The following is a 57,671-nucleotide window of genomic DNA, read 5'->3' as shown; positions in this document are numbered from 1 at the left end:
TGCTTCTTTCTATCAAAAGACCTTTTTTGGCAATTTCGGCTAACGCTTTGTAAATATCGGCTTCAAAAGCAAAATCCATTGTTTTATAAGGGTTTTCCCAGTCTCCTATGACACCGAGGGCCTTAAACTCTTCTTTTTGAATTTCTATAAATTTAGCGGCATGTTCGCGGCAAAGTTCCCTGATTTTTGTTTTAGGAAGAGATTCTTTTTTAACCCGACCTATTTTTTTCTCAACCTGCTGTTCAATTGGAAGTCCGTGACAATCCCAGCCTGGTACATATCTGATATCGTATCCCTGAAAATAGTAAAATTTATTAATTATATCTTTTAAAATCTTATTTAATGCATGACCTATATGGATGTGTCCGTTTGCATATGGAGGTCCGTCATGAAGATTAAATCTGTCATTACCCTGTCTATTTTGTTTCATTCTTTCATAAACATTTTCACTAAACCATTTTTGATATCTTTTAGGTTCATTCTGAGGTAAATTTCCACGCATAGGAAATGTAGTTTTTGGCAAAAGAAGAGTGTCTTTGTAATCCATAGAAGTTTTCCTTTTTTTGCAAAGTATTATACCATAATATTTAATTGAAAATTGAAAATGTAAAATGGAAAATGAATTTTTAAATTATCCATTTTCCATTATCAATTTTACATTTTATTCAATATGTGATACAAATTTCACAATGTTTGGGTCCGGTTTATAAAAATAATCTTTTTCATCATAATCAAACTGTGATATCAAATCTCTTATAATATTAATTCTTGCTCTTTTTTTATCATTTGCATCAACTATAACCCAAGGAGCATAAGGTGTGGAACTTGCGGCAAACATATCTTCTTTTGCTTTTTGATAATCCTCATAATGTTCATAACTTTTCCAATCAAGGGTTGAGAGTTTCCATTTTTTAAGAGGGTCGGTTTCCCTGGCTTTAAGTCTTTTATACATCTCTTCTTTTGAAATATTTAAATAATATTTAAAAAACTTAATCCCGTCATCAACAATCAATTCTTCAAATCTTGGACACTGACGCACAAATTTCAAATATTCTTCATGAGTGCAAAATCCCATTACCCTTTCAACCCCTGCCCTGTTATACCAGCTCCTGTTAAAAAACACCATTTCACCGCCAGCCGGAAAATGAGGTACATATCTTTGAAAATACCATTCAGTCTTTTCCTTGTCACTCGGTTTATCAAGAGCTATACTTCTTGCAAATCTCGGATTCAAATGTTCAAGTATTCTTTTAATGGTTCCGTCTTTCCCCGCAGTATCCATTCCTTCAAATATTACAAGCATCCTTTTATTGTTTTTCTTTATCCAAGTTTGAAGTTTTACAAGTTCAATTTGGAGTTTAAGAAGTTCTTTTTCATAAAATTTATCTTTTAATTTTCCGTTTTTTTTAAATACCTTATCTTTTGACAATGTATATTCTGGCAAATCTAATTTTCCCATTTCCTCTCCTTTTTGATACAATAACTTATTATAACAAAAGGATTAAAAATGGAAGTAATTTTTGTTGGGAAATCATGGAAATTCAAAAAAGCTCTGCAGGAAGAAATATTAAAAAAAGTAACTTTTAATAAAACCGTATATTTAGACAAATTTGATATAAATTTTAAACCAGACGATGAGACATTAATTGTAACAGACGAAAACACCTATCCGCTGGTTACAAAAATCTTGGCAAATCTGACCAATCAGAATGTAATAATAAAAGATGATTTTTTAATCCCTGAAACGGCAAAATTTTCTAAAAATTCTTTTTTGATTGAATATTATTATCCTATCAACGTTATTTTATTAAAAGATGAAGTGCCTGAAATTTTAATTATTACACCTGAATATGAAGAAATAAACATTTTTAATTTTGACAAAGATTCAGCAAAATTATTGCTTGAACCGATTTTTAATGCATATAAATTGAATCCGGTTATTTTCGAAGAAGCGGGAATTGTAAAAATTTATACTGAAATTCTTGAAGAAAAAATAAAAAAAGAAATTTTGAAAACAATTCCTTACACTGTTTTCGGAAATCTGTTTGCGCATATAGTAAATAATCTGCCTCCCAAAAAAATTACATTTGCAGAAAGCTGTACAGGGGGATTGATTGCCAGCAATCTTACTAAAATTCCAGGAAGCAGTAACTGTTTTGATGGAAGTGTGGTAACTTATGCAAATAGAATAAAACACGAATGGCTTGGAGTTGAAGAACTTACCCTTGAAAAATATGGAGCTGTAAGCGAACAGACGGTAAAAGAAATGCTGCTTGGGGCGATAGAAATTTCTAAAGCAGATTATGCTTTGGCTGTCAGCGGAATAGCTGGTCCCACTGGAGGCACACCCACTAAACCGGTTGGCACTGTTTATATAGGGGTGGCAAACAATAAAGAACTTAAAGTGGAACTTTTGCATTTAAAAGGGGATAGAAATTACATTCAATACCAGGCAATGATGAATGCCATAAGATTATTTATAACTTTTAGCAGGCTTTACACATCACTGTAAAGCCGCTGTTAAATAAAATATCATTTTCCATCCTGAATCAATTAAAAAATTTTTATTGTTATAAATATCATAGAGTGTAAAATCCATCAATTTTGAATTAAAAGAAATATCTTTTTCTTTATTATTCTTGTCTTTTATCGTAATTCCCATATATGAAATCTCAAAAGTATTGTCTGCCTTATTTATTTTAAACTGAGTCAGCAAATAGGGTTTATTAGAGATTTTGGTTTTATTAGCGTCTTCATTTAAATACCCCTTAACTTCAACAATTTTTGTCCCGTTATCTGTTTCAAAACTATCCCATTTAACGTCTGTAAAATATTTATATTTATCAAAAGCCTCACCTACACTAATTGTTTTAAAATCATTTAAATATCCATTTTTAACTGTTGAAATATCAGAATTTAAACATCCGTTTACAAGAACTAAACTTATTATAAAAGTAAATAGATAAAATATTTTTTTCATAAAAAATCCTTTTTTGTTAAAATTATAACAAAAAGGTTATTAATGCCAGATTCTATAAACAGAGTAAAAAAAGCAATAAAAGAAATACAAAAAGGAAATATCATTATAATGATTGATGATGAAGATAGGGAAAATGAAGGCGATTTAGTATACGCCGGAGTTTTTTCAACACCCAAGAAGGTAAATTTTTTAGCAAGTGAGGGAAGAGGACTTATATGCGTATCTTTAACAAATGAGATTGCGGAAAAATTAAACTTAACCCCAATGGTTCCGCAAAACAGTGAAAGTTTTTCTACCGCTTTTACAATAAGTGTTGATGCAAAAGAAACTAAAACCGGAATCAGTGCATATGAGAGGGATTTAACCATTAAAAAACTGGCATCCCCCATCTCTAAACCTGATGATTTTGTACGACCGGGTCACATTTTCCCGCTTATTGCAAAAGACGGAGGGGTACTTGTTAGAACCGGCCATACGGAGGGAAGCGTTGATATATGCAAACTTGCAGGAGTTTATCCAGTAGCTGTAATTTGTGAGATAATGAAAGAAGACGGCACAATGGCAAGACGTGATGATTTAAAAGAGTTTGCCAAAAAACATAATCTCTCAACTGTTTACATCTCAGACATTGTTGAATACAGGCTTCAGTTTGAAAGCCTTGTTAAAATTGAAAAAAAAGAAAAAATAACTATTCAAGGTGTTAATTTTGAAAAAATAACCTTTATTGACCATTTGGGCAACCGTCATTATGTACTTGCCAATAATCCAAAAGAAACAACCAATGTAAAATTTTATCCCGTTATGAGCAATGTGGATTTTATTTTAAATGAAAAACTTATAAATGAATACAATAAAATTTTAGAATATATAAAATATAATTCCGGTGTTATTGTTTTTATCAGTTCAAATTCAAATGATAAAAATAAAGAATTTGGTATAGGTGCCCAGATATTAAAATCGCTTGGAATAAAAAATCTTAACCTTTTTTCACTTCATAAAAACGAGCTAAACGCTCTAAAAGGCTTTGGACTTCATATCAATAAATATCTTAATATCAAAGATGTTGGATAAAAAATGAAAGCTGTCGTATTAATGAATATGGGAGGGGCCAGAAACGAAAAAGAACTTAAAGAATTTTTATTCAACATGTTTATGGATAAAAGAATTATAAACTCGCCTGTAAGATATATTTTAGCTCCGTTAATATCAAATTTCAGATACAAAAAAGTATGGAAAAACTATGAAAAGATTGGCGGCAGCAGAATTTATAAAATTACGCAAAATTTAACAAATAAGCTAAAAAATGATAATTATGATGTTTTATATTCTATGCGTTATTCAAAACCGAATTTAAAAGATTTGAATTTAGACAAATATTCTGAAATTCTGTTTTTACCTCTTTATCCACATTACTCTTTTACCACATTTCAAAGCTCGGTTGATGAAATTGAAGAATTAAATTTAAACAAGCCTTATAAAATAATAAAGCCCTTTTATAAAAACGTAAAATTTAACGAAATAATAAAAGAAAATATATTAAATTCAATAAATGACACAAAAGAATGGAATTTAATATTCTCAGCCCACGGTCTTCCTAAAAGCATTATAAAAAAAGGTGACACATACGAAAAAGAAATAAACGAGCATGTAAATATTTTAAAAAAACTTTTGCCAGAATTTAAATCTATTTCTCTTGCATTCCAGTCAAGATTCGGACCAACAGAATGGTTAAAACCATATCTGCATGAAGAACTTAAAAAATACAAAAATGAAAATGTGTTAATATACCCTATTTCATTTATGATAGACAATTCCGAAACTGATTTGGAACTGAAAGTCGAATATGCGCATCTTGCAAAGGAAATTGGAATAAAAAATTATAAAGTTGTAGAATGTCCTAATGACAGTGAAAAAACAGCAGAATTTTTAAAGGAGTTAATTAATGAAAGCAATAATTCAAAGAGTTAGTTATTCGGCTGTATATGTAAACAATGAATTAATTAATGAAATAAATAGAGGTATAAATGTATTAATAGGATTTGAAGAAGGAGACACGGAAGAGAAAATTTATAAAATAGCTAAAAAAATTGCATCTTTAAGAATATTTGATAATTTTTCAAAAAATATAATGGATATAGATGGTGAAATCTTGTTTATTCCCAATTTTACATTGGCCGGAATTACCAAAAAAGGAACAAAACCAAATTTTCAATATGCAATGAAAAGAGAAACAGCTAAAAAATATTATGATACAATGTTAAAAGAACTTAACAATTATGCAATCACAAAAGGCGGAATATTCGGGGCCAATATGGAAGTAATTATTAAAAATGATGGACCCATAAGTTTAATTTTGGAGGTTTAGAATGAAAAAACTTCTCATTTTCTTGATAATAACATTTCTTTTTTCTTATGATTTAAAAGAGTTTGTTACTTGCAAAGATGTTAAAAACTTAACTCCTGCTTATATAACTTCTACTTTTACAACCAAAGATAAAAAAGTTTATGCATTTGCATATTTTACAAATATAGAAGAAAACAGACTTATTGATTTTGTATGGGAAAAAAATGTAAACGATGTATGGAAATTATATGCAGATATTCAGCTTCCTATTTACAAAGGGCTTAGATGGAGAACATATTCAAACATTACAATCAGACCTTATTTAATAGGTAAATGGAGAGTTAGTATATATGACGGAAATAATTTAATAGCAGTAAGGGAGTTTGAAATTACGGATACTAATAGTTCTAAATAAAATTTAAAAATCAAAAATAAAATAAAAAAACTAATTTTAATTTAATAGTGACTGACACTATTTTTATAAAATAAAAAAGAAACAAGCAGAGGCTTATTCAACCTCTGCATCTATAACGTCGTCGTCTCCACCTTTATTTTGTTGTTGACCTTGTTGTCCCTGTGCACCGCCTTGAGCTTGTCCACTTGCTGCCATATTTTGAGCAGCTTTTTGTAATTCTGCTTGTAATTCAGCTTTTAAGCCCTCAATTTTAGCTTTATCTTCGCTTTGAGATTCAATAAGCTCTTTAGCCTCTTTAATTTTAGCTTCAAGTGCGCTTACATCTCCAAGTTTATCTTTATTGTCTTTTATGAATTTTTCTGCCTGATATGCAACTGCATCAAGTTCATTTCTTGCTTTAATAGCTTCAATTCTCGCTTTTTCTTTTCTGTTCGCTTCCTCAGCTTCTTTAATCATTCTTTGAATTTCTTCTTCACTTAGAGTTGAACTTCCTGTAATTGTAATTTTTTGTTCTTTTCCAGTTGTTTTATCTTTTGCACTTACATGTAATACTCCGTTCGCATCAATATCGAATGTAACTTCAATTTGCGGCACTCCTCTAGGAGCTGGCGGAATACCTTCAAGATTAAATTGTCCAAGTGATTTATTGTCTTTAGCAAGTTCTGCTTCACCTTGCAATACGTGAATTGTAACCGCTGTTTGGTTATCTTCAGCTGTGCTGAATATTTGTGATTTTCTAACAGGTATTGTTGTACCTTTTTCAATAATTTTAGTCATTACTCCACCAAGTGTTTCAATTCCAAGACTAAGTGGTGTAACATCAAGTAACAATACGTCTTTTACTTCACCTTTTAATACACCTGCTTGAATTGCAGCACCAAGTGCAACCACTTCATCAGGGTTTACAGATTTATTTAATTTTTTACCGTTAAAATATTCACTTACCAATTGTTGAACTTTTGGAATTCTTGTTGAACCACCAACCATTACTATTTCATCAATTTCATTTTTATTTAAACCTGCATCATTCAATGCTGTGTCAATGTGTTTTAATGTCTCTTGCAATAAATCATCAATCATAGCTTCAAATTTAGCTCTTGTCAATTTTTTAACCAAGTGTTTTGGTCCTGTTGCATCAGCAGTAATAAATGGCAAGTTAATTTCAGTCTCTTCTTTAGTTGAAAGTTCTTTTTTAGCATTTTCAGCCGCATCTTTTAATCTTTGAAGAGCCATTTTATCATTGCTTAAATCAATTCCTGTTTCAGCTTTAAATTCGTTAATTAGCCATTCCATAATTCTTTGGTCAAAGTCATCCCCACCAAGGAATGCGTTACCGTCAGTTGCAAGTACTTGGAAAGTACCATCACCAATTTCTAGTACTGTTACGTCAAATGTACCACCACCCAAGTCATATACTAAGATTTTTTCTTCACCTTTTTTATCAAGTCCGTATGCCAAAGCCGCTGCTGTTGGTTCGTTAATAATTCTTAATACGTTAAGTCCAGCAATTTTTCCGGCTTCTTGAGTCGCTTTTCTTTGTGAATCGTTAAAGTATGCCGGTACTGTAATTACAGCTTCAGTTACTTCTTCACCAAAAAATTCCTCTGCATCTTTTTTAAGTTTCATTAAGATTTTTGCTGAAATTTCTTGCGGTGTATAAATTTTCCCGTCAACTTCAACAGCACAAGCTCCGTTTTTATCAACAATTTTATATTGTACATGTTTTTTAGCTTCCTGAGCTTTTGGCTCATTACACATCATACCCATAATTCTTTTTACAGAATAAATTGTTCTCTCTGGATTTGTGATTGCCTGTCTTTTAGCAGGTTCTCCCACTAATACTTCACCTTTGTCTGTAAATGCCACTACTGACGGAGTTGTGTTTCTACCTTCTTTATTTGGTATAATTTTTGCATCTTTCCCATCATAGTAAGCCATTGCTGAGTTTGTTGTTCCTAAGTCAATTCCTATTACTTTTCCCATTTTTTTCCCTCCTTAAGATTTTTTATTTATTGTAACCATTGATGGTCTTATTAGTCTGTCTTTTAGTTTATAACCTTTTTGATAGATATCAACTATAGCACCTTCTTCGTGCTCATCACTTTGAACCTGCTGGATAGCCTGATGAATTTCTGGATTAAACTCATCATGTTCAACAGGCTCAATTCCGTGATTTTTAAAGGTATCAAGCATTTTTTTGAGTGTTAGCTCAACACCTTCGATAAGTTTATCAAAAGCCTCGGCTTTATCTTCTATCTCATTTGCATGAGTAATTGCCAGTTCTAGTGAATCCACAACCGGCAATAAATCTTTTGCAAATTTTTCATACGCATAATCAATCAATGCGTCTGTTTCTTTTTTAAGAATTTTTTTATCGTTTTCACACTTAGCATAAGCCCTAAGTGCTTCATCCAGTTTTTGTTTTAACTCTTCATTTTCTTTTTTTAAAGCCTCTGTATCAATTTCTTGATTTTGATTTTGCTGGCTATGTTGTCTCTCTTCATGCTTGTTTTTATCATGCTTAGCCACTTGCCCCTCCTTTGATTAGGTTTAGAAAGTTTGAATATATGTCACCAATCAAAACATATTCAAACCATTTATCATCAACTTTTTTTAAATTTTTGTATATAAGAATATCATTTATAAAATTTAAACCTTTTTTAATAGAATTAAATTCAAATTCTATGAATGGTTTAATGTCAATAACTTGACTGAGCTCAAATAATCTTTTTTGATTATAACATAAATATTCATATATTAAATCAATTTTTTTAAAAATTTCATTTAAATTTAAATATTCCAAGTAGTTTCTGATTTGATCAAAATATATACCTTCAAGTGATTTTAAAAAGGTATATAAATTTGCATCATATTTAAAAACAAATTCATTTTTTTCAAATTCTACAATTATAAATTTGTCATATTTATAAACTTTTTTTAACAATTCGTTTTCAAAGATCTTAGCTGCAAAATATAGATTATTTTCTATAATCTTTTCTTCCAAATTTTTCAAATCTAATTCTATATTTTCAAAATTTTCTTTCCAAAAAGTTTTTAAAGCCTTTTTTGAGGGTTTAGAACCGCTCGACAAATGTTCTTTTTCAATAAGCCCGTGTTTTTTTAATTTTTGTAAATAGCTTCTAATAGATGAAGCTGAAAAAGGTAAATTTGCTTTTTCTTTTAATTTAGTTGAGCTTATTGGAGCCGATTCTTTTAAATATTCTTTAATTAACTCCTCTAATACTAACTCAACCTTTTCTTTCATTTTGTCACTCTTTTTTTTTAATTGACAATGTAATTATAATAAATAAAATACTGTTTGTCAAGTTTTTTACATAAAATTTTTAAGAAAATTTAGTCATTGTTACTCAATCTTTTCATAAAACCTGATTACAGATAAAAACATTGCGGTAACTGCGGGCCCGATTATAATTCCCCAAAGCCCAAAAGATGAAAGCCCTGCTACTATGGAGAAGAAAATTAAAAGAGAATTTACTTCAAATTCTCCTTTAAACAGTTTTTTTACCCTGTCAATAATAACAGGTTTTATAAATGTATCGGCTATGATTGAAATCATAATTATTGAATATAAAGCAACCACAATGGCACCCTGGGTATTTCCGTTGGCATACAGATACAAACTGACAGGCCCCCACATTAAAATACCACCTATAATAGGAATTAAAGAAGCAAACGCATACATTACTGTAAAAAATATAAAATTAAGCCCATACATACTAACTATAAAACCGAATAAAACACCTTCAAGCAGGGCAGTTAACACAGTGGAATAAAAAACCACACTCATTACTTCACTTGTACCGAAAAATATTTTTTCCAATTTTTCATTTTCAAGAGGAATTACTTTTTGTAAAAAAAGAAGTATCTCTTTTCCATATAAAACAGCAAAAAAGAAAAATACTACAATTAAAAAAGCATCTTTAAAAAATACCGCACTTTTCGCAGTTAAAGTCCCTACAATTGGCATTATTGCATTATAGATTTCTGTAATATGTTCCGGATTTATATAATTTTTAACTTCACTTTGAATAAAAGATGGAAGATAGGATATTAAATCCTGTGATTTAGATAAAATTATTTTAATTTCATTTACATCTACCTTGGAAATTATAGCACCGGCTTTAAAAACAAAATATAAAATAGGACCAAAAATCAAAAAGGCAAATATTATTGTTACTATAGAACTTAAAAGATATTTATTTTTAATTTTTAATGATAAAAAATATATAACTTTTCCAAATGCAATAGCCATAAGAGAAGCTATTGCAATATCAAGAAGATACGGCTTATAAGTTAAATATACAAAATATCCTATGATTAAAGTTAATATTCCAAGTACTTTCATAATTCCCCCTAAAACAAACCTGCTGGAGCAAAATTTAATATTTCATAAGTTTTTCTTGTCGCCATTCTCCCTTTCGGAGTTTTTTCAATATATCCGTTTGCTATTAAAAACGGTTCAATGACTTCCTCAATTGTATCCACATCTTCGCTTAAAGCCGCACTTATGGTTGAGAGTCCTAAAGGCTTTTTAGCTTCGGCAAGAAGGGTTAAAAATCTGATATCAAGCTCATCGAAACCGTATTCATTAATACCGAGCTGATCAAGTGCAAAATCTGCTATCTGTTTATCTATAACCTTTTTATTCTCAACCTCAGCAAAATCCCTAACTCTTTTTAATAGTCTTAGGGCAATTCTAGGTGTTCCACGAGAACGTTTTGCAATTTCAACTGCTGCATCATTATCTATATTTGTATTTAATTTTTTACTTGCAAGTTTAATAATAAGACTTAATTCTTCCTCATTGTAAAAATTAAGCCTGAAACTCATTCCAAACCTGTCCCTCAGAGGGTTTGAAAGCATTCCGGCCCTAGTTGTTGCACCTATTAAGGTAAATTTTGCAATATCAATTTTTATACTCTGTGCCGCAGGCCCGCTTCCTATTACTATATCAAGCCTGAAATCTTCCATTGCCGAATATAAAACCTCTTCAATTGTGGATTTAAGCCTGTGGATTTCATCAATAAATAAAATATCACCATCTTCTAAATTCGTAAGGATTGCTGCCAAATCTCCGCTTTTTTCAAGCATAGGGGCTGCTATTGTTTTAATATTTGCATTCATTTCATTTGCAATAATGTTAGCAAGAGTTGTTTTCCCCAGTCCCGGAGGTCCAAAAAATAAAATATGGTCAATGGTTTCACTTCTTTTTTTGGCAGCTTCGATAAAAACTTTAAGATTTTTCTTAATCTGCTCCTGACCTATATATTCGTCAAAATTTTTAGGTCTAAGGGATTTTTCATAACTTTCCTCTATACTTACTTTTTCTATTTCAACTATTCTCAATATATCTCCTCTATTCCTGGAAAATTACCGCTTTTTACGTCTTCCACATATTTTTTAACCGCCTCTCTTACCTTTTCAGCTCCATTTAAATAACGTCTTACAAATTTAGGTTTAAATTCTTCAAAAAATCCAAGCATATCAGACCATACCAATACCTGCCCGGTAGTATATCTGCCGGCACCTATTCCTATTGTTGGAATATCTATCATTTCTGTTATTTCTTTTGCAACCTCTTCTTTAACACCTTCAATCACAAGCATCACAGCCCCTGCTTCTTCAATGGCTTTTGCATCCTCAATTAGTTTTTGTTTTGAAAATTCATCTTTTCCTTTTACCCTGTAACCACCCTCGCTTCTTGAAAACTGCGGCATAAGCCCGATATGCCCGACTACGGCAATCGCATTATTTGTCAATAATTTAACAGTCTTGGCTTTTTCAGCCCCCCCTTCAAGTTTAACGGCATCCGCTTTTGTTTCCTTATAAACTCTTATTGCATTTTCCAATGCCTTCTCAGGCGTGGAATAACTACCAAAAGGCATATCACAGACTATATAAGCTTTTTTCGCACCATTACAAACGGCTTTTGTATGATATATCATCTGATCCATTGTGGCAGTAAGGGTATCGCTCTCTCCCATAAAAGACATATTCAGACTGTCCCCTACCAAAATTATATCCGCTATATCATCAAAAATTTTTGCAAACAAAGCATCATAAGCAGTAATCATTGTAAGTTTTTCTTTTTTATATAATTTATTCAATGTGTTCTTCATTACCTGCCTTTTGATATAATTTCATATAATTATATCACAAAGGAAATCAATGAAAAAACTAATAGCCTATATCACATGTGCATATCCTGATAAAAATTTTACAATAGATTTAATCAATTCATTAAAAGAAAACGGGGTCGACGCAATAGAACTTGGTATTCCTTTTTCAGATCCGGTGGCCGACGGTCCGGTAATTCAGGAAGCTAATAAAAGAGCGCTTGAAAACGGCTTTAAACTAAATGATTTATTTGAAGTAAGCGAACAGATTGGAAAAAATATCAATACTTACTGGATGGGATACTTTAACAATTTTTATCATAAGGGATATGATTTTATGGTAAAAAAAGCAAACGAGGCCGGAATTAGAGGATTTATTATCCCTGATTTACCTTATGAAGAAGCAGTTAATTATGAAGATAAATTCCCGCTTATTTCATTTGTAGCTCCAACTGATAGTAAAGAGAGAATTAAAAAAATACTTAAAAATCCAAAAGAATTTATCTATCTTGTGGCATATGCTGGAATTACAGGTGCAGAAAAACAGGAAGATTTGAAAGAAATCATCCAATACATTAAAGAAATTACCCCAACTCCACTTTTTATAGGTTTTGGAGTAAATGAAAAAACGGCAAAAGAAAAATCTAAAGATGTAGACGGTGTAATAGTAGGTAGTGCATTTATAAAAATTTTACTTGATGATTCTTTAAACAATAATGAAAAAATATCCAAAATTTCAAATACGGCAAAAAATATTAAAGAAATAATTAATTCCTGACATTTTTTGTCATCTTTTTCTTATACAATTGCACAAGTAAAATTAAAAGCTTAAAGTTTCCTTAAATTTTTCTTGATTTTTTAAGATTTTTTTGATATAATTCACTTGTCGGTCGCAATAAGGCTATAAAGTAGCTTTAATGGGGCTGACATGGATTTCGACGTGGGTAGAAAGCCCTAAGCTGCACGCGTGCCTGAGCAAGCACTAAAACGGCTCGCTAAAAATAAACGCAGCAAATAACACAAATTATAGCCCAGCAGTAGCTAGAGCTGCTGCTTAATCCGTAGTTTCGGGCGCCTCCGTCCAACAAGGTCTGCCACAGCCTTGGACGGAGAGTAAAGTGTGGCTAGGAGAGTCTCTTAGGGTGTGAGAGACTTTCCGAAAATCTATACACCCCTTACTCCGGTTAGGCTTTGTTTGTTGGGCCTAGGAGTCAAGTATAACCAACAAACTAAGCGTGTAGACGCTTAGGGTACTCTACTTGCGGACTGGGGTTCGATTCCCCACAGCTCCACCAAAAGTCCAAGAGCTTGGATTTTTGGTGGAGCTGGCATACCGGGAGGTTGCTGATTTCAGAGGAAAGTCCGGGCTGCAGCAAGGCAGGAGTCAGCCTAACAGGCTGCCGCCGAAAGGCGAGGGAAAGTGCCACAGAAACCAAACCGCCGATGGGCCTTTTCGGCCACAGGCAAGGGTGAAAAGGTGAGGTAAGAGCTCACCGGGAGTGTAGCAATACACTCTGTCCGGGTAAACCCACTCCGCAGCAAGAAGGGATGGTAAAGCCTTGCAACAATACCCTTCGCATGAGCGGCACTGTAAAGTGTGCGCCAAGATAAATAGCCTCCAAAACAGAACCCGGCTTACAGGTATGCCTAAAGCTCTATATTTTCAACTATTTTATTTTCACTTAATTTGAGTATCAGTTCTTCAGTGAATAATTCATTACAATGCGGACATCTTGTAGAATATATAGGGAAAATTTTTTTACAATTACTGCAAATATATTCAAACTCCAGTGTTGCAAGATTTGAAGGTAAATAATTTAATGCTTTAATTTCAAACGGTGTATTTTTATAAATTTTCCATTTGTTGTCTTTAATGTTTTTTGGAATATCATTTCTGTTAAAAAATAAATCTATATATTTATGATATTCATCAGCTATCAGTTCATAAGCATTCTTTGGATTTGTTTTAAACAGAAATTCAATATATTCTCTTTTGATAAAAGGATACTTTTTATAAATATCCTCAACTGTTTTAACATCTTCACAAAATTCAACATTACAGTTTTTACCGTTTTGAATATATTTTAAAAGAGCATTTGCTTTTTCTTTTTGTAAATCAATTCCCAATTCTTCAAAAATTTCTATAATATCTATTATTTCTTTATAATTGCCGAATTTTTCATCAATAATCAATAAAATTTTAAGCATTTCCTTATCTCGGGGTTTGATTTTTAAAACCTGATAAGCAATGTTTTTGGCTTTTTCCAAAAAACCGGCCTTAAAATAAAGATTTGCTATTTCTTTTAAAATTTCAGTACTTTTTATATTTTTATTTATCCAAAGATAAATTTTAAGTGCTTTTTCATATTCCCCCTCTTTATAATAGGCCTTTGCAAGTAAAAAAAGGGCTTCTATTGAAGAATCATCTAGTTTAATATTTTCAATTTCCAGATACTCAAAATCTTTTAAAAAGTTTTTAAGTTCTTTTTCTTTTAAATATTCCCTTAACTTTCCTATACCGACTGTTATCAAAACAGTCAAAAGAATAATAATCACAAATAAAATCAGCTGAAATAACGGGTCCCGCATAATTACCTTTCAAATTAAAAAATATTCTAATTATAGATTTTCATTTTCAATTATACATTATTTTATTATAATTTCATTATGATAAAACCAGAATCAATAGAAAATTTAAAAAGTATTATCGATATTGTTGATATAATTGGAAATTACCTTCAATTAAAAAAAGAAGGCAGCAACTATAAAGCCCTGTGTCCTTTTCACAGCGAAAAAACACCCTCATTTGTAGTAAGCCCAAGTAAACAGATATACCACTGCTTCGGATGCGGAGCCAGCGGAGATGCAATAAAATTTATAATGGAAATAGAAAAACTCTCTTACCCGGAAGCTATAGAAAAACTTGCAAGTATGTATAATTTTAAACTGGATTATACTTCATCAAAATCTTTTGTAAAACTCGATATCTTAGAATCGGTAAACAATTATTATATTTCAAATCTGTATAAAAACAAAACCGCCCTTGAATATTTAAAACAAAGAGGTCTTAAGGATTCAACCATTGAAAAATTTTCTCTAGGCTTCGCCCCACAGGCACAAATACAGATAAATTATTTTAAAAATGCAAAGCTTGATTTTAAAGCTTTAAACGAACTTGGTGTTTTGGTAAACGGAGAATACCCAAGACTTATTGAAAGAATTACATTTCCTATTTTTTCCAGTACAAATAAAATAATTGCCTTCGGCGGAAGGACTATTACAAACCATCCCGCTAAATATATAAATTTCACTAACACAAAAATATTTAATAAATCAAAAACCCTGTATGGTCTAAATTTTGCAAGGGAACATATTCTGCGCAAAAAAGAAGTAATCATAGTCGAAGGATATATGGATGTCATAATGCTGCATCAGGCTGGTTATAACACAACAGTTGCAACACTCGGTACAGCCCTTACTATTGAACATCTCCCAATACTTAAAAAACTTAATGCAAAAATAAATATTTTATATGACAGTGACACTGCTGGAATTAATGCAGCCCTTAAAGCGTCAAAACTTCTTTACAAAGAATTTTTTGAAGGAAGGGTTATTTTACTTGAAAGTGGAAAAGATCCTGCAGATATTGTAAAAGAAGGTGGAAATTTAGATGAATTTATAAAAAACGGAATTGAATTTAAAGATTTTATAATCAGCCAGACAATCAATAAATACAATATAAAAAATGCTATTGCCAAACAGCACTGTCTAAATGAACTGAAAGATTATATAAAAACCTTGCCTGATCTTTTAAAAGAAGACTTTATTAATACTTCCGCTCAAATGCTACAAATTAATCCGAGACTTTTTTATATAAGAAAAACAAAAGAAGAAATTAATTCAGTTAAAAAAATTGATATTGCGGAAGCTGGTATTATAAAAACCCTTTATGAAAACCAAAATTTAATGGATGAAATAGTTGAATATTTAAGCACCGATGTATTCAAAACACACCGAGAAGAATTACAGCTTGTTTATGCAGAAGAGTTTAACAATCCAAAATTATTGGATATTGTATTAAGGGATGATGTAAAAACACTGAATTATGAAAGTTTAAAAAATCAGATAAGAAAACTTTTAATTCCATATTATCAGGAAAAAGTTTTAAAAATAAAATCAGATAAAAATTTAACTCCTAATGAAAAAATGCATAAACTAAAAATATTAAATTTAAAACTGCTAAAACTTAAAAAAGGAGAACTTGTTGAAAGCGATAGCACTATTTAGCGGAGGACTTGATTCAGCCCTCGCCGTAAAACTTATCCAAGAGCAAAATATTGAAGTGGAAGCATTATATATAGATATCGGTTTTGAAGCCAACAGGGAAAAAAAAGAATTTTTAAAAAGCGCTGCTGATAAACTCGGAGTAAAGTTACATATAGCTGATATCAGGGATGAATATATAAAAACCATACTTTTTTCCCCGAAATACGGATATGGAAAAAATTTAAACCCTTGTATCGACTGTCATGCGAATATGATAAGGATTGCAAAAGAATATATGGATAAAACTGGGGCAAAATTTATAATTAACGGGGAAGTTGTGGGACAAAGACCAATGAGCCAGAGACTTCCCGCTATGAATGCGGTTACAAACCTCTCCGGTGCAAAAGGTCTTATTTTAAGACCGCTTAGCGCTAAACTTTTACCGCCTACAGTTCCGGAAATAAAAGGATGGGTTGATAGGGAAAAACTTTTAGGGATTAGTGGCAGAGAAAGAAAAATTCAGCTTGAACTTGCCAAAAAATACGGAATTGAAGATTTTATTGAAAGTCCTGGCGGAGGATGTCTGCTAACTGATGCAAATTTTTCAAAAAGGGTAAAGGATTTAAAAAACAATATAGGATTTACCTATAAAGAAATAGAAATAAGCAAAGTTGGAAGGCATTTTAGTATTAATGGATATAAAATAATTATTTCAAGAAACAAAGATGAAAACCCTGTTTTAAAAAATTACAGCGGAGAAATTTTTGAAATAATGAAATGTGATAATTTCCCTGGTCCTGTCGGACTTATCCAAAAAAATGCCCCTGAAAATATAAAACAGCTTGCAGCGGATATGATGGTAAGCTATACCAAACAAAACAAAGGTGAAATAATTGTAGGAAATAAAAAACTCACAGGTGAAAAAAAAGATAAAAAAGAATTTGCCAAATATCTTATTTAAATTTCATTAAATTTTTTTACATTATACATTATTCATTTTTTAATGTATCCATTCTTATAAAGCCATATATAAATCTGACTGACAATATCCCCCGCAGCCTCCCCTCCGTGACCTCCGTGTTCGATTAAAACGGTTACCACAAATTGGGGTTTTCTGTATGGCCCGTAAGTTGTAAGCCAAGCATGTGAACGGTGAAAATAAGCAAGTTCATCTTCTTTTTTTCTTTTTTTAACTTCCTGGGGAATTGAATAAACCTGGGCAGTTCCAGTTTTTCCCGCTATATTAAAATAAGGGATGTTTATATGTCTTGTGGCGGTACCTCCCTGTGAATTACAAACTTCCCACATTCCTTTTCTGATAATCCACAATTTTCTTTTTTCTTTTTTTGTCAATACATCTTTTAAAACAGGTTTGGTTATATTATTATCTATTTTTTTAACTAAAAAAGGCTTAGGAAGTTTTCCGCTTGCTATTAATGCGGTATTTACCGCAACCTGAAGTGGGGTTACCAAAAAATACCCCTGACCGATTACCGCATTTAATGTTTCCCCTATAAACCAAGGCTGATGGTATTTCTTTATTTTCCATTCTTTATTCGGAACAATTCCGTTTTTTTCATTTGGCAAATCAATTCCGGTTTTTTCTCCAAACCCCATTTTTTTTAGGTTCTTAGCTAAAAAATCAATTCCAATTTTAAGCCCCAGCTGATAATAATAAGTATCAACACTTCTTTTTATAGCTTTAATCAGATCTGTTTCACCGTGTCCCTGTGGCCTCCAGTCCCTGAATTTTCTACCACCTATTTCAATATATCCGGGACATTCTATTTTTCTCCATGGATTCCACTTACCGCTGGCAGCTGCTATTAACCCCTCGGCCGGTTTAACAGTAGAACCCGGGGGATAAAGACCGCTGACAGGTTTATTCAAAAGAGGATGGTAAATATCAAAAAGCAATTTAGTCCATTTATCGGTTGATATACCTTTTACGAATAAATTATTATCGTATGAAGGATAAGAAACTAAAGCCAAAATTTCCCCGTTTAATTTCATAACAATTACAGCACCTTTTTTATTTTCTTTTTTTAATAAATTATAAATAAAACTTTGCAGCTGTGTATCGATGCTGAGTGTAATATTGTGGGTTACGGGCTTTTTTATATATAATGTTTTTAATATAATGTTTCTCGCATTTACTATAACTTTTTTTTCACCAGCCTCACCTTGCAACACATTGTCATAATATTTTTCAATTCCCCTTTTACCGCTTATCTGGGTAAGAGTTATAACATTGTTTTTTTTCAAATCTTCAACATTTGCTCTTGACACATAACCTAACACGTTAGACAATACATTTTTATACGGATATTTTCTCAAATAACTAGGCATAATAAAAAAATCTTCATCCATCGAAAGAAACGGCTCTATTTTATAAATGGTTTTTTCATCTAAATATTCTATAAGCGTAATAGGATTATGGTTGTAGGGGGAATTATATATTTTATATGTTTTTATTAATTTTGTTTCATTAATATCCGGTAATATTGTTTTTAAAAAATCAATTTTTTCTTTTAATTCATTTATTTTTAAATGTGGAGAAATTGCCAAATTAAATCTCAGCTGATTAAAAGCAATAGGATTGTTTTTTCTATCAAAAATAATCCCTCTGATTGGGGCAATGGGAATTATTTTTTCTTTATTTTGAGTAGCTAATTTATTATATTTGTCGTATGATACAATACTTAAATCATACACCCTGTAAATTAACACCAAAAAAAATAAAAAAATAATTCCTATAACAATTTTGCTTCGCACCTAAGAACCTTAATTAACAATATATCAAAAGAAAAATTAAACAGTAAAAATATTAATAAATTTTGAACATTACTAAAATATAAAAAATAAACAAATAAAACAATATATATAATCAATACATAAATTATGCTTTGATATTCATAATTAATATAATCAACAATCTTTTTATATAAAAAAAATCTTAAAATTAAATAAACTGTTATTAAATAAAAAATATTTACACTGTGCAAAACTGAAAAAAAACAAATATAAATTACAGAAAAAAATATTTCATCGCAAAATAAAAAGAATCCAATTAATATCGGCAATAAAGGAGAAAAAGCACTTAAACTGTTAATTAAAAAAATTAAAATAATTTTTATAAATGTTTTATAAGTGCTATTTCGTTGCAATTTGGAAAAAATTTGCATTTTATACAATCTGCCCATATTTTTTTATCAGGAATTGATTCTTTCGGAATTTCAACAAATCCCAACTTTTCAAAAAACTCTTTTTGATAAGTTAAAGTCAAAACTTCTTTTAATCCCAGATTTTTTGCTTCGTCAATTAATTTATTTACAATTTCCCTTCCTATTCCTTTCCCTTGATATTCTCTTTTTACCGCAAGTGAGCGAATTTCACCCAAAAAAGGTGAAAATATATGAAGCGCACCAACTCCCACAGGTTTATTATTATCATAAGCTATAATATAAGATCGGATATTTGCCGCAACTTCATCATCATCTCTTTTCAAAATTATACCCTCATCTACATATTCATCAACAATTTCTTGAATATCTTGAATATTTTTTAAATTAGGTTTTATTAATTTAATATCTTTTCCGTTATTCATTTTTCATTTTCCATTTTATTATTTCCCCACAAAATTTCATTAATTTTTTCTTTTACCCTTTCAAAACCTCTTTTTTTGACATTGGATACAAACAACGCATTAGGAAATTCTTTTTTTAATTTAGAAATTTCACTCTGTTTCAGTTTATCTATTTTTGTAAAAACCGTAAGTATCTGCTGATCCGGCCTTATGAATGATTTTAAATAATTATCTACATTTTCGTCAATTTCAAGATTCGGATGTCTTGCATCTCTTAAATGAATAAAAAGTTTTATATTAAACCTGTTTTTTAAAAATTCATCCAGATTTTTACCCCATTCTTTTTTCAATGACTTTGAAACTTTTGCATATCCGAACCCAGGCAAATCAACAAGTATATATTTTTTACCTTCATCTTCAACTTCAAAAAAATTTATAAGCTGAGTTTTTCCCGGGGTTGAAGATGTTTTTGCAATTTTTTGATTTAAAAAAGCATTTAAAAAACTGCTTTTCCCCACATTACTTCTTCCAAGAAGTGCAATTTCCACCAAATTAGGCTCAATAGCTTCTCTTATGCTTGGTGCCGATTTTATAAATCTTACTTTCATTCTTTTACCTTTATTATAATTACAGCCGGTTTTTTACCGCCTTTAACTTCTGCTTTTTTGCTGAATTTATTAATTTTTATATATTTTCCTTTTACACTTTCATTGGTTTCCAGTTTTTTAACAAAGGCATTTCCTTTTAATATAATATCCCCGCTTTTTATATTATAATCTAAAAAATCACTGTAACCTTTATAAGTAGTGTTATTATCTAAATTTAAATTAAATTTCACATGTCCTATTGCTATTAATTCTTTTAATGACTTGTTTTTATTTAAATATACTTTTATTTCATCAGCTAAAATATTGTCTTTTCCTTTGGTTGCATTTACATCACCCTTAAAATACGAATATAATTTGTCGGGATAATAGTTAAAAATTTTACTGATAATTTTTAATTCCTGTGCATTTAATAAAACAGCCAATATAAAAATAACAATTTTTTTCACTTTTCAACCTTTATATAATAAATTATATTTTTTGCAAACAAATGTTTATGTTTATCTATTTCAAAGTATTTACCCTTTCCCTTTGCTTTATTTGAATTAAAAGTAAAATCCCAGCCTTTTAAAAGTTTCTTTTTTTCATTATAAAGTACATTTTTTGCATGTACATTATAATCATTATTTATATATTTAACAATTTTTGCCTTAATTATATTATTTTTTCTAAAAGCCCATTTAGCAAAATATTTTTCTTTTTTTACCAAATTATCAGCAAATAAATTGTCAAATTGATAATAATTTAGATATATATTGGCTTTTGAAAAACTTCCGTTTATCTCCAAAATATTATTATATTTTTTATATTTACCGTCGATGATTTCAATCAACGGTTTATTTTCTTTTTTTTCAGGAATTTTTTTATAATGTTTATTTGAAATAAAAATAGGAAAAATCATTATAAAAACTATTGTTAAAAAAATTATTATTTTTGCCATAACTCTAAAAATTTATTATATAAATTTTCTTCTTTTAACAAAATTTCAATCATTTCGGCAACCGCCCCCTCCCCGCCTTTTTTATTTAAAGGATAATTTACAAAATCATAAATAAAAGCAGAGGCATCATAAGGGGCAAATGTTTTTTTAACGAGCTTCAACATTGAAAAATCATTCATATCATCACCTATAATCGCTACATTATCAAAACTGATATTTAATTCATCAACTATTTTTCTAAGTTCCCCCGCTTTATCTCTTATCCCCTGTCTTATAAAAGTGATATCAAGTTCTTTTGCCCTTCTTTCCACAATTTTAGAAACCCTGCCTGTAATAATCGCACTCTTTTTTCCAAGAGTATTCCAGGATTTAATCATTAAACCGTCTTTTATATTAAAAGCCTTTATCTCATCACCGCTGTTTGAATAATATATTTTCCCGTCTGTTAAAGTCCCGTCAACATCAAGTACAATAAGTTCTATCATTTCATCTCCATATTATCACTTTTGATTTCTCATTATCCGTTTCCAAGTTATATAACACCTTTTGTAGAAGGAATTCCGTTTTTCCTGTAAGAAAGAGCCCTCCTAAGAGCCACGGCAAATGCTTTAAAAGCAGCTTCAACAATATGATGCTTATTTGTACCTCTTTTATAGATAATATGCGCTGAAATTTTAAAATTGAAAACAAGTGATTTAAAAAACTCTTCAACTAGTTCTAAATCAAAATCTTTTATAACTCCGTCTCTTGGCATTTCATATACAAGATACGGCCTTCCTGAAATATCCAAATCCACCTCAACCGCAGCCTCATCTAAAATTGCGACGACATTTGAAAATCTTTCAATATTGCTAACTGGAAAAACTTCTTTATTCAGCGCTTCTCCCAAAACAATCCCAACATCTTCCACACTGTGATGATAATCCACAAAAATATCACCCTCACAAAAAATTTCCATATCAATTCCGCTGTGTTTTGAAAGGGCTTCCAACATATGGTCAAAAAACCCTATACCTGTAGAAATTTGCGATTTTCCGCTTCCATTTATCTCTACTTTTACTTCAACATTTGTTTCTTTTGTTTTTCTTTTTATTTCGGTCATTTATTCTCCTACAATAAATCCGTTTATATTGTTTTCCATTTTGAATCTTTTAGCATCATTATATGTTGAGAATCCTGTAATAAATACCTTATTCAACCCGTTTATATTTTTAATTGCAATATTATATCCTAAATTTTGATATTTTTTTGCAGTAATTTTTGCTCCTTTATATCTTGAGAATGCACCGACCTGTATCATATATCCGTCGACATAATCTTTACCCCCAAATCCTATCACTTCTAGTTTTACAGGAGCCGTTCCTGTTTTATCAATACCTATTTGTTTAGCAGCCGCATAACTTAAATCTATTATTCTTCCTTTTACAAAAGGGCCTCTGTCATTAATTCTTACAATAACACTTCTGCCGTTGTTTAAATTTGTAACTTTTATTTTTGTATTCATTGGAAGCGTTTTATGAGCGGCCGTATAATCATACATATTGTATATTTCACCGTTACTTGTATATTTTCCATGAAAATTGGGTCCGTACCAACTTGCAATTCCACGTTGAGTCCAACCGATAGGTACATGTTTTTTAGGAATATAAACATTCCCATTTACCGCATAAGCATTTTGAGTCGGTTTATTACCCGGGGTTGAATAAACAACAGTTTCATATTCCCTGCTCCCGCATCCTGCAAATATGAAAATAAAAATTAATAAACCAATATATATCAGTTTTTTCATTTAAACTCCTGAGGAATTTTAAGTATCTGTCCTACTCTTATAATATTTGTTTTTAAATTATTAACTTTTTTTATTTTAGCATAATCTATTCCGTATTTTTTTGCAATTTTATTTAAACTGTCACCCTTTTTTACCTTATAAGTTATAAATACAGAATTTAAAGGAATTACCAGTCTTTCACCAATATGCAAAAATCTTCCTATTTTATTGAAATCTTTTATCAATTTTACTTTCGTATCAAATCTTTTTGCTATTTTCAGTAGTGTATCTCCTTTTTTAACCCTGTATACAAAAAAGTATTTTTTCGGATGAAAATTCAATTTAAAATAAGCTAATTTACTGTAAGGGATATAAATATAATATTTATAGGGAGGTGTAAAAATATAATTTAAATGATAATTGTGTCTTCTTAACTCTTTTAATGAAACTCCCAATAATTTACTTACATATATTAAACTGGTTCCTGCCGGTACTTCAACTTTTACCCAGGAAGGTGTAACTCCCGAATTTAAAAGATATGAATTAGAATATTTTATAAATTCGTCATTGTTAAACAAAAAAGACAAAGCAAGAATTTTTAAAATATATTTTCTTGTCTCTTTTGGAAGATACTGTCTTTTCAAACCTTTTTGAAATGTAAACAGTTCACTAAGAGTTAAAGGAACAGGCTTTAATTTCAGATATAACCGGTGCAGCGGTCCGTATGCATATCTTCCATGTCTTTGATAATTTCTTATAATTTTTCTGTACTCTTTTATTTCTTTATTTTTCTTACAGTTTTTTCCAAGTTTCTTACACAGTTTATCAACTTTGGCCCTGACAACCGCCTCAACTATCCTGGCTTCCCCTGCATTATATGCCATAACGGCAAGATACCATTTTCCAAAGAAATCATATAAATTTTTTAAATATTCTATTGCCGCTTTTGTGGCTTTGACAGGGTCTTTCCTTTCATCAACATATTCGTTTATTTTAAGACCAAATCTTTTTGCGGTAAGGGGCATAATCTGCCAAAGTCCTATTGCCTTTTTATCTGATTTTGCGTTTAATTTAAGGTAACTCTCGGCTAATGCTACTGAAATTAATTCTTTTGGAATTTTTGATTTAATAATTTCTTCCCTTATAAGAGGCAAAAAATCATATCCGTTTTCTAAAACATTCAAAAAGTATCTTTTTTTATTTTTTAAATAAATTTTATATAAATAATTTAATTTTTTATTATTTATAAAATTTTCCTCAATTCCCAAACTCTGTAAAATCTGAACATTTTTATTGGTAAAAATATCAGCATACAAAATAACAGAAATCAAAATAAAAATTAATTTTTTCATATGTTAAAAAGCCTTTTTGCATTATTGGTTGTTACTTTTTCCACTTCTTCTTTATCAACTCCCCAAAGCTCGGCAATTTTATCCCTTACATAAACAGTATACATAGGTTCGTTTCTTTTACCTCTGAGGGGATGAGGTGTAAGATATGGGGCATCTGTTTCAATAACAATCCTTTCTTTTGGGATTTTAGGAAATACATTTACAAGTTTTTTTGCATTTTTAAATGTAATAACACCGCCTATTCCATAATAAAACCTGTCACTGAATTTTAAAAGCTGCTCTGCCCCGTTAAAGCAGTGAAACACACCTTTTATATCAGGATTGTTTTCAATAATCTTTTCTGTATCAGCAGTTGCTTCCCTTACATGTACGATTATCGGTTTATTATATTTTTTTGCTATATTAATCTGTCTTTGAAAAAATTCTTGCTGCTTTTTTCTTTGCTTTTCATCTTTAACCCAGTGATAATCAAGTCCTATCTCCCCTACTGCCACACATTTAGGATGATTTATATTCTCAAGCAGTAATTTTTCTTCAAATTTATCTATATCTACAGGATGCACTCCAACAGCAAAATAAATCTCATCATACTTTTCCGCCAAATCAATTGCCCTTGGTAAATCTTTAGGGTCAGCCGCCGGAATTATAAATTTTTTGACACCAGCTTCTTTGGCCCTTTTTATAACCTCATCAACGTCATCTTTAAATTTTTCATTATCCAGATGGGTATGAGTATCTATTATCATTTGCTTCCTTTTGTAACACTCACTCTTAAAAAGAGTAATATAATTGTAAAGTATGGTAACTTTTAACTATAATTGTACAAAAAAAGGAGATTAAATGGCAAACAGACCGGTATTTACAAGAGAGGAAGCCTTAGAATATCATTCAAAACCAGTCCCTGGTAAAATTGCTATAGAAGTAACAAAACCTGTTAAAGATTCAAAAGATCTTTCACTTGCTTATACACCTGGGGTTGCTATCCCATGTCTTGAAATAGATAAAGATGAAAACTTGGCATACGAATATACAAACAAAGCAAATCTTGTAGCGGTAATATCAGATTCAACTGCTGTTTTGGGACTAGGAACTTTAAAACCTGTTGCAGGTAAACCCGTAATGGAGGGTAAATCAGTATTATTTAAAAAATTTGCATATGTTGATGCTTTTGATATTGAGCTTCAGGTACATGATATTGATGAAATTGTAAATGTCAGCTGGGCAATGGCTCCGACATTTGGAGGAATTAATCTTGAAGATATTAAAGCACCAAAATGTTTTGATATAGAAAAAAAACTTCAGGAAAAATGCGATATTCCTATTTTCCACGATGACCAACACGGAACAGCTATCATCTCAGGTGCAGCTATCATTAACGGTGCAAGACTAACTGGTAAAAAACTTGAAGATTTAAGAGTTGTGGTTATAGGAGCAGGTGCCGCAGGACTTGCTGCGTGTGAAATGTATAAAGCGCTTGGAATTAAAAACATCGTAGTAACTGACAGTAAGGGTGCAATTACAACAAAAAGGACCGATTTAAATAAATATAAACAGCCTTGGGCAGTAGATGAAGACATTGAAACTTTAGCTGATGCCCTAAAAGGTGCTGACGTGGTAGTTGGAAACTCTGTAGCAAACTGTATTACTCAGGATATGGTAAAAACCCTTGCTCCAAATGCTATGCTTTTTGTTATGGCAAACCCTGATCCGGAAATCAAACCGGAACTTGCTTTGGAAGTCAGAGATGATTTAATCATAGGAACAGGAAGAAGTGACTATCCAAACCAAATTAACAATGTTTTGGGATTCCCTTATATTTTCAGAGGTGCGCTTGATACTAGAGCAAAAGCCGTAAACATGGAAATGAAAATTGCAGCTTGTTATGCATTAGCAGACCTTGCTCAAAAACCGGTTCCTCAATACGTAAAAGATGCGTACAATGGAGCTGATTTGAAATTTGGAAAAGACTATATTTTACCTAAACCGTTTGACAGAAGAGTATTTGTTGATGAATCAGTAGCAGTTGCAAGAGCCGCAATTGAAAGCGGAGTTGCAAGAATTAAAGTTGACGATGTTGATAAATGGGTAGAAGGGTATAAAAATCACCTAATTAATATGTTAAAAGAAAAAGAAGGAATCGATTATTACGCTGAATAATTCTTTTTCTTTTTCTTCCATATACTCATTACCAAATATCCACTTCAAAGAAAAAAATATTACAACTGATACTTCACTTTCCTAGCATTCCATTCAAATTTTATTAAAAATTACAAACAAAAGGGCTGTTAATAAAATGGCAACTGCTTGTCATTTTTAACTTCAAGCGGTGAATTTGTGCGAATTTTCATTTTCTACGCTTACAGCCGTTATAGGTTAAATGCAATTTTTTAACGCAAACTTTTCATTAAATTCCGCAATACTGTAATATTTTTACTTTTTTGTTATTTAGTTAAACCTTTTTTCCATACTTCTTCTAAAAATTGATATAATTTTCCAAAAAGGATTTAAATGTTAAAAATTGGTATTGTTACAATTTCAGATAGAGCTAGTGCAGGAATTTATGAAGATAAAAGCGGAAAAGAAATAGAAAAATTCTTAAATGAAAATATTGAAAATAAATTTGAAACTGTTTATAAATTAATACCTGATGAATTTGATGAAATTGTAAAAACTTTAAAAGAACTAGCAGAAAAGAAATGTTCTTTAATTTTAACTACCGGCGGCACAGGACCTGCCCCAAGAGACGTAACTCCAGAAGCCACTCGTATGGTGATCGAAAAAGAATTACCAGGATTTGGGGAACTTATGAGAATGCATTCATTAAAATACGTACCGACTTCAATACTTGCCAGAGGCACTGCAGGTGTGGTAAAAAACACTTTTATATTAAATCTGCCAGGCTCTCCAAAGGCAATAAAAGAAAATCTGGAAGCAGTATGGGCGGCCATTCCTTATACAGTTGATTTAATAGGAGGAGATTATATTGAAAGCAAAAGCGCTTTTAGACCTAAAAAAAAATAAACAGAATTTAATCATTTTCTTTTCTGCTGTAATTATTCTTTTTTCTTTTCCTTTATATGACAAATTTACAAAAAATTATATTAACGAATCTCTTAAATCCTCTTTAATTACTTACGCTCTAGCCCGATCCCTTAATGCAGGAATATCTGTTATCAAAAATTCGTCAATAGAAGCCGGCGCATTTGTCAGCGGAAATGTGGCACTTGGAGAAGTGGTGGATCCGATTAATGACGCCGTTGAAAGGTTTTCTACATTACTTACAAATGCGTTATGGGTTCTTGGAAGTGAAAAAGTTTTATATGAACTTTCTAAATTATGGGGATTTGTAATTTTAATTCTTATATTGGCATTTTTAAACATTTTTATTAACAGTTCTATTCTTAAAAGACTTATTTTAATTCTTTTGTTTTTAAGAATTTACATGCCGGTTTCGGCTTTAATATTTCATTATTTAGAAAAAAGCTATTTCATACCCCAGATCAATCAAAATCTAAACATAATTAAATATACCGCACAAAACAACACATTAAACAGCAGCTCTATAAATAAAATAAAAAAAGAAGTCAAATATTATTTACAGAATTCGGATAAAATTATATTTTCTCTTTTAAATATTGCAGCAATTTTTATCACAAAATTAATAATTAGTATTTTAATCATACCTTTATTGTTTTTATATATATTACACAAAATTAAATTAGAGTAATGCTTCAATTTTATTTTCAAGCTCTTTTATTTTCTTTTTAAGCTGTTCATTTTCTATTCTATATTGAGCATTTCTGTTTTTTACAGCTTTTAAGTCATTTTTTAATTTATTTATTTCATCTTCAAGCAAAGACAAATTTCCAAGAGCCCTTTGAAGCTGAATTTGATATTTTTTAATTAGCAATTCAGCTTCATTAAGATTTTCTTTTAACAGTTTTTCATTTTCATAAGATTTTTCCCAAAAATGTTTATAATAAAACATTTTGAAAGTCAAAAAAAGTGTTAATAATATAATTAATGATAAAAAAATCCAATTAAATATCAATTTTTTTCACCCTTCTTTCGTGTCTTCCACCTTCAAATTCATGCGTTAACCATGCTTCAAGAATTGATTCAATCTCACCCAGCCCCACAATTCTTGCACCAAAACACAAAATATTTGCATCATTATGACGTCTGGCCATCGATGCAGTATAGTAATCATGGCAAAGCGCGGCTCTTATACCTTTATGTTTATTAGCAGCAAGACTCATTCCAATTCCGCTGCCGCAAATTAAAATCCCCTTAGTCCCAGGATTTGCTAAAACCGCTTCGGCAACTTTATGAGCAAAGTCCGGATAATCTACACTTTCAGATGAATAACACCCCAAATCCTCTACTTCAAGCCCCTTTTTTTGTAAATAATCAATTACAAAAGGTTTAACTTCAAATCCGGCATGATCCGTTCCGATAAAATACTTCATAAACGTCCTTTTTGATAAAATTATAACAAAAAAGGAATAAAATGAAACTTGGAGTAAATATAGACCATATTGCAACCATAAGGGAAGCCAGAAAAATAAACGAACCAGACCCTTTAATGGCACTTGAGATTTTAAAAGAAGCGGGAGCAGACCAAGTTACAACACATTTAAGAGAAGACAGAAGACATATAAATGATTTTGATGCGAAAAGAATAATTGAAAGCAGTTTCCTGCCCGTAAATATGGAATGCAGTATAAATGAAGAAATTATTGACATTATCTGTAATTTAAAACCTTTCCGTGCAACATTGGTCCCTGAAAAAAGAGAAGAGGTGACAACTGAGGGCGGACTTGATTTATTTAAAAACGAAAAAAGAATCTTAAATGCAATAGACAAACTTCACAAAAATGATATTGAAGTTTCACTGTTTATAGATCCAGATTTTGCTCAAATTAAAAAAGCAAAAGAGATGAAAGCGGAAATGATAGAACTGCATACAGGAAAATATGCAAATTTACATTTAGCCCTTTTTAGCAATCTTAATCACACACCTAACAAAATTTTTAAACAAATGGATAGAAAAACACTTAAAAAAGAACTGGAACTTGAAATTAACTTAATAAAAGACGCCTCAAAATTAGCAAAAGATTTAGATTTGGAAGTTGCAGCAGGGCATGGGCTCAATTATCAAAATGTTACTGAAATTGCTAAAATTCCTGAAATTACGGAATTAAATATAGGACACAGTATAATTGCCAATGCTGTTTTTATAGGTCTTAAAGAGGCTGTTATAAAAATGAGGGAGTTAATAAATTAACTCTTCATCATTTTCCAGATAATATAAACAACCGGAATTTCTAAAACAACTCCTATTATCACAGCTTTTAACGTTCCGTTTGGATCGTTGGCAAGCGGAAGACCCCCTGTATTCATTCCAAAAAATCCTGTTATTAATGTAAGCGGTAAAAAAATACCTGAAATTAAAGTCAAAACAAACATTATATTATTCATTTTCTCATCCTGGCGGGTTTTATAAAAATCATACAAATAATCGACTTTCTCAATAGCCTGATGTGAAAAACGAAAAGCCCTTTCAAAATGTTCTTTTAAATCTAAAAAACCGTAATTATTTTCCAATTTTTCTTTAAAATGTCTCAAAAATCTTTCATATGCAACCATCGCATGGCCTATTAATCTTTCTATTAAAACCAAATCTTTTTTACATTCAAGCCATATCTTTGAAAAATCCTCTTTTTTGTTTTCATATAAATCGTCTTCCATTTTTGCAATTTTTATATGGAGTCTGTTAAGTTTGGCTAAAATTTTATCAAGCCTTATATCCAAAAATTTATGCAAATCATCAAAATCGCCTAATATTTCAAATTCTTTCTTTTCCCTGTTATAAATATAAACTTTTTCTTTTATTAAAAAAGCATAAGACACAATTTCAATTTTTTCTTTTTTAACATCAATAAAAGGAAGTCTTAAAATTAAGACAGCCATATTGTTTTGAATCTCAAAATCACTCGGATGGTCTTTATTTTCAATATCATCAATTAAATATTTGTTTATATTAAATTTCATAAAAATTCCTTCTCACACCATCTGCTAAAAAGATATAAACTCCATAAATGCTGTTTATATCTTTTATGCCCTGTTTTAATTATTTCTTTTAAATACTCTTCATTAAAAATTCTGCTTTTTCTATTTATATCAACAATTCTTTTTAATTCATTCTCTTCTTTTAACCATTCATAAAATGGAAAGGCAAATCCTTTTTTTCTTCTGTTTATTATACTAATTGGCAGATATTTTTTAGCCGTCTCTTTAACAATCCATTTATTTTTACCTCTGACAACTTCCGGCAGAGAAAAAACGAATTGTACCAAACTTCTATCCAAAAAAGGGCTTCTAGCTTCAATGCTATTTGACATAAACATTTTATCAAGTTTCATTAAAAGCACTTCCCCAACCCAGACTTTTAAATCAAAATAGGTAAAATCAAAACTTCTCCAACCTTTTAAAAATCTTTTATAATCAACTTCCTTAGCTTTTACTTTTAAAACTTTATTTATCTGTCTTTGAAAAAAAATTTCATTTATTCCCCTGAAAACCTCTTCATTTGCAAAAAACCTCCTAAAAACCTCCCACTCTTTTATATCTTCATAATGTCTCTCAAGATATTTTTTAAGCCACATTTTATTTGGCAAATATGCATCCAAAAACCCTAAATATTCATTATAACGCCTGTATCCCAAAAACAGTTCATCACTTCCTTCACCGCTTAAAACAACTTTTAAAGGAATATGTTTTGCAAGAAATTTTGCGGCAAAAAAACTGCTGTCACCAATCGGTTCATCCATATAAAAAAGCACATTTTCAAATTCGTCAAAAAAATCTTTTTTAGTAAAATTTACTTCAAAATGTTCTGAATCTATATGATTAGCAACAACCCTCGCATATTTTCTCTCATCATAATTATCATATCCCTCGTAACCGATTGAAAAAGTTTTTAACTTTCTAAATTTTGAAGTAACGGAGGCAATTAAACTGCTGTCAACCCCGCCGCTAAGAAGCGAACCTATTTCAACTTCACCCTGAAGCCTCTTTTTTATACTCTCTGTCAGTAATTTTTCAAATTCATTACAAACATTATCCTTTGTCCATTTTTCATTTTCAATTCTTTCAAAATCACACCACCTTTTTATCTCTCCGTCATAAAAACATCCCGCAGGAAGTTTATAGATACTGTTATAAATCGTATTTGGTGCAATAGAAGAATTGTAGGCAAGATACTCGGCCAATGCATCAAAATTTAATTTTTTTTCAATAAAAGGCAAAATTGCTTTAATTTCACTTGCAAAAATTCCTGATTTTGTAAAATAAAGTGGTTTTTTGCCAAATTCATCCCGAAATAAATATAACTTTTTATCAAAAATTGCAATAGCAAACATTCCATCAAGTTTTTTAACAAAATCCACTCCAAGTCTCTCCCACAACCCAGCAATTACCTCTATTTCTGTTTTTACATTCAGATTATATTGCTTTATCAAATCTTTATAATTATAAATCTCCCCGTTAAATACAAAAACTCTATTTCCGATTTTTAAAGGCTGTAAATTTTTATCTATATTTTCAATTGCCAAACGGTTAAATCCAAAAACGCCATCTTTAAATTCCACAATATTTTGATAATCACTGCCTCTGTGTATCATTAAATCAAGGACATATCTTACTTTTTTTAAATCATATTTTCCAATAATTCCAAATATTGCACACAAAAGTAGCCTTTTTTGATAGAATTCTAACAAAAAGGGCTTAAATGAAAGAAATTTTTCAATACACATTTACAACTTTTGCGGAATGGAAAAAATTATTGATTGTAATTTTACTTGTATCCATTTTCACACTCATTGAAGCATATCCGGTAATCAGTATAGTTGCGTTTATTTTGGAAAAAATGATTTATTTAAGTATAGGGGGATTTTTAATATATTTGGTTAAAAATACAGCAAATATTGATGAATATTTCCATAATTTAAAAATTCAGCCTCTCAGCAGTTTTTTATTTCATTTTATTCCAACAGCAACCGGAATACTTCTTGGCAATTTTATAATAATTTCTTTCTGGATGTTTTTATTTGTAATAATTTTAAATTTCAGCGGTAGCGTATATCTGCTTGCAGATCCCCATTCATTTTTATTAAATATACAAAACGCATCATTTATAGCCCAGATTATGCTTGGAATATATTTAATTTATTTTTTATTTTTCAGTTACATATATTTGGGAAAACTGGGAGAAGCATTAGACAAAGAAGATTTCAAAGGGGCTTTTCTGTCAATTTTAAGTTCTTTAATTGATTTTAAATTCTGGATAAAAACATTCAATTTAAAATATTTTTTAATTTATTTGATATGGTCAATTATTTTATCAGTTATATATTCAATTCTTTCATTTGCATATCTATTTTATATTTTTCCTACAATATTTAATAATCCGAATATAACTTTAGTAGTAATACCCGTTTTCGTAGGTATTACTACATTTTTAACTTATTTTACATTTTTCAGTAGTTTCTTTGCTTATAAAAGCACTATGCAATATCCATAGCGCTTTTTGGTTTTTCCTCTGTTATTCTGATATTTTCTGCATCTTTCGGAACAGGTACAATTTTTTCTCTTTTAATCCATCTTGTTGGAAGATGAATTTTTTTACCTCTAATTACAATATCAGCCTCTCTTACTTCATTTTCATACTCTATTTTAATACCCCAAACCTTGTTTCCAAATCTGTTTACAAAATAATCAGGGCCTACAATTTTAACATTTCTTATTTTCTCAGGTAAATATATTCTTTTTGCATAATCTCTTTTCCTTTTTGGCAAATAATATACAAGCCAGTAAACTTTTGCACCTTTTTCATATTTAGCCTCGGTTGGAATATAGGTTTCAGATTTTTTTTCTTCTACCAATAGTTTTTTCATATATGTATTAATTTCTTCATTATTTTTAAATTCAAAATCATTAACACTTACACTTTGGTAATAAACATCAAATCCGTTAACCTCAGCAATAATATTAGCAAGTTTTACACTTCTTTCTTTTTCGGCTAGTATCAATTTATCAATTGCAGCCAAAATACCTTCATCAAAATGAGAATTAAAACTTTCCAAATAAGGAAGTATTGATAAAATATCAACTGCATTTTTCAATTTATTCAAACATTCAACATTTTCACATAAAACCATTGCTTTTCTGATATCACAAAATTCTTCCCTTAAATCCTCTAAAATATCAAGACTTAATTTTAATGAAAAAATATTTTTTGTTAATTCGTCAATTACAGTTTGAGGAATCTGTTTTAATTGATGTTCAATATCTATTTCTTTTTTCCAAGGAAAATATTCTTTATCGAATCCCTTATATTTGGCAATTATATTTGCTGTTTTTACAGTAATCCTGTTTTCTTCAATAGCAGCTTCTCTTAATTTATCTATTTCATTTTCAAATTTTTTTTGCCAGAAAGGAGAATATGTAAGAGTACATAAATAGTCGCTTCTTTTTTTAAGCTCGCTTAATTCCGCTTCATCTTCCACTTTTAACATTTCATCTCTAATAATACAGTTAATCCTGCTTATATCTTTAATATCTTCAACTTTTCCATAAATTCTAGCCATCATCCCCTCCTTCAAGTATTATTATTGTTATTATATAATAATCCTTGAAGGATTGTCAATCAAGTTTACTAAGTTTTTTCTTATAAAATAAAAGATAAATAAAGGTCACAGCAGGAACAATAGTTACTCCAAAAAGAAAACTTAAAGTATCAAATCTGTTTGTTTTAGCTAGATATAAAAACCCGGCAACCAAAAAAACATAACCTAAAATCCTTATTATATTCATTCCACCTTTAAAATTAAGTAAAACTGCCTCATACCATTTTAATTTTTCTTTTTTTATTTTTTTAATTTCAACTTCTTCTTCATCATCCAAATTATAAGGGTCTTCATATTTTTTTAAAACATCTTCTCCTACGTTTCCATTTTCTAAATTTCTCCTAACCATTCCAGCATATCCGATAAAACTACCCAAAATAATAAGTGAAGTTGAAAAGAACGCTATCTGGCTATTATAAAGCCACAAAAGATTATGTTCTAAAAAACAAAAAACAATAATGCCGACATCTACGGCAATTAATATCTTAAAAATATTAAAAAATTCCCTCATACCAAAGCCTTATAAAATTTAACTCCCCCCACCCAAATTTCTTCTAGTAATTTTTCTTTTTCCAAATCATTAAAAAGTTTTAAAGTATGCTCATCTAAAATATTTTTCACATCACTTTCGCTAAAAGGTCTTCTTTTAAGAGTTTCAAGAAGTTCTTCTTTTGTCAGATTTTCAATTTTATAATTTATTTTCTCACGTGTTGGGATAAAAATATTTTGATTTTTTATATATTCAGCAAGTTCAAAAAGTCTCTCAATACTTACACCCTCAACCCTGTATGCAGGTGGTCTGTCTATTGTGGAAATATCCACCCTATCAGGATTTATTTTTGCTAAAACTTCATTTAGATTCTTAAATTCATCAACTCTATCATTAATACCTTTAACCACTAAAGTTTCAATAATAAGCTCACCATTATAAATTTTTCGAAATTCAATAATTCCATTTATTATTTTTTCTATATTTATACCTTTTGCAGGTCTATCAATTTTTTTAAAAACAGACGGGGTTACCGCATCAAGGGAAAGTTTCACAATATCGAGTTTTTTTAGGGCATTTTGAATATCTTTTTTCATAATTGTAGAGGAATTACTGAGAATTAAAAGTTTTTTATTGAGTGTTTTTAATTTATCAATCAATTCATTTAAATTTGGATAAAGGGTAGGCTCACCGTTACTTGTAATAGTCAATACATCAAATTCGAATTTCCCCACAGCCTCTTTTACTTCTTCAAAAATATCATCAACTTTGGGAGGATTATCATATTCCATAATTGGCTTAGCCGGTTCTAATTCACAGTAGATACAATCAAAATTGCACCTTTTTTTATCAGGACTTAAATCAATTCCTAAGCTCATTCCAAAGCGGCGGGAAGCCACAGGGCCGAATATATATTTCATATTAACCTTTTTTTTAATTTTTTTAATGAGCGCCTTTATGCATATAATAAAGTGCTAAGGCAAGCGCTAAAATACTCCCTGCTAAATACATCATCTCAAGAGGTGTAGAAAAATCCATATTTATAACTTTTTTAAAAAAACTTACAATTAAAACCATTACAACAACTTTTCCAAGCTTGTCTTTAAGCTCATCCAAATTGTGTATAGCTAAAATTTTACTTCCGGATTCGCTATTTTCCGCATCATCAATTTTTGAAATAAAAAGTTCATACAAACCAAATGAAAATAAAAGCATAACAACGGCAATCAGATATAAATCAACAGCACCAATTATTCCGCTTATTATTTTTGCATGGAAGTGCTCCGGATGGTAATGAGTAAAAAAGAATTTATAAGTTTCAACCATCATCTCCCAAATATCATAACTTGCAATAAAAAACAGAGCAATTCCTCCAAACATACCGAAAATCACAGCCAAAATCACTATAAGCCTGCTATTCCATAAAGTACTTTCAAAAATAGTTTCTATTAATCCTCTTTTATTTTCCATATTTACCCTTTAAAAAGGCTTCGCCTTCCATTTCTATCCATTTAAGGCCAATTCTTACGGCATTTGTAGCCGCTCCGACTCTTAATTGGTCTGCAACATTAAAGAAATGAAGTACATTGTCATCATATAAATCTTTTCTAATTCTACCTACATATACATAATCGGTATCAGTTGCAATGATAGGCATTGGATATTCATTTTTCTCAGGATTGTCAATTACTTTTACATCTTGAAAATTTGCCAAAACTTCTCTGGCTCTCTCCACATTTACCGGTTTTTCACAATAAATGCTAATAGCCTCACTGTGGCTTCTAAGAACAGGAACCCTCACACAGGTTGCTGCAACTTTTATTTTTGAATGCATAATTTTATTAGTTTCATTTACCATTTTAAGCTCTTCCCTACTCCATCCACCGTCCATAAATTTGTCAATATGTGGAATTACATTTAGGGCAATTTGATATTGAAAAACTTCTCTTTCTTCAACTTTTTTATCAAGTTTAAAATTAAATATAGCCCTCATCTGTTCAAACAGCTCTTCCATCCCTTTTTTACCGGCTCCGCTTACAGCCTGATATGTTGCAACGTCTACTCTTTTAATATTAAATTCTCTGTGAAGCGGAGCAAGGGAAATTACCATTTGAATAGTGGAACAGTTAGGATTTGCAATTATTCCTTTTTTATTCCATAATGCTATATCATCCGGATTTACTTCAGGAACAACCAAAGGCACGTCAGGGTCCATTCTAAAATGGCTTGTATTGTCAATAACAACTGCCCCGGCTTCTACTGCACATGGCGCAAATTTTGCACTTACACTTCCGCCCGCACTAAAAAATGCTATATCAATTTCTTCTTCTTTAAATACATCACAGGTTAATTCTTTTACTTTTAGACTCTCACCCCTAAATTCAACTTCTTTTCCAACACTTCTCGCACTTGCAAGAGGCACAAGTTTTTTAATTGGAAAATCATATTCTTCCAAAACCCTTAAAAATTCTTCTCCAACAGCTCCTGTCGCTCCCACAATCGCTACATTATACATTTATTCTCCTTATAATAAAAATAAATTTTCTTTTGTTATCACTTTACCACTCAAAATTGCCGCTCTTTCAATAATATTGATAAGCTCTCTTATATTACCTCTGAATTCATAATTCAAAAGGGTTTCTTTCGCTTCTTCACTTAATATTTTTTCTTCTAAATTATATTCTTTTATAGTTTTTGTCAAAATATCTTCTGCAATTGGAATTATATCCTTTTTTCTCTCTCTTAGAGGTGGAATTTTAATTGGAATTGTAGCAAGTCTGTAATATAAATCTTCCCTGAATTTATTGTTTTTAATAAGTTCATCGATATTTTGGTTTGTGGCACTTATAATTCTTACATCTATTTTTTTTGCTTTTGTGCTTCCAAGTCTATAAATTTCTTTTTCCTGAAGAACCCTGAGGAGTTTTGCCTGAAGATTAAAAGGCATTTCACCTATCTCATCCAAAAAAAGAGTTCCACCTTCCGCCAATTCAAAAAGTCCGGGTTTAGAAGAACTCGCATCTGTAAAAGCGCCTTTTTCAAATCCAAAAAGCTCACTTTCTATCAAATTTTCAGGTATTGCACTCATATTGATGGCAATAAATTTTCCGCTTCTTCCGCTGTTTTCGTGGATAAACTTTGCAAACTCTTCTTTTCCAACCCCGCTCTCACCTAAAAGCATTACACTAGCAGTTGTAGGAGCTACTTTTTTGGCTATTTCCAAAACTTCTTTTGTCTTTTCATCTTCGGCTATAAAAGAAGGCTTAACAGAAACTTTTTTACCATTTGTTTTAGTTACCACTTTCCTGTTTCGTTCAATTGCAGTTATTAAATCTTCAATCTCAAACGGTTTTGTCAAAAAATCCTTTACCCCTAGCCTCAGTGCTTCAATCGCTCTGTTTAAAGTGGCGTTTCCGGTAATTAAAATCACCTCATATTTACCGTTTAATTCTTTTACAAAATCAATCCCATCCATTCTCGGCATTGTAATATCAGAAATTATCAGATCAACAGAATTATCAAGTTTTTTTAATGCATCAATAGCATTTCTAAATTCAACAACTTCATATCCTTCGGATTTAAGAGCAAGCGATAAGGACTTTCTCATATTTATATCATCTTCAACAACCGCTATTTTCACCTATCTCCCCTCTTTTTTACAAATTATAAAGAAAATTTAAAAGGTAGTCAAATAGATATCTTTGTATACTAAATGTATCAATTAAATCAAGATCAGATAAAACCTTGTCCAAATAATATTTTATTTCAATACACTAAATGTATCGGTTAAATGTGCATTGCATAAGTATATTTTGGAGAAAAGCGATTTGTTTCAATACACTAAATGTATCGGTTAAACGGTTCTTCTAATTCAAATTCTGGTTCTAATAATATGTTTCAATACACTAAATGTATCGGTTAAACCAAATGGATTCACGATTTATACAATTAAAAGATTTGTTTCAATACACTAAATGTATCGGTTAAACATGAAGTATCACAAACTTTCTCTTATAACAACACTAAGTTTCAATACACTAAATGTATCGGTTAAACCCTATAAGCGTTATGATTAGTGGGTTTGTTGCTTTGTTTCAATACACTAAATGTATCGGTTAAACCGGTGAAGAAATTGAATGGGAAAAACTTTATCTAAGACGGTTTCAATACACTAAATGTATCGGTTAAACATTAATTTAAAAACAAATAATCAAAAGAATAATAAGTTTCAATACACTAAATGTATCGGTTAAACGAGAAAGCAATAATAAAAGGTCAAATTTTTATTGAGTTTCAATACACTAAATGTATCGGTTAAACTTGAAAAAGGCAAATATTACCCAAAAGAAGAGATGTTTCAATACACTAAATGTATCGGTTAAACTTTTAAATGATTATAAAAGTTATATTAAGGTATTAAAGTTTCAATACACTAAATGTATCGGTTAAACAATTGTTGCTGAGGAGTTAAAAAAAGCTCGTTGTATGTTTCAATACACTAAATGTATCGGTTAAACAAATCGGGTTGAATTATTTAGGAATAAAAAAGAAGCGTTTCAATACACTAAATGTATCGGTTAAACACATTGAATTTCGGGCTTTTTTAAAGATGCAGTCCCAAAATTTCGACTTTTTCCAATCAAAATTAAAAAAACAAAAAATTATCAATCAACTCTTTATTTTTGCCATTGTATCGGGATTTTTAAAGGATATCAATAAAAATGAGGTTGGAAATCAGATAAATAAATTATTCTCTTTTTTACCAATTGTATCTTCTAAAAAACTATTTTTATTTTTAAGTTTAATTATACTTATAAAGTCAAGATCTTCATCTATTATTTTTTTTAATTGGTTTTTAAGTTTAATAAGTTTACTTGGAGTAATTTCACCTCTAAATACAGATTTTTGATGATGGGATAAATATTTTTTGCAAACTTTAAACACTTTATTCACTCTTCTTTTTCCAGCCTCACTTTCTTCATCTGCAATATCATACATCAAAAACACATAATTAGTTTTATAATCTTTTTTCATCTCTTATCTTTCAGGCTATATGGTTTAAAAGGCTTTTTTGAATCAAAAATTTTATAAGTTTATATCCGTCAAGTTTTATTGCACTGTTATAACTTACCATTCTTTTTAAGGTTGAGTGTTTAAATTTTTCATTTAATCTCTCTTCAAAAGCAGCTATAAAAATTTTTTTGCCTTCTTCATTTAAAAGTGCATAATTAAATTTTTTTCAAAATGTTTTTCAACTTTTAATTTTTTCCTGTTTACCAAATCAAAAATCGTTCTAAATACAATAACAGGCTTAAAAGCTTCGCTTAAATCCAAACTCAAACTAAACCTGCTCTCACTTGGTAAATGCAAAAAAATTTATAGACTGGTCTAAATGTGTCTGGTAAATTGCCGTAATTGTTTTTGTATAAAGCAAAGTATTTCCAAAAGAAATTAGTGCATTCATCGGATTATCGGGAGGTCTTTTTACCCTTTTATTAAACAAAAAGTCTTCCGGCAGAAAATATTTAAAATTATCATAAAATCCGGCCCAAATATTTCCCTCAATAAAAAGCAGTTTATTTATATTGTCTGCTTTTTCAATAAATTTTGGAATATCCTCTCTTAAATATGTTAAAAAATTTTTAAGCTCACTTTTTCCGTGTCTGTAATAATGATACAAAACTTCATAAATATTTTCGGCTATTCCTAAAACAATTGCTTTCGCAATAGTTAATCTATCATTTTCATACGCTTTTACCTGAGCGATTGTCAGATTTCCGCTTATATATTTTCGTTTTGGATAAAAACTTCCGCTGTAATTTCCAAAATAATTAAAAAAATGTAAAACTATCCCGGCTTTTGCACAAAAATCCAAAAATTTTGAATTTAAACTGACTTCATTCATAAAATAAAGTTCTCTTACCATTTCAACCGGGATATATTTCCAGCCTTTTTCATTTCTAAAAGCAATGGAATTATCTTTTCTTTTAATCTCACCCATTGAAAAAATATACTGAGTTTTCATCTCTTTCCTTACAAAAAACAAAATTCATAATATGCACATTTTCTGCATTTACTTTCAAACACAGGCTCCGGCATAGGAGAATTTATTATTTTTTCAATATCTTCAATTATTTCCAAAAGTCTCTTTTCATTTTCTTCATTAAGTTCAATAACTATTCTTTTCTTATCCTGTTTTCGTTTTTCAAAGACTTCAAGCCTTCCTTTTTTATAAATTCCTTTTTGTTTAAGTCTGTAAAGATAATACAACAATTGCCATTTTGCCGCTTCAATGTCACTATCGCTTTTTTTAATTTCAATAACATAATCCCTTGTAATTTTATCCACCTTAATATTTTCTAAACTTACCTCATCTACTTTTTCATCGCTTATTCCGTGCAAAACTTTACCAATTCTTACATCCTCGCTGTTATCTTCAAGGTTTATGTTATGGTAAAAAAGCCAAAGCTGAGTCTTGCAATGGATATAATAATTAATCATAGTACCGGTAATCATAAAAAATTATATTCCCTTTTTTGATTATCTAAAAAAACTCTTCTGTCAAATTTAAAATTTTCATCAATATAATTTTCATAATCCTCAATCAAATAAATACCGCAACATTCATCATCATAAATATTAAGCTTTTTAACAAAAGGCAGATTAAATGTAAAAAACTGCATTAAATAATTAAGTTTTGATTTTTCAATTTCCCTTTTTGCAAAATTTTTTATTTCATTCAATTCCTTAAATGCCTTCCAAACCAAACAACCGTCAAAAAAACCGTCATTTATAAATTTTTCATCCACAAAATCAAGCTCATAAATTCCTTTTAATTTAATCTTATATGGAAAAAATACCGTAACACTGGCATCATCTATCAATTTCATCAATCTATTGACAGCATTGAAATCAAGTCTTTTTACAGCTTTTTTAAAACTCTCAATATTTGTTTCAACTCCGTTAAAACTTTTTCCTTTTTCTTTTATTCTTTTTAACACCTCATCATAATACAATTCAAACTCTTTATTCAAAAAAATTTTTCTATATTTCTCATCCCTAAGACTTATTCCAATTCTGTTATCTTTTTTATAAATATCACTCTCATCATCATTATCAAAAAAATAGGCTTTCCCTTTCTGTAAAGAATTTCTGTTTATTCTCCCTATAAACTGTTCGTCACTGTCAATCGTTGCAATATCTTTAAAACCGACTTCCATATCTATATCAACCCCGGCTTCAATTACCTGAGTTGAAACCACTATAATTTTTTCAGCCTCTTTTGTCCGTTTAATTACAAAATCCCTAAAAATTTTATTGTCATCCCCGTTTAACTCATAAACTTCATAATCTTCCAAATCTTTAATATATTCATAAAATTCCCTCGCAGAGTCTTTTTTAATAAATTCTATTAAAATCCTTTTATAATTTACAATTCTTTTTTTAATTTCTTCAAAACTAAACTCTTCATCAATCAAACTAAAATCAACTTCAACCCTTTCTTTAAACAAAGGATTTTGAAAATATTTTTTGCTGTCAAGCAAATTAAAAAACTCATTTTTATTTTCAAGAAGTTTATCTATTTTTGGCAAAGTTGCACTCATTATAATAATTTTTAAATTTAAAACCTCGCTAAAAGCACTGAAAAACTCAGCCATATACCACCACAAATTGTTATTATAACTCTGTATTTCATCTAAAATAATTACACTTCCATAAAGTTGCCACAAAGCAAAATTACCCTCTTTATTAATCCCAAACAAAATATCAAAAAAATTTACGTGTGTAGTTAAAATAAGTTCCTTTTGATAAAAAAGTCTGTTAATATAAACTTTTTCATATTGATTTTTATCATCTTCCTCATCTGTAATAGGGGTTATTGAATTAACCACTGCAAAATCTAAATTTTTAAAAATCTCTTTTATTTTACTTTCAGTCTGCTCAACCAAAGTATTAAATGGAAAAACATAAAAAATTTTAGTAGGATTAAGATTTAGGGCCAAATTTAAAGAAATTATCGTTTTTCCCCCGCCGGTTGGAGCTTGCAGATAAAAAATATTTTTTGAAACATCCAAATTTTTCTCTGCCTCTAAAAACATTTCGCTTCTTAACCTGTCAATAGGCTTTTTATAAATTTTATTTCTTATATTTTTTATAATTTCAAAATCTTCAAATTCCTCTTTTGCCATTTTAACATCAAGTTTTCCAAAATCATCTATTTTTAAATCAGCCATATATTCAAGCGTTGCATAATAATCACTACTAATAATCAATGAAAAAATAAATTTTATTGCAACAAACTTTTTAATATCTAAATAATTAAAATTTAAATAAAACGGAACATAAGGAGAATTCCTCTCGCTTAAAGCATCCTTTAATTCATCTACAAATCTTTCAAAATTATCAAGTTTTGAATGATGTTTTGCTATAAGAAAAGAAAAAGCAACCAATAAAAAAAGCTTTTTATTAAACTCTTCATCATCATTTTCACTATCCACTTCCTCAATAAATCTCTCAAAAAATAAAACCGCCCCAGGGAAAGAATGCTTTGAAGTTTTTATCTCCATATTTTCATAAGCGTCTTTAAAAGCCTCATTTTTCATTTTAATATACTGAAACCCCGGATTAACTTTTCCCTCATCGTGCAAAACAACTACTTCTTTTATCAGTTTTTTTACAAAACACTTATCTTTTATCTCAAAACATTCAGCCAGTTTATCTAAATCAATATTTTTAAATCTAACAATCTTTTCAAAATAATCACTCACTAATTTTTTATGCTCTTCTAACAATTCAGGAGGTTTTGAGGGATGAAGGTGGGAGAAGATATCAAACTGGTTCATTCTTTACTTTTTCTATTAATTTAAATATTTTTTCAAAATCAGATAAATGTTCTTCTTCAATTAAACTTCTTTCATTTTTTTTAAATTTATCAAATTCATCCTTTATCATTCCTTTTATACTTGATTTCGAAACTGTATTCTTTCCTAATTTAGGAAAAGAAATTAAATTATTTTCTATTTGTTTTTTAAAATTTTCTTTTGCAATTTCTTTTACTAATTTTTTATCAAAGAAATCTTCTATTTCCCAATAATCATTTTCAGTAAAATTTTGCACTGGCTTTGGCAAATTTAAAATATGTAAATACTTTTGATTTGAAAAATCTTTTTCTAATTTTTTAAAAGCCTTTTTACCTGCTTCATCATTATCTAATAATACAAATATTTTTTGATTTTCTTTTACTGTTAAATTTTTTATAAAAAATTCCATATCATTATTTGCTCCTCCTGCAGGTATAAATTTTAAACTTAAATTTTTAAATTTACCTTTATTCTTAAATAATTTTAATGTTTCTTCCAAATAAAGAACATCTGTTGAACCTTCAACCAATACAATATCTTCATTAGTAGTTAAAAGTTCATTAATTTCAAAATAGCTCCATTTATTTTCAGTTAATTTTTTAATTATTTGCTTTTTATCATAACTAATAATTTTTCCACTATCTAACATAAAATTATTTTTTGTCTCAAAAATTGTAGTTAAAGTAGGAGAATGAGTAGTAAAAATTATATTTTTATCTAAATCGATAAAATTTTCAAATAAAATTTTTTTTAAATATTTTTTATTTGCAGGATGTATATTATTATCAATTTCATCAAACAATAATAATGTATCTTGAGTTGCTAATAATTCAATTATAAATTTATATAAAATAAATCTTTTTTCTCCCTCACTTAAATCAATAAATGATAATAACACTTTATTTTTTTTAATATCAAAGATCTGAATATTATCAATAAATTTACTATTTTTAGGTATATAAGAAAAATACAATTTAAAAAAAAATTCTTTTAAATCTCCAAAATTTATATCTTTTATCATACCTTCCTCTGGAAAATTATTTATAAATTGACTTATTGCATTTGATTTCCACTTAGATAAATTACTATTATTTTTAAATATTTTATATTTAACTTCATTTAAATCGAAATAATTAAATAAATTTATTTCTTTTTCATTTTTATTATTTAAAACTAACATTATTAATGCTATTTTCCAATAATATTTATTTAGAAATAATAAACTAGGCAAACGAGGAAAACTATTATTAATAAACTTTTTATTTTCTATTTCATAAAACTTTTTATAAATATCATTCCACAATCTTGCTTCTTCTCCACTATAATAACATATTATCTTATCAGGTAATTTAGTTTCATCTATATATTCTCTATTATTAGTCAATACTATTTCTTCATTATTCTTTTCATATCTAATAACATATTCAAAATTTAGCTTATTTATTAAATTAATATTATAATAATATCCAAATATTAAACTTATAGCTTCTAAAAGATTACTTTTTCCACTTCCGTTATTCCCGATAAAAACAGCTACTCCGTCATCTGGAAATTTCATTTCAAAATCTAAATTTTTATAACCTTTTATTTTAATAAATTTAAATTTCATAAATAATCTCCTTTAATATTCCTTGTATAGGTCTTGGTAAATTTCTTGAAGTAATATAGTATTTAATATTATCTTTATTATTTAAAATTAGATAAAAATTTCTACTATGAGTCATTCCTGTATTTAAATTCAAATCTTTAATTATAATTTGATGTTCATCTACAAAAAAATAAGGAGGATGTCTGTTTTCAGATAATCTTAAAAATTTAGTATCTATTTTTTCTATAGGAGATATTAAAGTAGATTTTGAAAAGTTTATTATTTTATTCATTTCATAAAATGTTTCTTTTGATTTATTTATTTTTACAGGTTTAGGAAATTCCGGCAGAATTGGTATTTTTTCTTTAATAATTTCTTTCAATTTATCTTCAAAATCCTCTACATATTTAAAAGCAACATTTTCTTTTCCTAATTCTATTTTACAATATATATTTTCATCAGATTTCAAACCTATATTGCTTATTTCAACAGTTGCTTCATAAATTTGGATATTTTCAATATTTTTATCAATCTTTAAAGATTTAATTTTTGTAATAAAATTTTTTAAATCAGATATATATTTATTTAAATCATATTCAGATTCAATAGGTATAAAATCAAACAATTCTTCAATTTCATAACCCTTTAAAGTATCTAATTGTCCTTTATCTTTTAAAAATTCTAATTGTTTTAATGCTTTTTTTAATAATTTTTCTTTTTCTAATCTAAAATCTTTAATTTCTTGTAATTCATATTTTTTCAAAATTAACTTTATTTTATAATTTGGTAAAGTATTTAAATACTCTTTCAATTTATTAATTACTTCTTCTTTTTGTTTCTTCTCCTCTAGCCATAAAACAAAAGAAGAAGCTATAAAAAATAATACTAAAAACATATAATTTATAAAAGACGGAATTTTAATTACATTCCATTTTTTAGGTAAATATACAGAAATATAATCATAAATTGTAGGTAAAAAACCCATATAAAAAAACCATTTTGTTAAAAGTTTTTTAATATATTTAAAAAAATCACTCAAAAATTTCATTTTCAAATTTTTCTAAAGTTTTTTTTAATTCCTTTTCCAATTTTCTTTGTTCTTTCAAATTTATTTCTAATTTTTCAACTAATTTTTTTTGAGTTTTAATATCGGGTAGAGGAATTTTTGTATTATTTAATAATTCATCAAATTTAATATATTTTCTATTTGTAGTTCCAGTAACTTTATTATCCATATATTTATTGAATATCGTTAATTGAAATAATAATTGTAAATAAAATAAATTAATTTTATTAGTATCTATTTTAGCAAATGTCATATTTGAAGATGCTATAGTACCTTCAAACTCTTCAGTAATAATCCCAAATGCACCATTTTTAGTATCTACTTTACACCAAAACAAATGATTTTTTTTTGCTAGTTGATATTTTTTCATTTTTAAATTTTTACCTATTACTTCCCTATTTATATAAACTCCTCTACCAAAGCTTTTTACACCTAATATTTTATATTTTTTATCATCTTCAATATTTATTTTCTTTATATCAGCTTTCGATAATACTTCTTTAAAGGGCTTTAAAGGATATGATGACTTAATCAAATTTTCCATCAATATATTAACACTCCAACTATCTAAATCTTTATATCTTATTTTATTTAAAAGAAATTTATTTTTATTTTTTTCACTGATAAATAAAGCTTTTTCAAATTCTTTTAATAAAACAAAATATTCTTCTTTTAATTTTTTTAATCTTTCTTTTATATTAAAATATTTAAAAATTAATTTTTTTTGAATATCAATGTCTGGAATAGGTATTTTTAGATTTTCTAAAATATCATAAGATAATATCTGTCTAACACTTCCTTTTGTATTATTTCTAATTACATTTAAAAAAATATTAGTTTTAAAAAGTAAAAACAAATATTCTGGTAATAATTTCCTTTTATTTTTTATCCTAAAAACAATATAAGCTGGACTAATATATCTATATTTATTTTCTTTTGTTTTTAATCCAATTGAACCTACATTTATACGATATGGATTGAATGCAAAATAATTAAATCTTACTATTTTATAATCTTGATTAATTTCTCTCCCTAATTTTATTTCATTATCAAAAAGACCCACTTTATTATTAACTCCTAAGATTTTAAACTTTTTATCAGGATAATTATAAGGAGATATTTTGCACTTTTTTTCTTCAATATAATTTTGTAATCTATCTATAAAATATTTACTAGAAATAGAAGTGCTTATTAAAAATTTCACACTCCAATTATTTAAATCTTTATATCTAATTTTCTTTAAAATCATTCCCAAACCTTAATTGATTTTAATTCTTTTAATAATTCAATAAGTTCATTATCTGTCATATCTCCCGTAGAAGTAATACCAGCTTTTTTAATATCGGCTACCAATATTTCATAATCAAAATTTTCTCTTACACAAGGCATTAATTTAGTTTCTAAGTATTTATATAATTGTTTTAATTCTTTTTCTATTTCTTTTTTATTTTTTCTTAATTTCTCTTTTATTTCTTTTTCTAATTTTTTATTTCTCAAATTCTTTTTTATTATTGATAATTGATTTTCTTTTTCATAAATTTTTAATTTTTCTTTCAATTCATTTTCACATTCTTGTTTAATTTTTTCAAATTCATTTTTTTCTTCTTCAGAATATTTTTGTAAAAATACTAAACTTGTTTTTACTGTAGCTCCAGCACTTAAAAATACTTCATCCGGTAATGAAACTATCAATTTTATTTTAGCTCTTCCCTCAAAAAGTTCCCTCGCCTTTTCTAAGTCACTACTATTTAAAACACCTTCTGGCAAAACTATTCCCATCCTACCTTTTGGCTTCAATAAGTCTAAACATCTTTCAATAAATAATACTTCGCTCTTTCCTGTATATTTTCCAACTTCAAAAAGATTTCTAATTGGCTTACCTATATTATCCGTAACTTGCTTTAATTCTTCTTCATAAATTTCACCATATTTTTTTTTATATTCTTCTATTAATCTTTCATCTTTAAATTTATCATCTTCTTGAACTTTTGGTAAATCGTTATTATAAGTAATTCCAAAAGGAGGATTAGTCAAAATCACATCAAACCTGTTTCTAAAAATTCCATTAATATTAAGCAATCCATCATGATGATGAATTCCACTATGTCCATCTCCATGCATAATCATATTAATTTTTGCAACTCTTGCCATTCTTGGATTTGCATCCGTCCCATATATAGCACAACAGGATAATTGTTTTAATCTCATTTGTTCTTCATTATTTAATTTGCTTAAAATTTTTTCAAATTCTTTTTGTTTTTCTTTATTATCTAAATACTCCTGATTTTCTCCAAATATTTTTTTTTGTAATTCGAATTTCTTAAACTTATATTCATTTTCTATATTTTCTTTAATTTTTTCAAATGCCTTAATTATAAAACCACCACTTCCAACACAAGGATCACAAATTAATTCATTTTCTTTTGGATTAATAAAATCAACCATAAAATCAACAATTGTCCTTGGAGTAAAAAACTGACCAAGTTGACCTCTAAAAGTTTTACTTAAAAATTTTTCAAATGCAATACCCTTTACATCAGCTCCTGTTTTTGTAAGATTATAAATTTCTAGCTCTTTTACAATTGCTTCAAATGTACTTTCTTTTAATTTTATTTTTTCATTATCTTCAAAAATCCCATCATTTTTAAATTCTTCTTTAACATCTTCAAAAAGTTTTTGCATATAACTTTCAGCCTTATCGCTTTTTCCCCTTGCAAGTTCCCAAGCACTTTTTAATTTTTTAAATTGTTGTAAAGAAAAAATACCTTCTTGTTTGGGACTTCTTTCATACATAATTTTTATAAACAAAACTTTACTAATTTCATCAAATGCCGCTTCTGGAGAAAGTTTGTCATTATTTCTTATAATATTATGACATTTATGAAGAAGGCGTGCAAATTCATCTCCTTTAAACTCTTTTGTTTTTTGTAAAAATTTTTCTAATTTATTTTCATCTAAAATTTCATTCGCTTTTGGAATATCATTTATAGGCTTAAATGAATCTGATAAAATAGGAATTTTACTTTCATCAATTTTATAAACTTGCATTTCATTGTCATTATAAATTGCAAAAATTTTAGCCCTTGACCAAGTAGCATAATTCATCCCTTGATAACAATCTTCAAGTTTTAATTTTATAGTAGGTGCTTTACATTCAATAACTAAAAAAGCATTTTTTTGATTAATTTTATCTTCTTTTGTTTTCCATACTACTATATCAGCTTGTGCTTTTCCTGAACCTCTTTTTGAGTTACTAACTTTTACTTCTTGTGCCATTTGTTCTGATACGTATCCATACTCCTCTATAAGTTTCGCTATAAATTTTTGCCTTATTATTTCTTCTGGTTTTGCTTCCAGCCATTTATTTTTTAAAATTGCAAAGATTTTTCCATTTTCCTCAATTGGAACTAACTCATTTTTTTCATCTCTTTTAAAATATTGATTTAAAATTTCTTGCATTTAACTTCCTTTATATAAAATATAAATTTTCATTATTATACTCAAAATAATTCTCATCCTTACATTCAACAATCCAGCTGCTTAAAATCATCTCTTCATATTCGTAAATTAAAAACTTTTTCTTTAATGCAACCGGTAAAAATTCGCTGTAAAAAAACTGCTCTCCAAATCTTGGATGTTTTTTCAAAACCGCTTTATTTTTTGGTATTAAAGAAACACAGACTAAATCTTTTTCACCTCTTTTAAACTCTATTTCCTTAATATTTTCTATTTTTGCAAAATGGTCGTTTTTACCAAGATAAGGGATAAATGCAAACTCTTTTTTAAAAAGTCTATTCTTTAATTCTTTAAACTCCTCAGTTTCATTTTCTAAAATCAAAATTTCCCACTGCGGTTTTTCAAGCCACTGCTCTCTTACTATTAAATTTCCTCCTTCTTCCCTGCTTGCATATCCTACGGAATTGTTAAAATAAATCATTTTTTTTGAAAAATATGGCTTTTTTGGAATAATTGAAATTTTAAAGTCTTTAAGTTTTTCATAAAACTCCGGATAATCTTTTAAATCTCTCTTATACCCTTCAAGTCCTAAAATAGCCCCTATTATCCCCAGCAGTGCAATTTTGTGGATATGAGAATAGGTAAAATAGGCATAAGAATTAACATCGGGCTTTTTAAAATGTGCGAATTTTCCGCTTAAATTAAAACTTAATGCTTTCATTGGTAAATATTCTTAATTTCCCATTTTGTTTTGACTTTAACTTTTTTAGTATCCGCATTCACTTCTACTTTTGCCTCACCGACCAATTCTTCAATATCGCTTAAATCAATTTCCCTTTTTTCACTGTCAAACTTTATATATTCACTCAAATCCGGAAGATATTTTTCACTCTCATACTCAACAAACAAAGCAAATTCATTATCGCATCCAAATTTTGAATTTGTAGCAAATCTCGTCACAGCAAATCTTGCAGCCTTTTTAAACTCTTTAAAATCCTCTTTTGTATATCCTTTGAAATCATCTAAAACGCTTTTATATTCATCATAATTTCTTGGATTTACGCTAAATCCGTAAAAATAATGCGCTTCATCAACCATTATTTTAGTCCCAAGAGTTGATTGATTTACATCTTCACCAGCTTTTACCTTTTTTCCATCGCTAAAAGGGCTTAAAATATCTTGAATTTCAACATTTGTATTTTCAAATTTGTTAAAGCCCTGACCTATCTGCACAGCCCCGGTAATAGAAATATTTTGGCCTTCTTCTGCAAAAGTTGCCCCAAAATTTTTAACATCAATACAGCTAAAAAGATTTTTTAAAACTTCTTTTGTAGGAGTTTTTTTATCCAATTTGCCAAAAAGCTCTTCATATCTTTCTTTCAGGGTTTTTGGTCTAAGCGAGCCGTCTTTATCTTCAATATAACTTTTGAAATACATTACTTTTTTACCCTCATCCGCCCACATTCTTTTGACTGGATATTTAAGCGCCTTATCGCTTCCAAATATCTCTCCATCACTTGTAGATTTTGGCCTTCCTGTAAAATCTGCATTCCAATTGCTCATAATCGCCCTAATTCCTATAACTCCATATGCTCTTTTCATTTCTCATCCTTTTTGTAAAATATATTATCACTTAAAATTCCAACTAAAAGCTTATCTTTTTTAACTTTGTCCCCTCCAAACCCCTCAACCAAAGCTAAAGCGTTGTTAAATTTTTGAAAATTAAGAGGTATTTTATGCTTATAATTAAAATAAAGCGTTTCAATTTCCTGTTTCAGTTTTTTAACTTTTGAAGCTCTTAAAAAAGGCTCTATCATATCTGCTCTTTTATCTTTCTTTTCGCTCTGATTTAAAAGATAACGGATAATCTGCCCCGCTAAAATAAAAAACTCATCTTCACTCAACTCTTCTAAAGAAACAATCTTATTTTCCATTTCTTTTAAACTCTTTTTAATATCCATATTGTCTCCTTGATAATTTAAAAGTGAAAGTTCTAAATTCAAAATTTCTTTGGCTTTATCTTCTCTGTTTTGCCTTAAATAAAATTCAATAAATCTGTCGGTATATTTTTTATTTATTACAAAAAGAGGTTTCAAATCTCCTTTTTTAATTAAAAGCATAGCATCACGGGTTAAATAAATAAGATTTTGCAACTCTTTTGCAAGTTTATTATAAACATCCCCAAATAAATTATTTTTTAAAGTGCCGTTATATAAAGTTTTATCTATCAGCTCAAAAAGGCTATTATAAGTTTTTATTTCTTCCTCTTCTTTATTCTCTAAAAAATATCTGTAAACAAAACTTTGATTTAGTCTGTTTCCTTTTATCAAAATATCAAATTCTGTAATTTCAGCCTGGTCGTTTTTAGAGTGTTTTACTACAAAAATTCCGTTTTTATCTTTATCAGCTGCTATATCTATTGGCTTATTTTGATACTTTAGTAAATCAAAAAGCTTTTTTAAAAGAAAAACTTCATCTTTTTTTACCATAAAAGGCAATTCAAATCCTCTTGTTTTATGAGTTAAATAAGGCTTTTTAGCATTAAGTCCCATATTAAAATCACTAAGACCGTAAATTTCGCCTTCTATTTCCTTGATAGTTTCAATCTTATTAAAAATTTTCAAAACAAAATAGATATTTGCCTCTTTTTCATATTTTTTAATATCTTCATCAAAAAATATTTTTATATATTCGTTATCTTTAATTAAACTTTTTTTCTCTTTAATTTCATCAAAAATCTCTAAAAACTTTTTCTTTTTATTTTCTATATCTTTTTGACGGTTTTCACTAAAAATATAATCTTTAAAACTCTCTATTATCTTTTTTTCTTCTCTTTTAGTAAAGATATGAAAATCTTTTAATCCATCGTAAAGTTTAGAAATAAAATGAGATTTATTTTCATCATTAAATTCTTTTGCTTTTGCAAAAAGTGTTAAATAATTATTACTATGGATTTTTTTAGCCGGTGGGTCAATTGCTTTATTTGAATTTAAATAACTGCTTAAATAATCCCTTTTTGCAAACCATTTATATTCTTCAATCCTAATATTTCCTTTTAAATCTTTAAGTCCTTTTTCTTTATCATCTTTTTTAGGCTTTTTATATATGAAAAATTCAAATCTTTCATTAATCTTTACATAAAGCCCGTCTTTTAACTGATAATTATCTATTATTGCTTTTTCAAAGTCTATATCAAGATTATTAATTATATCCTTAATCATCACATCCCCTATTTAATGAAACTTTAATATTATATCACTTTTACAAGTCACTTTTTGTCTATTTAGAATTATTCAAATTTATACTTCAAAAATCCGCCTCCAATAGTGCTGTTTTTATGTCCAAGGCCGCTTCCAAGCGAGACAAATGCTAGTTTTTGGGAGATTTCATCATTTCGGGGGATTATATAAAGTTTCCATCCAAAAAACTTAACATTTTTATAAAAAAAAGTTTGAGGTTTATTGTTTTTTATTTGAAAATATTCGATAAAATTATTCTCCGGATTTAATTTTTCATTATAAATCATTTCATATTTTCTAAGCAGATTATCCTGCAGTGCAGATAATAAAACACCTAAATCTCCACTTTTTTGAAAACTCCAAAAATCACCACTTTTCATCTTAATAAACACCGGATTAAGAGATATCATCTCTTTTATGGGTTTATATTTAACCTCTTTAAATTTAATACCTTCAATCTTAAAGATATTATCTTCGTAGAAAAACAAATTTTTAGCTAATTTTTCTACTAAATCTTTTTGAAAACTTCTAAAAATAATTTTTCCTTCTTTTTCAAAAAATCCTTTGCTATTTGCTTTTCCAAGATTTGAGAAAACATGATTTTTTGGAATATTTTCTTTATGAAGAGTATATCCTCCATTAATTAAAGCAGTTGATATAAGTTTTGAAATAGCCTCAGGTGATTTTTGAAAATGAATTGGGGATTTTAAAGCAGTTTGTATATTTATTTCATAAAATTTCATTTTTCATCTTTTAAGTAAAAATATGCATAACCGTTTTTTATAATAACATCAAACCTTTTGGGAATAAAGGTAAGTTTTATTTTATTGTTTTTTGAATATAAAAAAACTTTATATTTAAAAAGATTTAACATAATATTATTACTCTCTCTTTTACATATCTTTAACACATTTTTTTCATTAGTTTTTATTTTAAAAAGCAGTTTTTCAGATGAATTTACAGATGTTAAAGCCTTTGAACAGTTAAGAATATATTTTTGAAGAATTAAATTATCAGAAGATAATTGAACAGATATATAATAATCACCGAAAAGAAAAAGAGGAAAACTAATTATTATTATTAATAAATTTATTCCACATCCTTACATCAAGTTTTAAATTCATAGTAACATAATAAATTCCATCTTCGAATTTTTCCGCCTGAATATCCGCCCCTCTGATCAATCCCTCTACATATGTGTTAACATCTGAATTTTTAAGCATTAAATCTTTTACAGTCTCTTTTGCTGTAACTTTTACACCGTACATTTTTTCTGCCAGCTGTCTGTATCCATCTGCAATAGCGGCACGTCTTGCTAATATTTTAGCCTGTGCGGCATTAACGGCATCTACAGGGGCAACACCTTCTCCAACTACATATAAAGTTAAAACTGTGTTATGTTTTTTTTCGGGTTTATTTAAAATAATATTTTCACTATATTCAGTCTTTTTAGATATTTCTTTTTTAGAAGAAACATTACAATCAGGGGCTGTTTTAGTATATGCAGGTGGTTTTTTTTCCACTTGATTAGAAGCACATCCCAAAAATATCAAAGATACTGTGATAATGATTTTTTTAATCATTTTTAACCTTTTTTGTTTTCAAAATCGGAAAAAAAAAGAAAAACTTTAATTTTCTTCTAAATTTTCCATTTTTTCACTAGGTGTTTTTGCAATACTCACCACTTTGTCTTCATTATCAAGTTTGACTATTCTTACACCTTGAGTATTCTTTCCTGTTTTAGATATAGAATCAATGCTAACCCTAATCATTTTTCCACTACTTGTCAAAACCATTAAATCATGATTTTCTTCTGTTGCTACAACACCTACTAAATCGCCTGTTTTATTAGTCAGTTTCATGGCAATTACACCTTTACCGCCTCTGTTTGTCAAACGGTATAAATTAGCTTCTGTTCTTTTGCCAAAACCTTTTTCACTGACAGTCAAAATTTCCTGATATTCGTCTTTGAGTGCCAATGCTCCCACCACTTCATCACCTTCTATTTTAAATGTAATTCCTTTAACACCTCTTGCACTTCTTCCCATTTCTCTTACTGTATCCACAGGAAACCTGATAGCCATACCTTTTTTGGTTACGATAAAGAGTTCTTTATCCTCAGGTTTTACTATTTTGGCTGTGACAAGTTCATCATTTTCATCTATAGTAATAGCCCTTATACCTGTACTTCTTACATTTTTAAATTCACTCAGATTTGTTCTTTTTACCACTCCGTTTTTGGTAAAAAATGCCAATGATTTATTTTCATCAAAATCACTTGTTTTTATAATTGTTTGAATTCTCTCATCTTTATCAAGGTTTATCAGGTTTACAATTGCCTTACCTTTACTGGTTCTGCTGCCTTCAGGTATTCTATAAACTTTAAGCCAGTGTAATTGACCTTTATTTGTAATAATCATGAGAGTATCGTGTGCTTTAGCCACATAAAAATCTTCTATAAAATCATCTTCGTATGTAGTTAAAGCTTTTTTACCTTTACCTCCCCTGTTTTGTCTTTCGTAAATTTTAAGAGGCACTCTTTTTACATAACCCCTGTGAGTAATAGTTACCACCATTTCTTCATTTGGAATCAAATCTTCTATATCAATTTCATCATAATCGTCAACTATTTCAGTAAGTCTAGGTGTGGGATATTTCTTTTTAATTTCAAGAAGTTCATCTTTGATAACACCGTTCAAAACCTCTTCACTTTTTAAAATAGAATTTAAATATTCTATTTTTTCCATCAGTTCTTTGTATTCTTTTTCAAGCTTTTCTATTTCAAGGGAAGTTAAACGTGAAAGTTTCATATCAAGGATAGCTTGGGCTTGAATATCACTAAGTTCAAATCTGTTGATTAAATTTTCTTTTGCTTCTTTTGTATCAGCGGATTTTTTAATAAGCTCAACCACTTCATCAATATTTGCAAGCGCAATTCTTAAACCTTCTAATATATGCGCTCTTCTTTTTGCCTCTTCAAGTTCATAAATTGTTCTTCTTATTACCACTGTTTTTCTATGTTTAATAAAAATATCAAGAAGTTCAAAAAGATTAAAAAGTTTTGGCTGTTTATCATAAATTCCAAGCATATTTACCCCAAAACTAACCTGCATTTGAGTGTGCTTGTATAAATTGTTTAAAATAATTTCACTCATTGCATCTTTTTTAAGCTCAATTACTACCCTAATTCCTTCTCTGTCGCTTTCATCTCTCACTTCACTGATTCCGTCAATTATTTTATCTTTAACCAGTTCACTTATTTTTTCAATTAATTTAGCTTTATTTACCTGATAAGGAATTTCATCAATTACAATGACTTCTTTATTCCCTTTATGTTCTATATGGTGTTTTGCCCTGATTTTAATACTGCCTCTTCCGGTTTTGTAAGCTTCAATAATTCCGCCTCTTCCAAATATAATTCCACCTGTTGGAAAATCAGGACCTTTTACAAATTGTAAAATATCTTCAAGATCAGCTTCTTTATTATCGATCATATAAATTAAGGCATCAATAAGTTCACTTAAATTATGTGGAGGAATATTTGTAGCCATACCGACTGCAATACCACTGCTCCCATTAACTAAAAGATTTGGAAATCTTGCAGGTAAAACAACAGGTTCTTTTTCGCTGCCGTCATAATTTGGCACAAAATCAACCGTGTCTTTATCTATGTCTTTAAGTAATTCTTCTGCAATTTTTGTAAGTCTAGCTTCAGTATATCTCATAGCTGCGGCATTGTCACCGTCTATGCTACCGAAGTTACCCTGTCCGTCAATTAAAGGCATTCTCATAGAAAAAGGCTGAGCCATCCTTACAAGTGCTTCATAAACCGCACTGTCTCCGTGAGGATGATATTTACCTATAACGTCCCCTACAATTCTTGCAGATTTTTTATAAGCTGAATTTGAAGTAATTCCCATTTTATACATTGCATAAAGAATTCTTCTATGAACAGGCTTGAGCCCGTCTCTTACATCAGGAAGAGCCCTTCCAACAATTACGCTCATAGAATATTCTAAATAGCTTTTTGCGAGAGTATCTTCAATACTTACAGGAATAATTTGCATTCATATCCTTTTTTTAATTAAGATTATACCAAATTTAATGGCATAAATTTGCTAAAACAACACTTAAATATACATTAACACCATATTTTGATAAAACTTCTTTTGCTTCATTTAAAGTTGTACCTGTGGTTTTAATATCATCAACTAAAATTACATCAATTTTTTCCTCTCCCTTATATTTAAAATTTCTAGGGTTATTTAATCTAAATTCAAGTGATTTTCCGGCATATTTTACTTTATTGGTGGACTGCAGGGAATTAAAAATAGGTGTCAAAAATTCAGTTTTCATTGAATTGGCCAAAATAGCGGTATGTGAAAAGCCTTTTTCAATATTATCATCAATCGGAATTACAAAAAATTTTTCAGAAATGGTTTTGGCAAAAATTTTAAATGAATTATTTGCTAATATTTTAAATATCTTATCTCCAAATTTTTCATATTTAAATTTTATAAGCCATTCTATTTCTTCGTATTCATAAAAACTAACAATATTATCTTTTATTTTTATTTCCGGTTTTAAAAATTGTTTTTGACAATTTTTACAAATGACCTCAAAACTGAAATTCTTACAAATCAAACATTTAAAAATCTTCGTCCTTTGGTTTATGTTTAAATAAAAGATAAAGGGCTATTGCCGCACCGATACTAAATATCAACCCCCCAATTAAAACAAGTCTGTCATTTCCGGCACTGGTGCCTCCCATTATCATACCTATTGAAAAAAACATAATTAAAGCCGCACTGACTCCCAGTTTTTCACCTTTTGTCAATTTTCTATTTTTGTAATCATCCATTATTCCCCTTTAAAATGAATTAAGTAAT

The 57,671-nt window shown here is 28.9% G+C and carries 59 protein-coding genes, 2 other RNA genes, 1 pseudogene and 1 CRISPR repeat array (2 of these 63 cut by a window edge); of the genes and pseudogenes, 15 read left to right on the top strand and 47 right to left on the bottom strand.

The genetic code is table 11. The annotated features are described in order from the left end of the window. Together ileS and ppk2 are read right to left on the bottom strand one after the other, a co-directional pair. A protein-coding gene (ileS, locus tag LNAT_RS06885) for an isoleucine--tRNA ligase (protein WP_096259735.1) crosses the window boundary here: on the bottom strand, window positions 1-547 show its 5' portion. Its footprint begins 2,198 nt before the window's first position; 547 of the gene's 2,745 nt are visible here — the first part of the coding sequence; its start codon is at window positions 545-547; its stop codon lies beyond the left edge, outside the window. Between the two features lie 114 nt (window positions 548-661). Further along, complete coding sequence (gene ppk2, locus LNAT_RS06880) at window positions 662-1,459, bottom strand: polyphosphate kinase 2 (RefSeq protein ID WP_096259733.1); 798 nt, start codon at window positions 1,457-1,459, stop codon at window positions 662-664. Window positions 1,460-1,507: 48 nt separating this feature from the next. Between ppk2 and LNAT_RS06875 the strand changes: the two genes are divergently transcribed. Next, on the top strand, window positions 1,508-2,512 hold the full coding sequence (locus tag LNAT_RS06875) for a CinA family protein (protein ID WP_096259731.1): 1,005 nt from the start codon (window positions 1,508-1,510) through the stop codon (window positions 2,510-2,512). Here LNAT_RS06875 and LNAT_RS06870 read toward each other — a convergent pair. Then, on the bottom strand, window positions 2,504-2,980 hold the full coding sequence (locus LNAT_RS06870; RefSeq protein WP_096259729.1) for a hypothetical protein: 477 nt from the start codon (window positions 2,978-2,980) through the stop codon (window positions 2,504-2,506). The genes LNAT_RS06875 and LNAT_RS06870 overlap by 9 nt on opposite strands. Window positions 2,981-3,022: 42 nt before the next feature. Between LNAT_RS06870 and LNAT_RS06865 the strand changes: the two genes are divergently transcribed. Genes LNAT_RS06865 through LNAT_RS06850 form a run of 4 tightly spaced genes read left to right on the top strand, consistent with a single transcriptional unit; the run spans window position 3,023 to window position 5,739 of the window. Then, on the top strand, window positions 3,023-4,051 hold the full coding sequence (locus tag LNAT_RS06865) for a bifunctional 3,4-dihydroxy-2-butanone 4-phosphate synthase/GTP cyclohydrolase II (protein WP_096259727.1): 1,029 nt from the start codon (window positions 3,023-3,025) through the stop codon (window positions 4,049-4,051). A 3-nt stretch (window positions 4,052-4,054) separates the two neighbouring features. Further along, window positions 4,055-4,948, top strand: a complete 894-nt coding sequence (gene hemH, locus LNAT_RS06860) for a ferrochelatase (RefSeq protein ID WP_096259725.1) — start codon at window positions 4,055-4,057, stop codon at window positions 4,946-4,948. Beyond that, complete coding sequence (gene dtd / locus LNAT_RS06855) at window positions 4,923-5,345, top strand: D-aminoacyl-tRNA deacylase (RefSeq protein ID WP_096259723.1); 423 nt, start codon at window positions 4,923-4,925, stop codon at window positions 5,343-5,345. The genes hemH and dtd overlap by 26 nt, the downstream gene beginning before the upstream one ends. Before the next feature lies 1 nt (window position 5,346). Beyond that, complete coding sequence (locus tag LNAT_RS06850; RefSeq protein WP_096259721.1) at window positions 5,347-5,739, top strand: DUF2914 domain-containing protein; 393 nt, start codon at window positions 5,347-5,349, stop codon at window positions 5,737-5,739. 93 nt (window positions 5,740-5,832) lie between these two features. Here LNAT_RS06850 and dnaK read toward each other — a convergent pair whose 3' ends face one another. The 6 genes from dnaK to panB all read right to left on the bottom strand — a co-directional run bounded on the left by dnaK (window position 5,833) and on the right by panB (window position 11,879). Beyond that, complete coding sequence (gene dnaK, locus LNAT_RS06845) at window positions 5,833-7,722, bottom strand: molecular chaperone DnaK (protein WP_096259718.1); 1,890 nt, start codon at window positions 7,720-7,722, stop codon at window positions 5,833-5,835. Window positions 7,723-7,734: 12 nt separating this feature from the next. Next, a complete protein-coding gene (locus LNAT_RS06840) occupies window positions 7,735-8,268 on the bottom strand; it encodes a nucleotide exchange factor GrpE (protein WP_096259716.1) in 534 nt (177 codons plus the stop codon). Continuing rightward, on the bottom strand, window positions 8,261-9,004 hold the full coding sequence (locus LNAT_RS06835) for a hypothetical protein (RefSeq protein ID WP_096259714.1): 744 nt from the start codon (window positions 9,002-9,004) through the stop codon (window positions 8,261-8,263). Before LNAT_RS06835 ends, LNAT_RS06840 begins: the two co-directional genes overlap by 8 nt. 99 nt (window positions 9,005-9,103) lie before the next feature. Continuing rightward, on the bottom strand, window positions 9,104-10,105 hold the full coding sequence (locus tag LNAT_RS06830) for an AI-2E family transporter (RefSeq protein ID WP_096259712.1): 1,002 nt from the start codon (window positions 10,103-10,105) through the stop codon (window positions 9,104-9,106). 8 nt (window positions 10,106-10,113) lie between these two features. Continuing rightward, complete coding sequence (gene ruvB, locus LNAT_RS06825; protein ID WP_096259710.1) at window positions 10,114-11,109, bottom strand: Holliday junction branch migration DNA helicase RuvB; 996 nt, start codon at window positions 11,107-11,109, stop codon at window positions 10,114-10,116. Continuing rightward, window positions 11,103-11,879, bottom strand: coding sequence for a 3-methyl-2-oxobutanoate hydroxymethyltransferase (gene panB / locus LNAT_RS06820; RefSeq protein ID WP_096259708.1), 777 nt, complete (start codon window positions 11,877-11,879; stop codon window positions 11,103-11,105). Before panB ends, ruvB begins: the two co-directional genes overlap by 7 nt. 49 nt (window positions 11,880-11,928) lie before the next feature. On the opposite strand from panB, the gene trpA reads away from it, so the two are divergent. From trpA to rnpB, 3 genes are all read left to right on the top strand, one after another. After that, window positions 11,929-12,654: a tryptophan synthase subunit alpha gene (gene trpA / locus LNAT_RS06815; RefSeq protein ID WP_096259707.1), complete on the top strand. Its 726-nt coding sequence runs from the start codon at window positions 11,929-11,931 to the stop codon at window positions 12,652-12,654. A 141-nt stretch (window positions 12,655-12,795) separates the two neighbouring features. Then, window positions 12,796-13,171, top strand: a transfer-messenger RNA (tmRNA) gene (gene ssrA, locus LNAT_RS06810). A 30-nt stretch (window positions 13,172-13,201) separates the two neighbouring features. After that, an RNA gene (gene rnpB / locus LNAT_RS06805) (RNase P RNA component class A) lies at window positions 13,202-13,530 on the top strand. Here rnpB and LNAT_RS06800 read toward each other — a convergent pair. Further along, window positions 13,524-14,465, bottom strand: coding sequence for a tetratricopeptide repeat protein (locus LNAT_RS06800; protein WP_096259705.1), 942 nt, complete (start codon window positions 14,463-14,465; stop codon window positions 13,524-13,526). The genes rnpB and LNAT_RS06800 overlap by 7 nt on opposite strands. Window positions 14,466-14,543: 78 nt before the next feature. Here LNAT_RS06800 and dnaG point away from each other — a divergent pair, with 78 nt between their 5' ends. Both dnaG and LNAT_RS06790 read left to right on the top strand, forming a co-directional pair. Beyond that, window positions 14,544-16,163, top strand: a complete 1,620-nt coding sequence (gene dnaG, locus LNAT_RS06795; RefSeq protein WP_096259703.1) for a DNA primase — start codon at window positions 14,544-14,546, stop codon at window positions 16,161-16,163. Beyond that, complete coding sequence (locus LNAT_RS06790; protein WP_096259701.1) at window positions 16,141-17,103, top strand: argininosuccinate synthase domain-containing protein; 963 nt, start codon at window positions 16,141-16,143, stop codon at window positions 17,101-17,103. Before dnaG ends, LNAT_RS06790 begins: the two co-directional genes overlap by 23 nt. Before the next feature lie 32 nt (window positions 17,104-17,135). Here LNAT_RS06790 and mrdA read toward each other — a convergent pair whose 3' ends face one another. The 10 genes from mrdA to LNAT_RS06735 form a co-directional block, all read right to left on the bottom strand. Then, window positions 17,136-18,917, bottom strand: coding sequence for a penicillin-binding protein 2 (gene mrdA, locus LNAT_RS06785; protein ID WP_096259700.1), 1,782 nt, complete (start codon window positions 18,915-18,917; stop codon window positions 17,136-17,138). A 358-nt stretch (window positions 18,918-19,275) separates the two neighbouring features. Then, on the bottom strand, window positions 19,276-19,749 hold the full coding sequence (locus LNAT_RS06775) for an N-acetyltransferase (RefSeq protein ID WP_096259696.1): 474 nt from the start codon (window positions 19,747-19,749) through the stop codon (window positions 19,276-19,278). Then, a complete protein-coding gene (gene yihA / locus LNAT_RS06770; RefSeq protein ID WP_096259694.1) occupies window positions 19,746-20,336 on the bottom strand; it encodes a ribosome biogenesis GTP-binding protein YihA/YsxC in 591 nt (196 codons plus the stop codon). Before yihA ends, LNAT_RS06775 begins: the two co-directional genes overlap by 4 nt. Beyond that, a complete protein-coding gene (lptA, locus tag LNAT_RS06765) occupies window positions 20,333-20,782 on the bottom strand; it encodes a lipopolysaccharide transport periplasmic protein LptA (protein WP_096259692.1) in 450 nt (149 codons plus the stop codon). The genes yihA and lptA overlap by 4 nt, the downstream gene beginning before the upstream one ends. Beyond that, a complete protein-coding gene (locus tag LNAT_RS06760) occupies window positions 20,779-21,273 on the bottom strand; it encodes a hypothetical protein (protein WP_096259690.1) in 495 nt (164 codons plus the stop codon). The genes lptA and LNAT_RS06760 overlap by 4 nt, the downstream gene beginning before the upstream one ends. Further along, on the bottom strand, window positions 21,261-21,758 hold the full coding sequence (locus LNAT_RS06755) for a KdsC family phosphatase (RefSeq protein WP_096259688.1): 498 nt from the start codon (window positions 21,756-21,758) through the stop codon (window positions 21,261-21,263). The genes LNAT_RS06760 and LNAT_RS06755 overlap by 13 nt, the downstream gene beginning before the upstream one ends. Before the next feature lie 47 nt (window positions 21,759-21,805). Further along, on the bottom strand, window positions 21,806-22,375 hold the full coding sequence (gene hisB / locus LNAT_RS06750) for an imidazoleglycerol-phosphate dehydratase HisB (protein WP_096259686.1): 570 nt from the start codon (window positions 22,373-22,375) through the stop codon (window positions 21,806-21,808). Beyond that, a complete protein-coding gene (locus LNAT_RS08965; protein WP_096259684.1) occupies window positions 22,376-23,062 on the bottom strand; it encodes a septal ring lytic transglycosylase RlpA family protein in 687 nt (228 codons plus the stop codon). After that, entirely contained in the window at window positions 23,059-24,393 is a 1,335-nt protein-coding gene (locus tag LNAT_RS06740) for a lytic transglycosylase domain-containing protein (protein WP_096259682.1), read from the bottom strand. The genes LNAT_RS08965 and LNAT_RS06740 overlap by 4 nt, the downstream gene beginning before the upstream one ends. Beyond that, window positions 24,390-25,139 (bottom strand): TatD family hydrolase, encoded by a 750-nt coding sequence (locus LNAT_RS06735; RefSeq protein WP_096259680.1) that lies wholly within the window; start codon window positions 25,137-25,139, stop codon window positions 24,390-24,392. The genes LNAT_RS06740 and LNAT_RS06735 overlap by 4 nt, the downstream gene beginning before the upstream one ends. A gap of 94 nt (window positions 25,140-25,233) precedes the next feature. Here LNAT_RS06735 and LNAT_RS06730 point away from each other — a divergent pair, with 94 nt between their 5' ends. The 3 genes from LNAT_RS06730 to LNAT_RS06720 all read left to right on the top strand — a co-directional run bounded on the left by LNAT_RS06730 (window position 25,234) and on the right by LNAT_RS06720 (window position 28,120). Beyond that, window positions 25,234-26,550, top strand: a complete 1,317-nt coding sequence (locus tag LNAT_RS06730) for a malic enzyme-like NAD(P)-binding protein (protein ID WP_096259678.1) — start codon at window positions 25,234-25,236, stop codon at window positions 26,548-26,550. A 351-nt stretch (window positions 26,551-26,901) separates the two neighbouring features. Beyond that, on the top strand, window positions 26,902-27,414 hold the full coding sequence (mog, locus tag LNAT_RS06725) for a molybdopterin adenylyltransferase (protein ID WP_096259676.1): 513 nt from the start codon (window positions 26,902-26,904) through the stop codon (window positions 27,412-27,414). After that, entirely contained in the window at window positions 27,377-28,120 is a 744-nt protein-coding gene (locus tag LNAT_RS06720) for a hypothetical protein (RefSeq protein ID WP_096259674.1), read from the top strand. Before mog ends, LNAT_RS06720 begins: the two co-directional genes overlap by 38 nt. On the opposite strand, the gene LNAT_RS06715 is transcribed toward LNAT_RS06720, so the two are convergent. Together LNAT_RS06715 and rpiB are read right to left on the bottom strand one after the other, a co-directional pair. Next, window positions 28,112-28,444: a hypothetical protein gene (locus LNAT_RS06715; RefSeq protein ID WP_096259672.1), complete on the bottom strand. Its 333-nt coding sequence runs from the start codon at window positions 28,442-28,444 to the stop codon at window positions 28,112-28,114. The genes LNAT_RS06720 and LNAT_RS06715 overlap by 9 nt on opposite strands. Beyond that, the gene (gene rpiB / locus LNAT_RS06710; RefSeq protein WP_096259670.1) at window positions 28,434-28,862 is read right to left on the bottom strand and encodes a ribose 5-phosphate isomerase B; all 429 of its coding nucleotides are present in this window, start codon (window positions 28,860-28,862) and stop codon (window positions 28,434-28,436) included. Before rpiB ends, LNAT_RS06715 begins: the two co-directional genes overlap by 11 nt. 41 nt (window positions 28,863-28,903) lie before the next feature. On the opposite strand from rpiB, the gene LNAT_RS06705 reads away from it, so the two are divergent. Next, entirely contained in the window at window positions 28,904-29,680 is a 777-nt protein-coding gene (locus tag LNAT_RS06705) for a pyridoxine 5'-phosphate synthase (protein ID WP_096259668.1), read from the top strand. Here LNAT_RS06705 and LNAT_RS06700 read toward each other — a convergent pair. Both LNAT_RS06700 and asnB read right to left on the bottom strand, forming a co-directional pair. Further along, complete coding sequence (locus tag LNAT_RS06700; RefSeq protein WP_096259665.1) at window positions 29,677-30,447, bottom strand: CorA family divalent cation transporter; 771 nt, start codon at window positions 30,445-30,447, stop codon at window positions 29,677-29,679. The genes LNAT_RS06705 and LNAT_RS06700 overlap by 4 nt on opposite strands. Beyond that, a complete protein-coding gene (gene asnB / locus LNAT_RS06695; protein WP_096259795.1) occupies window positions 30,444-32,144 on the bottom strand; it encodes an asparagine synthase (glutamine-hydrolyzing) in 1,701 nt (566 codons plus the stop codon). Before asnB ends, LNAT_RS06700 begins: the two co-directional genes overlap by 4 nt. A gap of 41 nt (window positions 32,145-32,185) precedes the next feature. On the opposite strand from asnB, the gene LNAT_RS06690 reads away from it, so the two are divergent. After that, window positions 32,186-32,977 carry a hypothetical protein gene (locus LNAT_RS06690; RefSeq protein WP_096259663.1) on the top strand — a complete coding sequence of 264 codons (792 nt, stop codon included), beginning with the start codon at window positions 32,186-32,188 and terminating at the stop codon, window positions 32,975-32,977. On the opposite strand, the gene LNAT_RS06685 is transcribed toward LNAT_RS06690, so the two are convergent. The 23 genes and pseudogenes from LNAT_RS06685 to LNAT_RS06575 all read right to left on the bottom strand — a co-directional run. Further along, window positions 32,961-34,043: a hypothetical protein gene (locus LNAT_RS06685; protein WP_096259662.1), complete on the bottom strand. Its 1,083-nt coding sequence runs from the start codon at window positions 34,041-34,043 to the stop codon at window positions 32,961-32,963. The genes LNAT_RS06690 and LNAT_RS06685 overlap by 17 nt on opposite strands. Before the next feature lie 55 nt (window positions 34,044-34,098). Beyond that, a complete protein-coding gene (locus tag LNAT_RS06680; RefSeq protein WP_096259659.1) occupies window positions 34,099-34,593 on the bottom strand; it encodes a hypothetical protein in 495 nt (164 codons plus the stop codon). Continuing rightward, window positions 34,590-35,492, bottom strand: coding sequence for a radical SAM protein (locus LNAT_RS06675; protein WP_096259657.1), 903 nt, complete (start codon window positions 35,490-35,492; stop codon window positions 34,590-34,592). The genes LNAT_RS06680 and LNAT_RS06675 overlap by 4 nt, the downstream gene beginning before the upstream one ends. Before the next feature lie 22 nt (window positions 35,493-35,514). Next, the gene (locus LNAT_RS06670) at window positions 35,515-36,042 is read right to left on the bottom strand and encodes a YqhA family protein (protein WP_096259655.1); all 528 of its coding nucleotides are present in this window, start codon (window positions 36,040-36,042) and stop codon (window positions 35,515-35,517) included. After that, a complete protein-coding gene (locus LNAT_RS06665) occupies window positions 36,032-37,087 on the bottom strand; it encodes an aspartate-semialdehyde dehydrogenase (protein WP_096259653.1) in 1,056 nt (351 codons plus the stop codon). The genes LNAT_RS06670 and LNAT_RS06665 overlap by 11 nt, the downstream gene beginning before the upstream one ends. A 9-nt stretch (window positions 37,088-37,096) precedes the next feature. Next, entirely contained in the window at window positions 37,097-38,212 is a 1,116-nt protein-coding gene (locus LNAT_RS06660) for a sigma-54-dependent transcriptional regulator (protein WP_096259651.1), read from the bottom strand. A 122-nt stretch (window positions 38,213-38,334) separates the two neighbouring features. Then, window positions 38,335-39,155: a CRISPR direct-repeat array (repeat unit 30 nt; unit sequence GTTTCAATACACTAAATGTATCGGTTAAAC). A 151-nt stretch (window positions 39,156-39,306) separates the two neighbouring features. Beyond that, entirely contained in the window at window positions 39,307-39,606 is a 300-nt protein-coding gene (cas2, locus tag LNAT_RS06655) for a CRISPR-associated endonuclease Cas2 (protein ID WP_096259649.1), read from the bottom strand. Then, window positions 39,603-40,597: pseudogene (gene cas1b / locus LNAT_RS06650) on the bottom strand (type I-B CRISPR-associated endonuclease Cas1b). The gene cas2 and the pseudogene cas1b overlap by 4 nt, the downstream one beginning before the upstream one ends. An 8-nt stretch (window positions 40,598-40,605) precedes the next feature. Then, window positions 40,606-41,088, bottom strand: coding sequence for a CRISPR-associated protein Cas4 (gene cas4 / locus LNAT_RS06645; protein ID WP_096259647.1), 483 nt, complete (start codon window positions 41,086-41,088; stop codon window positions 40,606-40,608). Next, the gene (locus LNAT_RS06640; RefSeq protein WP_096259645.1) at window positions 41,085-43,415 is read right to left on the bottom strand and encodes a CRISPR-associated helicase/endonuclease Cas3; all 2,331 of its coding nucleotides are present in this window, start codon (window positions 43,413-43,415) and stop codon (window positions 41,085-41,087) included. The genes cas4 and LNAT_RS06640 overlap by 4 nt, the downstream gene beginning before the upstream one ends. Further along, on the bottom strand, window positions 43,402-45,042 hold the full coding sequence (locus LNAT_RS06635; RefSeq protein ID WP_096259643.1) for an ATP-dependent nuclease: 1,641 nt from the start codon (window positions 45,040-45,042) through the stop codon (window positions 43,402-43,404). Before LNAT_RS06635 ends, LNAT_RS06640 begins: the two co-directional genes overlap by 14 nt. Further along, window positions 45,032-46,060 carry a hypothetical protein gene (locus tag LNAT_RS06630; protein ID WP_143471333.1) on the bottom strand — a complete coding sequence of 343 codons (1,029 nt, stop codon included), beginning with the start codon at window positions 46,058-46,060 and terminating at the stop codon, window positions 45,032-45,034. The genes LNAT_RS06635 and LNAT_RS06630 overlap by 11 nt, the downstream gene beginning before the upstream one ends. After that, complete coding sequence (locus LNAT_RS06625; protein ID WP_096259639.1) at window positions 46,053-47,336, bottom strand: restriction endonuclease subunit S; 1,284 nt, start codon at window positions 47,334-47,336, stop codon at window positions 46,053-46,055. Before LNAT_RS06625 ends, LNAT_RS06630 begins: the two co-directional genes overlap by 8 nt. Further along, entirely contained in the window at window positions 47,333-49,546 is a 2,214-nt protein-coding gene (locus tag LNAT_RS06620; protein ID WP_096259638.1) for a type I restriction-modification system subunit M, read from the bottom strand. The genes LNAT_RS06625 and LNAT_RS06620 overlap by 4 nt, the downstream gene beginning before the upstream one ends. Before the next feature lie 10 nt (window positions 49,547-49,556). Further along, a complete protein-coding gene (gene cas5b / locus LNAT_RS06615) occupies window positions 49,557-50,264 on the bottom strand; it encodes a type I-B CRISPR-associated protein Cas5b (protein ID WP_096259636.1) in 708 nt (235 codons plus the stop codon). Next, window positions 50,261-51,145 (bottom strand): type I CRISPR-associated protein Cas7, encoded by an 885-nt coding sequence (locus LNAT_RS06610; protein ID WP_096259634.1) that lies wholly within the window; start codon window positions 51,143-51,145, stop codon window positions 50,261-50,263. Before LNAT_RS06610 ends, cas5b begins: the two co-directional genes overlap by 4 nt. After that, window positions 51,142-52,764 (bottom strand): hypothetical protein, encoded by a 1,623-nt coding sequence (locus LNAT_RS06605; protein WP_096259632.1) that lies wholly within the window; start codon window positions 52,762-52,764, stop codon window positions 51,142-51,144. The genes LNAT_RS06610 and LNAT_RS06605 overlap by 4 nt, the downstream gene beginning before the upstream one ends. Before the next feature lie 68 nt (window positions 52,765-52,832). After that, window positions 52,833-53,525 carry a CRISPR-associated endoribonuclease Cas6 gene (locus LNAT_RS06600; protein WP_096259630.1) on the bottom strand — a complete coding sequence of 231 codons (693 nt, stop codon included), beginning with the start codon at window positions 53,523-53,525 and terminating at the stop codon, window positions 52,833-52,835. A gap of 324 nt (window positions 53,526-53,849) precedes the next feature. Beyond that, a complete protein-coding gene (locus LNAT_RS06595; protein WP_096259628.1) occupies window positions 53,850-54,365 on the bottom strand; it encodes an LPP20 family lipoprotein in 516 nt (171 codons plus the stop codon). Between the two features lie 45 nt (window positions 54,366-54,410). Beyond that, a complete protein-coding gene (gene gyrA, locus LNAT_RS06590) occupies window positions 54,411-56,849 on the bottom strand; it encodes a DNA gyrase subunit A (protein WP_096259626.1) in 2,439 nt (812 codons plus the stop codon). A gap of 34 nt (window positions 56,850-56,883) precedes the next feature. After that, window positions 56,884-57,426, bottom strand: coding sequence for a ComF family protein (locus LNAT_RS06585; protein WP_096259624.1), 543 nt, complete (start codon window positions 57,424-57,426; stop codon window positions 56,884-56,886). A gap of 4 nt (window positions 57,427-57,430) precedes the next feature. Next, window positions 57,431-57,643 (bottom strand): hypothetical protein, encoded by a 213-nt coding sequence (locus tag LNAT_RS06580; protein ID WP_096259622.1) that lies wholly within the window; start codon window positions 57,641-57,643, stop codon window positions 57,431-57,433. Next, window positions 57,643-57,671: the 3' portion of a DUF3293 domain-containing protein gene (locus LNAT_RS06575; protein WP_096259620.1), read on the bottom strand. The gene runs 508 nt beyond the window's last position; the window shows 29 of its 537 coding nt (coding positions 509-537); its start codon lies off the right edge, out of view; it ends in the stop codon at window positions 57,643-57,645. The genes LNAT_RS06580 and LNAT_RS06575 overlap by 1 nt, the downstream gene beginning before the upstream one ends.

Origin of the sequence: Lebetimonas natsushimae (assembly GCF_002335445.1) — a bacterium.
GTDB lineage: Bacteria > Campylobacterota > Campylobacteria > Campylobacterales > Nautiliaceae > Lebetimonas > Lebetimonas natsushimae.
The sequence above is the reverse complement of the archived record's forward strand: the minus strand, read 5'-3'. Positions and strand labels throughout refer to the sequence as shown.

What these genes read in the sequence shown, in the direction of transcription:
- ppk2 (WP_096259733.1), bottom strand. Translation starts at nt 1,459, where the DNA reads ATGGGAAAATTAGATTTGCCAGAATATACATTGTCAAAAGATAAGGTA.
- LNAT_RS06875 (WP_096259731.1), top strand. Translation starts at nt 1,508, where the DNA reads ATGGAAGTAATTTTTGTTGGGAAATCATGGAAATTCAAAAAAGCTCTG.
- LNAT_RS06870 (WP_096259729.1), bottom strand. Translation starts at nt 2,980, where the DNA reads ATGAAAAAAATATTTTATCTATTTACTTTTATAATAAGTTTAGTTCTT.
- LNAT_RS06865 (WP_096259727.1), top strand. Translation starts at nt 3,023, where the DNA reads ATGCCAGATTCTATAAACAGAGTAAAAAAAGCAATAAAAGAAATACAA.
- hemH (WP_096259725.1), top strand. Translation starts at nt 4,055, where the DNA reads ATGAAAGCTGTCGTATTAATGAATATGGGAGGGGCCAGAAACGAAAAA.
- dtd (WP_096259723.1), top strand. Translation starts at nt 4,923, where the DNA reads ATGAAAGCAATAATTCAAAGAGTTAGTTATTCGGCTGTATATGTAAAC.
- LNAT_RS06850 (WP_096259721.1), top strand. Translation starts at nt 5,347, where the DNA reads ATGAAAAAACTTCTCATTTTCTTGATAATAACATTTCTTTTTTCTTAT.
- dnaK (WP_096259718.1), bottom strand. Translation starts at nt 7,722, where the DNA reads ATGGGAAAAGTAATAGGAATTGACTTAGGAACAACAAACTCAGCAATG.
- LNAT_RS06835 (WP_096259714.1), bottom strand. Translation starts at nt 9,004, where the DNA reads ATGAAAGAAAAGGTTGAGTTAGTATTAGAGGAGTTAATTAAAGAATAT.
- LNAT_RS06830 (WP_096259712.1), bottom strand. Translation starts at nt 10,105, where the DNA reads ATGAAAGTACTTGGAATATTAACTTTAATCATAGGATATTTTGTATAT.
- panB (WP_096259708.1), bottom strand. Translation starts at nt 11,879, where the DNA reads ATGAAGAACACATTGAATAAATTATATAAAAAAGAAAAACTTACAATG.
- trpA (WP_096259707.1), top strand. Translation starts at nt 11,929, where the DNA reads ATGAAAAAACTAATAGCCTATATCACATGTGCATATCCTGATAAAAAT.
- LNAT_RS06800 (WP_096259705.1), bottom strand. Translation starts at nt 14,465, where the DNA reads ATGCGGGACCCGTTATTTCAGCTGATTTTATTTGTGATTATTATTCTT.
- dnaG (WP_096259703.1), top strand. Translation starts at nt 14,544, where the DNA reads ATGATAAAACCAGAATCAATAGAAAATTTAAAAAGTATTATCGATATT.
- LNAT_RS06775 (WP_096259696.1), bottom strand. Translation starts at nt 19,749, where the DNA reads ATGAATAACGGAAAAGATATTAAATTAATAAAACCTAATTTAAAAAAT.
- yihA (WP_096259694.1), bottom strand. Translation starts at nt 20,336, where the DNA reads ATGAAAGTAAGATTTATAAAATCGGCACCAAGCATAAGAGAAGCTATT.
- LNAT_RS06760 (WP_096259690.1), bottom strand. Translation starts at nt 21,273, where the DNA reads ATGGCAAAAATAATAATTTTTTTAACAATAGTTTTTATAATGATTTTT.
- LNAT_RS06755 (WP_096259688.1), bottom strand. Translation starts at nt 21,758, where the DNA reads ATGATAGAACTTATTGTACTTGATGTTGACGGGACTTTAACAGACGGG.
- hisB (WP_096259686.1), bottom strand. Translation starts at nt 22,375, where the DNA reads ATGACCGAAATAAAAAGAAAAACAAAAGAAACAAATGTTGAAGTAAAA.
- LNAT_RS08965 (WP_096259684.1), bottom strand. Translation starts at nt 23,062, where the DNA reads ATGAAAAAACTGATATATATTGGTTTATTAATTTTTATTTTCATATTT.
- LNAT_RS06740 (WP_096259682.1), bottom strand. Translation starts at nt 24,393, where the DNA reads ATGAAAAAATTAATTTTTATTTTGATTTCTGTTATTTTGTATGCTGAT.
- LNAT_RS06735 (WP_096259680.1), bottom strand. Translation starts at nt 25,139, where the DNA reads ATGATAATAGATACTCATACCCATCTGGATAATGAAAAATTTAAAGAT.
- LNAT_RS06730 (WP_096259678.1), top strand. Translation starts at nt 25,234, where the DNA reads ATGGCAAACAGACCGGTATTTACAAGAGAGGAAGCCTTAGAATATCAT.
- mog (WP_096259676.1), top strand. Translation starts at nt 26,902, where the DNA reads ATGTTAAAAATTGGTATTGTTACAATTTCAGATAGAGCTAGTGCAGGA.
- rpiB (WP_096259670.1), bottom strand. Translation starts at nt 28,862, where the DNA reads ATGAAGTATTTTATCGGAACGGATCATGCCGGATTTGAAGTTAAACCT.
- LNAT_RS06705 (WP_096259668.1), top strand. Translation starts at nt 28,904, where the DNA reads ATGAAACTTGGAGTAAATATAGACCATATTGCAACCATAAGGGAAGCC.
- LNAT_RS06700 (WP_096259665.1), bottom strand. Translation starts at nt 30,447, where the DNA reads ATGAAATTTAATATAAACAAATATTTAATTGATGATATTGAAAATAAA.
- LNAT_RS06690 (WP_096259663.1), top strand. Translation starts at nt 32,186, where the DNA reads ATGAAAGAAATTTTTCAATACACATTTACAACTTTTGCGGAATGGAAA.
- LNAT_RS06685 (WP_096259662.1), bottom strand. Translation starts at nt 34,043, where the DNA reads ATGGCTAGAATTTATGGAAAAGTTGAAGATATTAAAGATATAAGCAGG.
- LNAT_RS06680 (WP_096259659.1), bottom strand. Translation starts at nt 34,593, where the DNA reads ATGAGGGAATTTTTTAATATTTTTAAGATATTAATTGCCGTAGATGTC.
- LNAT_RS06675 (WP_096259657.1), bottom strand. Translation starts at nt 35,492, where the DNA reads ATGAAATATATATTCGGCCCTGTGGCTTCCCGCCGCTTTGGAATGAGC.
- LNAT_RS06670 (WP_096259655.1), bottom strand. Translation starts at nt 36,042, where the DNA reads ATGGAAAATAAAAGAGGATTAATAGAAACTATTTTTGAAAGTACTTTA.
- LNAT_RS06665 (WP_096259653.1), bottom strand. Translation starts at nt 37,087, where the DNA reads ATGTATAATGTAGCGATTGTGGGAGCGACAGGAGCTGTTGGAGAAGAA.
- cas2 (WP_096259649.1), bottom strand. Translation starts at nt 39,606, where the DNA reads ATGAAAAAAGATTATAAAACTAATTATGTGTTTTTGATGTATGATATT.
- cas4 (WP_096259647.1), bottom strand. Translation starts at nt 41,088, where the DNA reads ATGATTACCGGTACTATGATTAATTATTATATCCATTGCAAGACTCAG.
- LNAT_RS06640 (WP_096259645.1), bottom strand. Translation starts at nt 43,415, where the DNA reads ATGAACCAGTTTGATATCTTCTCCCACCTTCATCCCTCAAAACCTCCT.
- LNAT_RS06635 (WP_096259643.1), bottom strand. Translation starts at nt 45,042, where the DNA reads ATGAAATTTAAATTTATTAAAATAAAAGGTTATAAAAATTTAGATTTT.
- LNAT_RS06625 (WP_096259639.1), bottom strand. Translation starts at nt 47,336, where the DNA reads ATGATTTTAAAGAAAATTAGATATAAAGATTTAAATAATTGGAGTGTG.
- LNAT_RS06620 (WP_096259638.1), bottom strand. Translation starts at nt 49,546, where the DNA reads ATGCAAGAAATTTTAAATCAATATTTTAAAAGAGATGAAAAAAATGAG.
- cas5b (WP_096259636.1), bottom strand. Translation starts at nt 50,264, where the DNA reads ATGAAAGCATTAAGTTTTAATTTAAGCGGAAAATTCGCACATTTTAAA.
- LNAT_RS06610 (WP_096259634.1), bottom strand. Translation starts at nt 51,145, where the DNA reads ATGAAAAGAGCATATGGAGTTATAGGAATTAGGGCGATTATGAGCAAT.
- LNAT_RS06605 (WP_096259632.1), bottom strand. Translation starts at nt 52,764, where the DNA reads ATGATTAAGGATATAATTAATAATCTTGATATAGACTTTGAAAAAGCA.
- LNAT_RS06600 (WP_096259630.1), bottom strand. Translation starts at nt 53,525, where the DNA reads ATGAAATTTTATGAAATAAATATACAAACTGCTTTAAAATCCCCAATT.
- LNAT_RS06595 (WP_096259628.1), bottom strand. Translation starts at nt 54,365, where the DNA reads ATGATTAAAAAAATCATTATCACAGTATCTTTGATATTTTTGGGATGT.
- gyrA (WP_096259626.1), bottom strand. Translation starts at nt 56,849, where the DNA reads ATGCAAATTATTCCTGTAAGTATTGAAGATACTCTCGCAAAAAGCTAT.
- LNAT_RS06580 (WP_096259622.1), bottom strand. Translation starts at nt 57,643, where the DNA reads ATGGATGATTACAAAAATAGAAAATTGACAAAAGGTGAAAAACTGGGA.